The sequence below is a fragment of the Pseudovibrio sp. SCP20 genome, from assembly GCF_057774105.1.
In genome coordinates, this window is the sequence record NZ_JBYMDH010000001.1 from 1436833 (window position 1) to 1494503 (window position 57671).

47 protein-coding genes and 1 tRNA gene (2 of these 48 only partly in view) are annotated in these 57671 nt (G+C 52.4%); 16 read left to right on the plus strand and 32 right to left on the minus strand.

Annotation, left to right across the window (positions count from 1 at the left end; all coding sequences use genetic code 11):
• The 4 genes from AC3CB2_RS06330 to dusB all read right to left on the minus strand — a co-directional run.
• Positions 1 to 597: the beginning of a sensor histidine kinase NtrY-like gene (locus tag AC3CB2_RS06330; protein ID WP_352929971.1), read on the minus strand. Its footprint begins 1575 nt before the window's first position; 597 of the gene's 2172 nt are visible here — the first part of the coding sequence; it begins with the start codon at positions 595 to 597; its stop codon lies off the left edge, out of view.
• Between the two features lie 306 nt (positions 598 to 903).
• A complete protein-coding gene (gene ntrC / locus AC3CB2_RS06335) occupies positions 904 to 2343 on the minus strand; it encodes a nitrogen regulation protein NR(I) (RefSeq protein WP_054785180.1) in 1440 nt (479 codons plus the stop codon).
• Between the two features lie 4 nt (positions 2344 to 2347).
• Positions 2348 to 3496 (minus strand): two-component system sensor histidine kinase NtrB, encoded by a 1149-nt coding sequence (locus AC3CB2_RS06340; protein WP_352929968.1) that lies wholly within the window; start codon positions 3494 to 3496, stop codon positions 2348 to 2350.
• Positions 3496 to 4491 carry a tRNA dihydrouridine synthase DusB gene (gene dusB / locus AC3CB2_RS06345; protein WP_352929966.1) on the minus strand — a complete coding sequence of 332 codons (996 nt, stop codon included), beginning with the start codon at positions 4489 to 4491 and terminating at the stop codon, positions 3496 to 3498. The genes AC3CB2_RS06340 and dusB overlap by 1 nt, the downstream gene beginning before the upstream one ends.
• 230 nt (positions 4492 to 4721) lie before the next feature.
• Between dusB and AC3CB2_RS06350 the strand changes: the two genes are divergently transcribed.
• The 4 genes from AC3CB2_RS06350 to AC3CB2_RS06365 all read left to right on the plus strand — a co-directional run bounded on the left by AC3CB2_RS06350 (position 4722) and on the right by AC3CB2_RS06365 (position 7694).
• A complete protein-coding gene (locus AC3CB2_RS06350; protein ID WP_352929964.1) occupies positions 4722 to 5936 on the plus strand; it encodes a bifunctional 2-C-methyl-D-erythritol 4-phosphate cytidylyltransferase/2-C-methyl-D-erythritol 2,4-cyclodiphosphate synthase in 1215 nt (404 codons plus the stop codon).
• Between the two features lie 32 nt (positions 5937 to 5968).
• Positions 5969 to 6469 carry a CinA family protein gene (locus AC3CB2_RS06355; protein WP_054785182.1) on the plus strand — a complete coding sequence of 167 codons (501 nt, stop codon included), beginning with the start codon at positions 5969 to 5971 and terminating at the stop codon, positions 6467 to 6469.
• A 151-nt stretch (positions 6470 to 6620) separates the two neighbouring features.
• On the plus strand, positions 6621 to 7097 hold the full coding sequence (locus AC3CB2_RS06360; RefSeq protein WP_075698599.1) for a hypothetical protein: 477 nt from the start codon (positions 6621 to 6623) through the stop codon (positions 7095 to 7097).
• Between the two features lie 129 nt (positions 7098 to 7226).
• Entirely contained in the window at positions 7227 to 7694 is a 468-nt protein-coding gene (locus tag AC3CB2_RS06365; protein WP_352929961.1) for an NUDIX hydrolase, read from the plus strand.
• 79 nt (positions 7695 to 7773) lie between these two features.
• Here AC3CB2_RS06365 and AC3CB2_RS06370 read toward each other — a convergent pair whose 3' ends face one another.
• On the minus strand, positions 7774 to 8226 hold the full coding sequence (locus AC3CB2_RS06370) for a type II toxin-antitoxin system RatA family toxin (RefSeq protein WP_075698601.1): 453 nt from the start codon (positions 8224 to 8226) through the stop codon (positions 7774 to 7776).
• Between the two features lie 258 nt (positions 8227 to 8484).
• On the opposite strand from AC3CB2_RS06370, the gene AC3CB2_RS06375 reads away from it, so the two are divergent.
• Complete coding sequence (locus AC3CB2_RS06375; protein ID WP_352929958.1) at positions 8485 to 9438, plus strand: alpha/beta hydrolase; 954 nt, start codon at positions 8485 to 8487, stop codon at positions 9436 to 9438.
• A 61-nt stretch (positions 9439 to 9499) separates the two neighbouring features.
• Here the strand turns inward: AC3CB2_RS06375 and AC3CB2_RS06380 are convergent, their stop codons facing one another.
• Complete coding sequence (locus tag AC3CB2_RS06380; protein WP_352929955.1) at positions 9500 to 10075, minus strand: TetR/AcrR family transcriptional regulator; 576 nt, start codon at positions 10073 to 10075, stop codon at positions 9500 to 9502.
• A 79-nt stretch (positions 10076 to 10154) separates the two neighbouring features.
• Between AC3CB2_RS06380 and AC3CB2_RS06385 the strand changes: the two genes are divergently transcribed.
• Positions 10155 to 10946: a crotonase/enoyl-CoA hydratase family protein gene (locus AC3CB2_RS06385; protein ID WP_352929952.1), complete on the plus strand. Its 792-nt coding sequence runs from the start codon at positions 10155 to 10157 to the stop codon at positions 10944 to 10946.
• A 69-nt stretch (positions 10947 to 11015) separates the two neighbouring features.
• On the opposite strand, the gene lipA is transcribed toward AC3CB2_RS06385, so the two are convergent.
• From lipA to AC3CB2_RS06440, 11 genes are all read right to left on the minus strand, one after another.
• Positions 11016 to 12011: a lipoyl synthase gene (gene lipA, locus AC3CB2_RS06390; protein WP_008546199.1), complete on the minus strand. Its 996-nt coding sequence runs from the start codon at positions 12009 to 12011 to the stop codon at positions 11016 to 11018.
• 152 nt (positions 12012 to 12163) lie between these two features.
• Positions 12164 to 12433, minus strand: a complete 270-nt coding sequence (locus AC3CB2_RS06395; RefSeq protein WP_235861670.1) for a hypothetical protein — start codon at positions 12431 to 12433, stop codon at positions 12164 to 12166.
• A gap of 94 nt (positions 12434 to 12527) precedes the next feature.
• Positions 12528 to 13970 carry a dihydrolipoyl dehydrogenase gene (gene lpdA / locus AC3CB2_RS06400; protein WP_008546277.1) on the minus strand — a complete coding sequence of 481 codons (1443 nt, stop codon included), beginning with the start codon at positions 13968 to 13970 and terminating at the stop codon, positions 12528 to 12530.
• Positions 13971 to 13994: 24 nt separating this feature from the next.
• Entirely contained in the window at positions 13995 to 14858 is an 864-nt protein-coding gene (locus AC3CB2_RS06405; RefSeq protein WP_352929949.1) for a glycosyltransferase family 17 protein, read from the minus strand.
• A gap of 120 nt (positions 14859 to 14978) precedes the next feature.
• Positions 14979 to 16316, minus strand: coding sequence for a pyruvate dehydrogenase complex dihydrolipoamide acetyltransferase (locus AC3CB2_RS06410; protein ID WP_352929946.1), 1338 nt, complete (start codon positions 16314 to 16316; stop codon positions 14979 to 14981).
• Positions 16317 to 16331: 15 nt separating this feature from the next.
• Positions 16332 to 17717 (minus strand): pyruvate dehydrogenase complex E1 component subunit beta, encoded by a 1386-nt coding sequence (locus AC3CB2_RS06415; protein WP_352929943.1) that lies wholly within the window; start codon positions 17715 to 17717, stop codon positions 16332 to 16334.
• A 17-nt stretch (positions 17718 to 17734) separates the two neighbouring features.
• A complete protein-coding gene (gene pdhA / locus AC3CB2_RS06420; protein WP_352929940.1) occupies positions 17735 to 18784 on the minus strand; it encodes a pyruvate dehydrogenase (acetyl-transferring) E1 component subunit alpha in 1050 nt (349 codons plus the stop codon).
• Between the two features lie 184 nt (positions 18785 to 18968).
• Positions 18969 to 19235 (minus strand): FtsB family cell division protein, encoded by a 267-nt coding sequence (locus AC3CB2_RS06425; RefSeq protein ID WP_008546702.1) that lies wholly within the window; start codon positions 19233 to 19235, stop codon positions 18969 to 18971.
• Between the two features lie 289 nt (positions 19236 to 19524).
• Positions 19525 to 20220, minus strand: a complete 696-nt coding sequence (locus tag AC3CB2_RS06430) for a hypothetical protein (protein WP_352929937.1) — start codon at positions 20218 to 20220, stop codon at positions 19525 to 19527.
• A gap of 322 nt (positions 20221 to 20542) precedes the next feature.
• Positions 20543 to 24031: a transcription-repair coupling factor gene (gene mfd, locus AC3CB2_RS06435; protein ID WP_352929934.1), complete on the minus strand. Its 3489-nt coding sequence runs from the start codon at positions 24029 to 24031 to the stop codon at positions 20543 to 20545.
• Between the two features lie 82 nt (positions 24032 to 24113).
• Positions 24114 to 24419 (minus strand): FAD assembly factor SdhE, encoded by a 306-nt coding sequence (locus AC3CB2_RS06440; protein WP_014285836.1) that lies wholly within the window; start codon positions 24417 to 24419, stop codon positions 24114 to 24116.
• Between the two features lie 177 nt (positions 24420 to 24596).
• Between AC3CB2_RS06440 and recG the strand changes: the two genes are divergently transcribed.
• Positions 24597 to 26699 (plus strand): ATP-dependent DNA helicase RecG, encoded by a 2103-nt coding sequence (gene recG, locus AC3CB2_RS06445; protein WP_352929931.1) that lies wholly within the window; start codon positions 24597 to 24599, stop codon positions 26697 to 26699.
• 1 nt (position 26700) lies between these two features.
• Here recG and AC3CB2_RS06450 read toward each other — a convergent pair whose 3' ends face one another.
• Positions 26701 to 27450, minus strand: coding sequence for a DUF502 domain-containing protein (locus tag AC3CB2_RS06450; RefSeq protein WP_014285838.1), 750 nt, complete (start codon positions 27448 to 27450; stop codon positions 26701 to 26703).
• A gap of 261 nt (positions 27451 to 27711) precedes the next feature.
• Between AC3CB2_RS06450 and AC3CB2_RS06455 the strand changes: the two genes are divergently transcribed.
• On the plus strand, positions 27712 to 28083 hold the full coding sequence (locus tag AC3CB2_RS06455; RefSeq protein ID WP_413037956.1) for a YbaN family protein: 372 nt from the start codon (positions 27712 to 27714) through the stop codon (positions 28081 to 28083).
• 101 nt (positions 28084 to 28184) lie between these two features.
• Here AC3CB2_RS06455 and glmS read toward each other — a convergent pair whose 3' ends face one another.
• Positions 28185 to 30011 carry a glutamine--fructose-6-phosphate transaminase (isomerizing) gene (glmS, locus tag AC3CB2_RS06460; protein WP_352929927.1) on the minus strand — a complete coding sequence of 609 codons (1827 nt, stop codon included), beginning with the start codon at positions 30009 to 30011 and terminating at the stop codon, positions 28185 to 28187.
• 171 nt (positions 30012 to 30182) lie between these two features.
• A complete protein-coding gene (glmU, locus tag AC3CB2_RS06465) occupies positions 30183 to 31541 on the minus strand; it encodes a bifunctional UDP-N-acetylglucosamine diphosphorylase/glucosamine-1-phosphate N-acetyltransferase GlmU (RefSeq protein WP_352929924.1) in 1359 nt (452 codons plus the stop codon).
• Between the two features lie 231 nt (positions 31542 to 31772).
• Here glmU and AC3CB2_RS06470 point away from each other — a divergent pair, with 231 nt between their 5' ends.
• Positions 31773 to 32753, plus strand: coding sequence for a sporulation protein (locus tag AC3CB2_RS06470; protein ID WP_352929921.1), 981 nt, complete (start codon positions 31773 to 31775; stop codon positions 32751 to 32753).
• Between the two features lie 95 nt (positions 32754 to 32848).
• Positions 32849 to 33781, plus strand: a complete 933-nt coding sequence (locus AC3CB2_RS06475; RefSeq protein ID WP_352929918.1) for a DMT family transporter — start codon at positions 32849 to 32851, stop codon at positions 33779 to 33781.
• A gap of 78 nt (positions 33782 to 33859) precedes the next feature.
• Here AC3CB2_RS06475 and AC3CB2_RS06480 read toward each other — a convergent pair whose 3' ends face one another.
• The 4 genes from AC3CB2_RS06480 to AC3CB2_RS06495 form a co-directional block, all read right to left on the minus strand.
• The gene (locus AC3CB2_RS06480; RefSeq protein WP_008546769.1) at positions 33860 to 34597 is read right to left on the minus strand and encodes a cytochrome c biogenesis CcdA family protein; all 738 of its coding nucleotides are present in this window, start codon (positions 34595 to 34597) and stop codon (positions 33860 to 33862) included.
• Between the two features lie 228 nt (positions 34598 to 34825).
• Positions 34826 to 35260: a universal stress protein gene (locus tag AC3CB2_RS06485; RefSeq protein WP_008546255.1), complete on the minus strand. Its 435-nt coding sequence runs from the start codon at positions 35258 to 35260 to the stop codon at positions 34826 to 34828.
• 43 nt (positions 35261 to 35303) lie between these two features.
• Positions 35304 to 37919 (minus strand): TRAP transporter permease, encoded by a 2616-nt coding sequence (locus tag AC3CB2_RS06490; RefSeq protein ID WP_352929914.1) that lies wholly within the window; start codon positions 37917 to 37919, stop codon positions 35304 to 35306.
• A gap of 128 nt (positions 37920 to 38047) precedes the next feature.
• Positions 38048 to 39007 carry a TAXI family TRAP transporter solute-binding subunit gene (locus AC3CB2_RS06495; protein ID WP_008546441.1) on the minus strand — a complete coding sequence of 320 codons (960 nt, stop codon included), beginning with the start codon at positions 39005 to 39007 and terminating at the stop codon, positions 38048 to 38050.
• A gap of 775 nt (positions 39008 to 39782) precedes the next feature.
• On the opposite strand from AC3CB2_RS06495, the gene AC3CB2_RS06500 reads away from it, so the two are divergent.
• Positions 39783 to 39858, plus strand: a tRNA-Lys gene (locus AC3CB2_RS06500).
• A gap of 92 nt (positions 39859 to 39950) precedes the next feature.
• On the opposite strand, the gene AC3CB2_RS06505 is transcribed toward AC3CB2_RS06500, so the two are convergent.
• The 3 genes from AC3CB2_RS06505 to AC3CB2_RS06515 form a co-directional block, all read right to left on the minus strand.
• Positions 39951 to 40361 (minus strand): hypothetical protein, encoded by a 411-nt coding sequence (locus tag AC3CB2_RS06505; RefSeq protein WP_352929911.1) that lies wholly within the window; start codon positions 40359 to 40361, stop codon positions 39951 to 39953.
• A 103-nt stretch (positions 40362 to 40464) separates the two neighbouring features.
• A complete protein-coding gene (locus tag AC3CB2_RS06510; protein WP_352929908.1) occupies positions 40465 to 43800 on the minus strand; it encodes a M10 family metallopeptidase C-terminal domain-containing protein in 3336 nt (1111 codons plus the stop codon).
• A gap of 34 nt (positions 43801 to 43834) precedes the next feature.
• Positions 43835 to 44245 (minus strand): hypothetical protein, encoded by a 411-nt coding sequence (locus AC3CB2_RS06515; protein WP_352929905.1) that lies wholly within the window; start codon positions 44243 to 44245, stop codon positions 43835 to 43837.
• 941 nt (positions 44246 to 45186) lie between these two features.
• On the opposite strand from AC3CB2_RS06515, the gene AC3CB2_RS06520 reads away from it, so the two are divergent.
• The 5 genes from AC3CB2_RS06520 (at position 45187) to AC3CB2_RS06540 (ending at position 51180) form a co-directional block, all read left to right on the plus strand.
• Entirely contained in the window at positions 45187 to 45447 is a 261-nt protein-coding gene (locus AC3CB2_RS06520) for a DUF4212 domain-containing protein (RefSeq protein ID WP_014285666.1), read from the plus strand.
• A gap of 12 nt (positions 45448 to 45459) precedes the next feature.
• The gene (locus AC3CB2_RS06525; protein WP_008546604.1) at positions 45460 to 47247 is read left to right on the plus strand and encodes a sodium:solute symporter family protein; all 1788 of its coding nucleotides are present in this window, start codon (positions 45460 to 45462) and stop codon (positions 47245 to 47247) included.
• Positions 47248 to 47353: 106 nt separating this feature from the next.
• Entirely contained in the window at positions 47354 to 49183 is a 1830-nt protein-coding gene (locus AC3CB2_RS06530) for a DUF294 nucleotidyltransferase-like domain-containing protein (protein ID WP_352929901.1), read from the plus strand.
• A 60-nt stretch (positions 49184 to 49243) separates the two neighbouring features.
• Positions 49244 to 49765, plus strand: a complete 522-nt coding sequence (locus tag AC3CB2_RS06535; protein ID WP_352929898.1) for a hypothetical protein — start codon at positions 49244 to 49246, stop codon at positions 49763 to 49765.
• Positions 49765 to 51180, plus strand: coding sequence for a 3'-5' exonuclease (locus AC3CB2_RS06540; protein WP_352929895.1), 1416 nt, complete (start codon positions 49765 to 49767; stop codon positions 51178 to 51180). The genes AC3CB2_RS06535 and AC3CB2_RS06540 overlap by 1 nt, the downstream gene beginning before the upstream one ends.
• Positions 51181 to 51182: 2 nt before the next feature.
• Here the strand turns inward: AC3CB2_RS06540 and AC3CB2_RS06545 are convergent, their stop codons facing one another.
• The 5 genes in view from AC3CB2_RS06545 to AC3CB2_RS06565 are tightly spaced (at most 43 nt apart) and all read right to left on the minus strand, a layout consistent with a single transcriptional unit that may run on beyond the window.
• Complete coding sequence (locus AC3CB2_RS06545; protein WP_352929892.1) at positions 51183 to 52457, minus strand: hypothetical protein; 1275 nt, start codon at positions 52455 to 52457, stop codon at positions 51183 to 51185.
• Between the two features lie 43 nt (positions 52458 to 52500).
• Entirely contained in the window at positions 52501 to 53058 is a 558-nt protein-coding gene (locus AC3CB2_RS06550) for a hypothetical protein (RefSeq protein ID WP_352929890.1), read from the minus strand.
• Between the two features lie 10 nt (positions 53059 to 53068).
• Positions 53069 to 54460 carry an FAD-dependent oxidoreductase gene (locus AC3CB2_RS06555; RefSeq protein ID WP_352929887.1) on the minus strand — a complete coding sequence of 464 codons (1392 nt, stop codon included), beginning with the start codon at positions 54458 to 54460 and terminating at the stop codon, positions 53069 to 53071.
• A complete protein-coding gene (locus AC3CB2_RS06560) occupies positions 54444 to 55262 on the minus strand; it encodes an FTR1 family iron permease (protein WP_352929885.1) in 819 nt (272 codons plus the stop codon). The genes AC3CB2_RS06555 and AC3CB2_RS06560 overlap by 17 nt, the downstream gene beginning before the upstream one ends.
• Positions 55262 to 57671 carry the 3' portion of a multiheme c-type cytochrome gene (locus tag AC3CB2_RS06565; RefSeq protein ID WP_352929883.1) on the minus strand. Its footprint extends 932 nt past the window's final position, so the window shows 2410 of its 3342 coding nt (coding positions 933–3342); the start codon falls outside the window, past its right edge; its stop codon occupies positions 55262 to 55264. Before AC3CB2_RS06565 ends, AC3CB2_RS06560 begins: the two co-directional genes overlap by 1 nt.

Sequence of the window (57671 nt, forward strand, 5' to 3'; positions counted from 1 at the left end):
AGGCGGTAGCAGCGGCTCCACCTTCGGGTCGCGCAGCACGCGCATCACAACGGTGCCATCGTTCTTCAGGATATAAGCGCCCAGCAATCCGCGCACCCATGTCTGGGTTTCAAAGAAGCGATCAAAGCGGGTCGGGTCATAAAAGTAGGAGTTACGGTTCAGATCCACATCACTGGCCATGCCAATCAGGGTGGAACGCAAGGAGTTTCCGTGTTCCTGAACATAAGCAGCAGCCACCGACTGCGCATTGGTGATGATATTGCGCGTACGCGTCTCAAACCAGCGATCAAGCCCCTGATCCAGCGTAATCGTTGCCACCACAGCAACAATAAACGCAGGCAGCGCGGCTACCAGCGAGAACATGGTCACAATGCGCACATGAAGCCGGGCCGCAGCACGCCCACGGCGCCGCGCCTGCAACAGCTTCACCAGCTCAAAGATAATCAGCCCGATGAGCAGCAGCACCAGCGCGCCATTGATGCCAAGCGCGATATAGACAACCTTTTCAGAGGGAACGATAGGCGTTACACCCATCAGCACCAGAAAAGAAACCCCGATAGAACACAGCGCCAACAACACCACTGTCAGGCCAAACATCCGGGATTTCCGCCCCTTAGCATCAAGCTTTCGAGTATGTTCTTCTGTTTTTGATCTGAAAATCATGAAACGCGAACCTGCGCACCTGCGATAACTTTATTAATTTTGGAAACAGACTATTAGCACGAATTGTTGCCAAAATGCGACAATGGGTTTTATTAGTCACACTCTTGATGGGGAAAACCAGAGAGTACACACGTCAAAATAAGCATGCTTCCTACAAATCAATAGAAACAGCGCCCTCTCCAAACACAAAATGGCGCCTGCAACAGCGCCATTTTGAAAATCTCACACGAATAAAATCGATTATCTCGAACTGCGGATCACTTGCACGTCCAGATCGCGGATTTTCTTGCGCAGGGTGTTTCGGTTCACGCCCAGAAGTTCTGCAGCCTTGATCTGGTTGCCCCGGGTCGCAGCAAGCACAGCGCTGATCAGCGGATACTCCACCTCACGCAAGATGCGGTGGTAGAGGCCCGGAGGTGGCAGCTCTTCACCAAATCCGCTGAAGTAATCTCCCAGATACCGCTCAACAGAACCACTCAGATCTTGAGCAGAAGGCGCATCAGCCTCACTGGTCGCAGCGCTTGGCTGTGACAGCTCCAGATCGATCAGGCTCGCCGTAATGTCGTCCTGCGGATAAAGCGCAGCCAGACGGCGAACAAGGTTCTCCAGCTCACGCACGTTGCCAGGCCAGCGATAGCGGCGCAGCTTATCAAGGGCGGCCACCTCAATCTGCTTGGCAGGCAGCCCTTCACTCTCCGCCATGGCGAAGAAGTGACGGACAAGATCCGGAATATCCTCAGTACGCTCGCGCAAAGGTGGGAGGCGGATGGGCACCACGTTCAGACGGAAGTACAGATCTTCACGGAAAAGCCCCTGATTAATCAGCTGGCGTAGGTCCTTGTTGGTCGCAGCAATGATGCGCACATCGGTCTGGATCGGCGTGCGCCCACCCACGGACGTATACTCTCCCTGCTGCAATACACGCAGCAAACGGGTCTGCGCCTCCATCGGCATATCGCCGATTTCATCCAGCAGCAGCGTACCGCCATCAGCCTGCTCAAACCGACCGGAAGACCGCGCCTGCGCCCCGGTAAACGAGCCTTTCTCGTGACCGAACAGCTCAGATTCAATCAGATCTTTCGGGATCGCGGCCATGTTGACCGCAACAAACGGACCATTCCGGCGCTTGCCATAATCATGCAGCGCCCGAGCAACCACCTCTTTACCGGTGCCACTCTCGCCGTTGATCATCACGGTCAAATCAGTCTGCATCAAACGCGCAAGCACGCGATAGATTTCCTGCATGGCAGGAGACCGGCCCACGAGCGGAATATTGTCATTCCCCTCACCGCCCATATCAAACTGTCGGCCTTTTGGCTCTGCGAGCGCACGGCCAACAATGCCAGTCAGTTCTTTCAGATCAAACGGCTTGGGCAGATACTCATAAGCGCCCTGCTCAGAAGCCTTGATAGCGGTCATGAACGTGTTTTGCGCACTCATGATGATCACTGGCAGTTCCGGACGCAGCTTGCGGATGCGCGGCAGCACATCAAACGCATTCTCATCCGGCATCACTACATCAGAAATCACCAGATCTCCCTCACCTGAACTCACCCAGCGCCACAGCGTGGTCGCGTTGGAGGTGAGCCGGACAGTGTACCCTGCACGGGAAAGCGCTTGATTGAGAACGGTACGGATCGCAGAATCGTCGTCAGCAACAAGAATGGTTCCACTCGGCATACTCTTAGTCCTCAATTCCAGAATTTACATCAGGCCCGGTAAAGGCAGGCATCAGAATGCGGAAAGTCGTGCCCCGAGTGCCGCTTTCACATTCCACCACACCGCCATGATCGCCCACAATCTTGGCAACCAGCGCCAGCCCAAGGCCGGAGCCATTCGTCTTTGTCGTGATAAACGGGTCAAACAGATGTGGCCGCAGATCTTCCGGCACCCCATAGCCGTTATCGCGCACACAAAACTCAAGCGGCAGGCTCACACGCTCCTGCACGCCGGGCACGGAAAGGCGCACACCGGGGCGGAACGCCGTAGAGACAACAATCTCCGGCTCATTCACACCGCTCAACGCTTCACTTGCATTCTTGATCAGGTTGATAAACACCTGCACCAGCTGATCCCGATTGGCATAAACCGGCGGCAGCGATGGGTCATAATCCTCAACAATGCGCACCTTGGACGCAAAGCCGTTCTCCGCAACCCGTTTCACATGATCCAGCACCACGTGAATGTTCACCGGCTCGCGATCAATCGGACGCTCATCGGAAAACACTTCCATCCGGTCCACCAGCTTCACGATCCGGTCCGTCTCCTCCATGATGAGACGGGTCAGTGAGCGGTCATCCTCACTGGCTGATTGCTCCAGAAGCTGAGCCGCACCGCGAATACCGGAGAGTGGGTTCTTGATCTCATGGGCCAGCATGGCCGCAAGACCGGTCACTGTGCGTGCTGCACCGCGGCTGGTCAGCTGCTTATCCAGCTTCTCCGCCATGGTACGCTCCTGAAACAGCAGCACAACACTGCCCGGAGCATCACTTAAGGGAGAGGCATGAATATCAACCAGCTTCTCCTGCCCGATGCGCGGAGAGCCGATATCCACCTTGTACTCGTTGACCGGGCCACCACGATCACGAACCTGCGCGATCAGCCCCAGCAAAGGACTCCCAAACGGCACAAACCATGAAACCTCACGGCGTTTCATCACCGACAGGCTGGCGTGGAAGAACCCTTCCGCAGCACTGTTTGCGCCAACAATTTTGTCATCTCCGCCCACCACAACAACAGGATGCGGCAGTGAATCCAGAACGGCCTGCCCAGGCACACCATTACTCAGTGTGGTCTTGGCATGTGTTAGAGTGTCTCCTCCCGTCTCCAACATCAGGCAGCGCTCCTCAAAGGTGTTTGAACAAACCAGTCATAAAGGGTTGCGCGCACCTGATCCGCGTCCAGACTGGTCATCAGTCCGCGCATAAACCCTTGCGGCGCATCATCCAGCCGTCCGGCGGCCTCCAGATACCAACCCATGTGTTTACGGAAAGCCCGCACGCCAATCTCAAAGCCATAATGCTCCAGCATGGCGTCGTAGTGCCCCACAACAAGCGCAGCCAATTCTTCCCCATGCGGGTCAGCAAGCCGTTCGCCTGTTTCCAGATAATGCGCAATGCGGCCCGGGACCCACGGGCGCCCATAAGCGCCGCGACCCACCATCACCAGATCAGCGCCGGATTGCGCCAACATCTCATCTGCATCATCAAAGGAGCAGCAATCCCCGTTGGCAACCAGCGGCACATCGGGAATGACATCCCGCACCTGCCGGATTGCCCGCCAATCCGCTTTGCCCTTGTAAAACTGAGAACGCGTACGGCCATGCACGGTGATCATCGTCACCCCAGCATCCACCGCGCGCTTGGCAAGTTCCGGCGCATTGATGGAAGTCTCATCCCAGCCAAGCCGCATTTTCAGCGTCACTGGAACAGACACCGCCTCAAGCGTTGCCTCAACCAGCGTCATAGCGTGGTCCAGATCTTTCATGAGAGCAGAACCGGAGTAGCCGGAGGTTACCTTTTTCGCAGGGCAGCCCATGTTGATGTCGATGACATCTGCACCAGCTTTTTCAGCCATACGCGCGCCTTCGCCCATCCAGTGTGGGTCTTTGCCCGCCAGCTGAACGATGTGAGGATCAATCCCCTCACCCTCAGCACGCATCAACGATTCTGGATGGCCGGTACACAGTGCTTCACTGGCAACCATTTCACTCACCACCAGCCCGACACCATAGCTCAAGGCAATACGGCGGAACGGCAAATCCGATACTCCGGACATTGGCGCAAGAATAACTTTGTTTTTGAGAGGGATATTACCTATCGTCAGCATTACGCATATTTCTTGAAAGAGCCTAGTTGCACATCAAGTGAGCAGCATATGAAGTTGCACATATTCTAACCAAACTAAAAATTTAGGCAAGGGAATATTAAAGAGAAGCTATTGAAGTGTTGAGCTTCGGCACCAAATCCTCCAAAACCCTCACCAACACAGTTCCATAGAGCTGCTCTCCGCCACACAGGCTATATGCAGCAGCTCCTACTCAATCAGGTGATCCAGTTTTGCAGTCCACTGAAAAAATTGCATGCATCATAGTTGCAGCAGGGCGCGGTTCACGCATGTCCACGCAAAATGACAGCAGTCCAAAGCAGTATCGCGACCTTGGCGGAAAGACTGTTCTGCAAAGAACACTGGAAGCAATTTTGACCTCCTCACAGGTCGATCTGGTCCTGCCCGTCATTCACGCAGAAGACGGTGACGCCTACCAGAATGCAGCCAGCATGATCACCGATCCACGCCTGATCGCACCAGTCACCGGCGGCGCAACCCGCCAAGCCTCCGTCGCATGTGGCCTGAAAGCACTGGAAGAACAGGCCCCGCGCTACGTTCTCATCCATGATGCAGCCCGTCCGTTCATCACCCCAGCCGTGATCAAAGACGCCATCTCTGCCCTGCAAAACGGCGCAGAAGCAGCCCTTCCCGCAGTACCTGTCGCCGACACGTTGAAACGCGCGGACGCAAACCAGCATGTACAGGAAACCGTGGATCGCACCCATCTGTGGGCCGCGCAGACACCACAAGCCTTTCCTTATTCCCTCATCTGGGAAGCCCATCAGGAAGCCATCAGGCAGGAAATCGACAGCTTCACGGATGATACGGCCTTGATCGAATGGCAAGGCAAGTCTGTCACCATCACCGCTGGCGACCCGCAAAACATCAAACTCACAACCCTAAAAGACATGACAAACGCACAGGAACAGATCGCCATGAAAAACCTCGCAGACCTTGGCGACATTCGCGTTGGCACCGGCTACGACGTGCACGCATTTGAAGACGGCGACGCAGTTATCCTCGGCGGCATTTCCATTCCGCACACGCAGAAACTCAAAGGCCACTCTGATGCTGACGTCGGCCTGCACGCCATCACAGACGCCATCTTCGGCGCGCTGGCAGATGGCGACATTGGCTCCCACTTTCCACCCTCTGACATGCAGTGGAAAGGCGCAGCGTCTGACCAGTTCCTGAAATACGCAGTTGACCGGGTTCACAAGCGCGGTGGCATGATCGCACACTTGGATTTAACGCTGATCTGTGAAGCTCCGAAAATCGGCCCACATCGGGAAGAAATGCGCAAACAGATCGCGCAGATCTGCGACCTGCCCATTGGCCGTGTAGCGGTCAAAGCCACCACCTCTGAAAAGCTGGGCTTTACCGGTCGCAAAGAAGGTATTGCCGCGCAAGCCTGCGCAACCATCCGGCTTCCGTTCGAAGACTGAACATCGCCGAGACTGTAAAGGGAGACAGAACCATGACCGATATCCTGAGCCTTAAGGAAAGAGCCCGCGTTCTTGTCTCCAGGTACGCAGAAAAAGAAATCAAGATCGCCACAGCAGAAAGCTGCACCGGCGGTCTGCTCGCGGGCCTGCTGACAGAAGTGCCAGGCTCCTCTGCTGTGCTCGACCGCGGCTTCGTCACCTACTCCAACGAGGCCAAGCACGAGATGATCGGCGTGCCGGTTGACTTACTCATGAGCTACGGCGCAGTCAGCAGCGAAGTGGCCAAAGCCATGGCCAGCGGCGCCCATTTCTGCTCCAACGCCAACGTCGCCGTCTCCATCACAGGCATCGCCGGACCTGACGGCGGCACCAAAGACAAACCCGTCGGATTGGTCCATTTTGGCCTTGCAGCTGACGAAGAGGAAACCCAGCATGTTCAATGCCTCTTCGAGAACACAGGACGCGACGGAATACGCTTTCAGGCGCTCGAACAAGCATTAAAACTTTTAGAAAATTTTATTGAAAGTAATTAATCGAAATTTACCTTCTCGCTAAAAGGGTACCAACTAAGGAATACACCTTAAGACATTCTAAGAAAACTTAGATAAAATCTGTTTTAAATTTAGAACGGAATGTCACGGAATACCCATGAGATATATAGCTAGTTTGTTTTTGGGTCTAAGCTTGAGCACTTCTGCGTTCGCAGCTTCAGATGTATTCCTTATTTCAAGAGGCCTTGATGACGAGTTCATCGGGTCTCATGAAGTCCAGAAGGTGCCGCGCGCCGGTTATAAAGAACTGCGCATCTGCGGCCAGTCCTACTGGGTGCGCCCCTACTCTGTTGCCTGGACCAAATGGGAAGAGCAACTCGGCCATAAGATCCGTCTTGAGGTCAATCAGGGCTACGGCTGGGTAGTGCTGTGCACCAAACCAACGAATGCACTCAACCTCAAAGACGTTGGCATTTACGCTTCTCTTGAAAAGACCATGGAGCTGGGAGATCCGGATAAGGAGCTCACCAACCGCTTCCAGGCCATCCGCCGCACCTTCGTCATGCGTAACGGCCTGACAGCAGAACAGGCAGAAGCCGAAATCACCAGCAACTATGAGCCTAAAGGCTCCCGTTTGAGCCAATTCCTGAACAATCGCGACAAGAATTAAGCGGTATTTCAGGGAAATTTCGCTGTCCCAAGACGCTGAGTGGGCTTAAATCATTACCAAAAGCCCGCTCCGGAGACATTCAGAGCCCGCTTTTCATACATGAAAGTTTTGCATCAAGGGCGAGCTCAAATGCACACATGGCGACCTGCACAGACCATCAAAGTGAAGTCCCTTGGACTCCACTGGCGCGGCAACAGCCTTCTGGCCGCAGAAATTTATGATGATGCAGGCACCCTCAAAGGCGTTCGCCCGCTTGGAGGTACCCTCGAGTTTGGCGAGGACTGGCAATCAGCTCTGATCCGCGAGTTTCAGGAAGAGCTGAAAATAGACGTCACCATAACAGGTGCCCCTCTGGTCATGGAAAACATCTATGAACACGAAGGGCAAACCGGCCATGAAGTCCTCTTCATCGCCACAGTGACCTTCCCGAAAGACGCTTTTGCATCTGAAGAGAAGATCATCTTTAAGGAAGACAATGGCGCGGAAATCACCGCCCGCTGGTTCGATATCGATGCACTAAATGAGCGCGGCATCGAACTGTTTCCAACCGGATTAAAGGAGCAACTAAAGTCCCGACCCAAGCCGAAGATCAGCTGAACAGTCAAATCTTCAGATTATGGAATATTATTTGATTATCACAATGATCATAAAACGATGATCATCAAGCTAAGCTCACTCAGGTGCCGTAGATTTTGTCCGCACGGTCTTCAAAGGCCGCGGAGAATTTACGGAATGCACGGTCAAACATAGCGCCCATCATGGAGCCCAGTGTCCGGCTTTTGAACTCGTAATTGATATAGAAGCTCACATCACATTCCTTTTCGGAAACCTGATCGAAGCTCCAGACATTTTCCAGATGGCGAAACGGGCCATCCAGATACTCAACCGTAATTTTGCTCGCCTCGCGATCAAGCGTCACGCGGCTGGCAAATGTTTCTTTGAAGACTTTGTAGGCCACGGTCATATCCGCCACCATCATTTCACGGTGGTCATCAATCTTCCGGCGGCCACGCACACGCAAGCCCTGACACAGCGGCACAAACTGGGGGTACTGCTCCACATCTGCAACCAGGTCAAACATATCATCAGCACTGTGCTGAACTCGATGTGTGCTTTCGAAAGAAGGCATATGCTCGCGTTCTTTTTCTTCTAGTTTTTCAAAAATTCTTCAGGATGCTCTAAGCGACCTTTTTCGATTTGCCAAGAAAAATCTTAGTGTTCTCATTCTTCAACTGGCAACAGTGAGCCAAAAGCATCAGAAATTTTCACCTCGCAAATATACCGCGACGATCTAACGCAACCGTTTCAATCTCAAAACTCTGGTCAGTACTCAAAACTCAATTCTACACTATGCGCTAATACTTAGCTCTTTTTGAAAGCAAACCCAATGCTTAGTCCTTTTAAAATATCCCGCCTCGCCAAAGAAGGCGGAGAACAAGATTACTTAAGAACCACCAACGCGCTCGCTGATACCCCTGTGCAAGTGATCAGCCGTGAAGAAACCGCCAAATTCCAGCAGCTAACCGTCGTCGAAGATGGCATTGAGCGCATCAGATACATTCCCCACCAACCCAAACATAAAACCCCACTCATCTTCGTTCACGGCATGTGGCACGGCGCCTGGTGCTGGAAGAACTATCAGGAAAAACTCGCCGAAACCGGCTGGGAAAGCGTCGCCATCAGCCTGCCCGGCCACGGCCACTCACCGCAGCAGCGCCCTATAGCCGAAGCCACTCTAGGCTACTACCTGCGCTTCATCGCCGATGAGGTTCAGCGCCACGAACAACCACCCGTCCTTGTCGGCCACAGCATGGGCGGCGCGTTGGTGCAATGGTATCTGAAATACGTGGGCGGGCTGAAAGCCGCCGTCTTTGTCGCGTCCTGGACCGCCATCGATGTGCTGCAAGACTGCCTGAAAAACGCGATGACCATCGACCTGCTTGGAACAGCTTTGTCGCCCTTCCTCGGCTACAAGTTCCAGTTCCGCTCCCCCAAAGTCGCCGCCAAATGGTTTCTGGCAGAGCAGACCAACCCGGTCGCGCAATACATTCAAAGCCAGCTCGGGCCGGAATCCGAAGTGGTGCTCATGCAGCACCGCCCACCCCAATGGTTCCCGCCTCTGGATGATGAAACACCAAAACTGTGGTTGACCGCCAGCGAGGATGCCATCGTCCCCTTCAACCGCTCCCTGCACTCCGCGGCTCTGTATGAGGCCACCCACAAGATCGTGCCACATGCCGGTCACGACATCATGCTGGAAGACAACTGGGAAGAAAGCCTCTCCTACATCACCACCTGGCTGCAAAACATGAGCACCACCAAAGCGCTGGCAACCGGTTGATCAGAGACCTAAAACAAGGAGCGCCCCATCAAACAATGCGGCGCTCTTCAAATCCTTAAGCTCACATCTGCAGACGAACAATGCATCTGGCAGCCTCTGCGGCCTCTTCAGCATAGCTGGGGTCCAGATGGATCAGCATGGTTGAGAAGGCGCCCTCCATCAGCAAAACCACACGGCGCGCCAACATCTCTGGCGCTTTTAAACCAGCCTGCCGATAGCAATCCGCCAACCATGCCTCAAACTTCTTCTTGTGCTTTGCTCCCACCACCACGGCCGGATGTCCCGGCATGTTGGCAAGCTCAGCAGCCGTGCGGATGAACCCGCACCCCTTCCATTTCGGATGACGCGCATTTTCTGAAAGCCTCAGGAAGATCGCAGCGGTCTTGTCCGCCACATCCCCTTCAGCCTCCTCAAACCACGTCGCAAACGCCGTCAGGTTCGGCTGATCCCGTGAGACGAGATACTCAGCCACCAGATCATCCTTGCTCTTGAAATGGTAGTAGAGCGTTTTCTTCGTGATGCCGGCTTTCTCAGCAATCGCATCCACGCTGACAGCGCGAATACCCTCGCTATAAAACAGCCTGTTGGCGGCATCCAATATGCGATCTCGGGTCGAACTAGGAGGTGTCTGAGCCATGTATACTAACCAGTGAGTTTACTGAAGCATGCGCTGTTCCTACCCTTGTGTCAATCCAGATCACCACGAGGAACACACCATGAAAAAGCTCGTTCTGTTTGAAGTCAGAGACCGGATTGCTCTGCTCACCCTGAACCGCCCACAAAAGCTCAATGCCCTGAACTACCAGACCAATGATCGCCTCCTGTCGCTGCTGGACCGTATTGAGGATGACACTGCCATCCACGCCGTAATCATCACCGGCGCAGGAGATCGTGCTTTTTCCGCAGGTGGCGACATTCACGAGTTTTCGCAGAGCATAGAAGCTGGAACCGACATCGCATTAAAAGAGTTCGTAAGGCGCGGTCAAACCATGACCAGCCGTATCGAAAACTTCACCAAACCAATCATCATCGCCGTCAACGGCATCGCCTTTGGCGGCGGCTGCGAAATCACGGAAGCCGCTCATCTGGCCATTGCATCAGACCGTGCAGTCTTCGCAAAGCCAGAAATTAACATCGGCATCCCGCCCACCTTCGGCGGCACCCAGCGCCTGCCCCGCCTCGCAGGACGCAAACGCGCACTGGAACTGCTGTTAACCGGAGATCCTTTCGGCCCTGACCGTGCCTATGAGCTCGGCCTCATCAACAAAATCGTCCCACATGACGACCTTCTCCCCGAAGCCTTCGCCCTTGCCGAACGTATCCTGTGTCACTCCCCGCTTGCTGCCGCCCGCATCCTCACCGCCGTCACCCGCGGCCTCAACACCACCCTCTCCGAGGGCCTGCAGATAGAAGCTACCCAATTCGCCCGCATGGCCCCCACCAACGACACCAAAGAAGCCCTCTCCGCCTGGATCACCCGCCGAACCCCAATCTACGAAGGCACTTAAGCACAACAAAAAAGAGCGCCCCACCTTCCAGCGGGACGCTCTTTTAAATCTCACAGTATCAAACCAGACTTAGTTACCCTGCTTCGCCTTACGGGCGGCCTTCAGCTCTGCGAAGTCTTCGCCGGCGTGGTGGGAAGAGCGGGTCAGAGGGTTTGCGGAAACCTTCAGGAAGCCTTTGGCGTACGCGATCTTCTCGTAGGCCTTGAAGTCTTCCGGTGTTGGGAAGTTCATCACCGGATGGTGCTTCTTGGTTGGCTGCAGGTACTGGCCAACAGTCAGGAAGTCCACATCAGCCACACGCAGGTCATCCATCAACTGGAGCACTTCGTTGCGCTCCTCACCCAGACCAACCATGATGCCGGACTTGGTGAACATCTCAGGATCAATCTCCTTCACGCGCTGTAGAAGGCGGATGGAGTGGAAGTAACGGGCACCCGGACGAACCTTCAGGTAGTTGGAAGGCACGGTTTCGAGGTTGTGGTTGAACACATCAGGCTTGGCCGCAACAACAATCTCAAGCGCACCATCCTTACGCAGGAAGTCAGGTGTCAGCACTTCAATGGTTGTTTTTGGAGAAGCCTTGCGGATCGCCGCAATCACATTGGCAAAGTGGGTTGCACCACCATCATCCAGATCATCACGGTCCACGGAGGTGATCACCACGTGCTCAAGGCCCATGGAAGACACAGCCTTACCGATGCTTTCCGGCTCACTCTGGTCAACAGCACCCGGCATACCAGTCCGCACGTTACAGAACGCACAGGCCCGGGTACAGGTGTCGCCCAGGATCATGAAGCTTGCATGCTTCTTGGACCAGCACTCACCGATGTTCGGGCAGCCTGCTTCCTCACAAACGGTCACAAGGTTGTTCTTGCGAACCAGTTCGTGGGTTTCTTTGTAGACAGGAGAAGTCGGAGCCTTAACACGGATCCATTTTGGCTTGCGCTGTACAGGATTGTCCGGGCGATGCGCTTTTTCCGGATGGCGCGGACGCTCTTTTTCCTGCACTGCAGACGCCGTTTGGCTTTTATGATTAGGATCGAGTGTATTTACCAGTGTAACCATATCAGTTCCGTCAGGTCCGAGACTTTGCTGCACACTTGCCTTAAGGGTCAGTGTCCCTGTCTCTTATAAATTTAGTGGTCCATAACAGGAAATGAAGCATCTCTCAATGCTACACACTGGTATTCAGTCAGTTCTGCGCCTCAGGACCACGCCTATTCAAAGCCAATAGCATCCCCGCCAATCAGTGCTGCAATGAAGGCAAACGCGATTGCGCCAACCAGTGCAACAACGGCTTGATCGAGATACTCATTCCCCAGGGAAACTTCCACGTCCGCAAACTCGAACAGGTAAACCCCTGAAATACCACCGAGAAATCCGGCAATAATGATAATGGCGAATTCACCGCCAACAGTGAACATCACCAGCAAGGTCGCAATCACGGCACAAACTGCTGACGTTACCAGCCAGATGATAGAGTTCATAAAGTCCACGGGTCTTCTCCTTTTTTAAAAAGAAGAGTACCCGCGAAAAATTAAGTCCCTCTCACTGGTAAAATTCCAGTGAGAGGGATTTGATTTACATATTCAGAGCGCGGCCGTAGGCGTCCAGAACACTTTCCTTCATCATTTCGGAAAGGGTCGGATGCGGGAAGCAAGTGTGCATCAGCTCTTCTTCGGTGGTCTCAAGACCCATCGCAACAACGAAGCCCTGAATGAGCTCGGTCACTTCAGCGCCAACCATGTGCGCACCCAGCAGCTGACCAGTCTTGTTGTCGAACACAGTCTTCACAAGACCTTCAGGTTCACCAAGAGCGATCGCCTTACCGTTGCCCATGAATGGGAAGCGACCAACGCGAACCTCGTAACCAGCGTCTTTTGCTTTCTGCTCGGTCAGACCAACGGAGGCAACCTGCGGGTTACAGTAGGTACAGCCAGGAATCTGGTCACGCTTCATTGGGTGAGCGTCAAGGCCGGAGATCTTCTCGATGCAGATCACGCCTTCATGCTCAGCTTTGTGCGCCAGCATTGGAGGACCAGCAACATCACCGATGGCGTAGATGCCAGGCACATTGGTACGGCTGAACTCGTCAGTCACAATGCAACCACGGTCAGTCTTGATGCCAAGAGCTTCAAGGCCGAGGTTCTCAATATTACCAACAACACCAACAGCAGAAATCAGCTTCTCAGCGGTGATTTCCTGTGCCTTACCGTCTTTGGTCTCAATGGTAGCAGTCACCTGCCCCTTGCCTTTAACGACCTTGGAAACCTTCGCTTCCATGACGAACTTGATGCCCTGCTTCTCCATCTGCTTTTTCGCAATCGCGGAGATTTCAGGATCTTCAACTGGCATGATGGTTGGCATCATCTCAACAACGGTCACATCAGCGCCCATTGTTTTGTAGAAGGATGCAAACTCGATACCGATCGCACCGGAACCCATCACGATGAGGGACTTCGGCATTTTTTCCGGAACCATCGCCTCAAAGTAGGTCCAGATGTTTTCCTTGTCAGGCTCAAGACCTGGGATCACACGTGGCTTCGCACCAGTTGCAACAATGATGTGCTTGGCGGAGTAAGAACCGTGACCTTTCACACCCTTTGGAGTTGGGTGCTGTGGCTGCATGGCATCTTTGGAAGAAGGACCAACAGCGATCTCACCCGGCTTGGTGAGCTTAGCTTCACCCCAGATGATGTCCACTTTGTTCTTCTTCATCAGGAAGCCGATACCGCCATTGAGCTGACCGGAAACACCACGGGAGCGCTTCACAACAGCAGCAGCGTCAAAGCTCACACCTTCAGCGGAAAGACCGTAGTCCTTGCCATGCTGCATGTAGTGGTAGATCTCAGCAGAACGCAGCAGCGCCTTGGTTGGGATACAGCCCCAGTTCAGGCAGATACCGCCCATATGTTCACGCTCAACAATCGCGGTCTTGAAACCAAGCTGCGCGGAGCGGATTGCGGTTACATAGCCACCAGGACCAGAACCAATGATAATCACGTCGTAGGCGTTGCCACTCATCTATTTAACCTCGCCAAATCGGCCTCAAGGAGCTTGAGGCTCCACATAAAGGTGGGAGAACTTCGCAAAATTCTCCAAAACGTAGTCGGGCAGTTCTCCGCTGTCCTTGGTGACCAGCTTTCCTCTGCCATCGCCCGCATCCAGACGGTCCAGCGTTCGTTGCGCACGGCCCAGATAGGCATCATTCATGTGTTCGGTGTGCGAGTAAGCCTCGAGTTTTGTAACCACCTTCTCCATGTCCCCCAGAAAGCTGAAGTGCCAGCTGGAAGAACGAAGCAGTTGACGTCGCATAGGTCGGCTGTGCCGTGTGAGAGCTTTCCAGTGCCACAAAGCAGTCTCGAGAACAGGATGGAGACTTTTGCTTTGATAAGCCCGCTCACGCCGCAAAGCCTGAGCTCCCTTGAAAAACATCGCACCGATCATTCTTGGGCAGGAGGTAAAATCCGAGACATCATCTTTAAAGTTCAGTCTGTAGCGGAAAATATCAGCGCCAAAGAATGTCAGGCTCTTCGAACTCTTGGGGTCATTTTTAACTCTGAGCAAAACATCCGGCTTTGGAATTTCATCCACGTCGGACACAAGGATCAGATCATTGACCGCAAGGTCTTTAAGGCCGCGCTCTATGCCGTCGCGTTGGTGGTACTCCCTCGACCAGGCGCTCTGCGGGTTCTGCGGCATATCCTCCACGATCACGTGTCGGATCTTGCTTAAGAACGGTGCAAACCGCGACTTGTTATCAGCAAAATAGAGAGGTTTTTCGGCTCCCGTAAAGGTCTTGGTTGCCTCTACAAGAATGAACTCATCTACCACATCAAACAGTTCGCCAAGGCGAATTTCAAGGGTATCGAGTTCGTTGAAAAACGTGAAGCCATCGACAACTTTGACCATTGATCAGGTCTCCTTGCTCAAACGGTCTTCAGCTTACTCCACTCTATTTGCTCACACCTACCACTTGGATTTACCGGCGAAAAAAGCAGGGGTTTCCTGCTTTCCGCCGGTACATCCTGATTAAACCAGCATGGACATCGGGTTTTCGATGTAGCCTTTGAAGGCCTGCAGAAGTTCTGCACCCAGCGCACCGTCCACCGCGCGGTGGTCAGTGGAAAGGGTCACAGACATCACAGTCGCAGGAACGATTTCATCGCCCTTCACAACCGGACGCTTCTGACCAGCGCCAACAGCAAGGATGGTTGCGTGTGGTGGGTTGATCACCGCAGCAAATTCCTTCACGCCGAACATGCCAAGGTTGGAAACGGAAGTCGTACCGCCCTGGAATTCGGTTGGAGCCAGCTTGCGCTCACGAGCACGCTTCGCCAGATCTTTCATCTCGATGGAGATGGTGGAGAGCGTTTTCTCTTCAGCGCGGCGGATGATCGGAGTGATCAGGCCACCATCGATGGAAACAGCAACACCAACGTCAGCATGCTTATGCATAACCATGCCGCTCTCAAGGTAAGATGCGTTTGCAGCTGGAATTGCTTTCAGTGCCAGCGCATGCGCCTTGATGATCATGTCGTTGACGGACAGCTTGTAAGCAGGCTTGCCATCAGCATCAGTTGGAGCGGAAGAGTTCAGCTGAGCACGCAGAGCCAGCAGAGCATCCAGCTCACACTCTACAGTCAGGTAGAAGTGTGGAACGGTCTGCTTGGATTCTGTCAGGCGCTTCGCAATAACCTTGCGCATGCCATCGTGAGGAACCAGATCGTAAGAGCCTTCCTCAAACAGCTTGAGGGTCTGCTCATCAGATGCACCAGCAGGTGCTGCCTTTGGAGCCTCAGCCGCTTTTGGAGCTTCCGCAGCCTTAGGAGCAGCTTCCGCTTTACCGGTGCCAGCAGCAATCGCAGCTTCAACGTCACGCTTCACAACGCGCCCCTTAGGGCCGGTGCCAGCGATCAGAGCGATGTCCAGACCGTTCTGTTTCGCCAAACGGCGCGCCAGAGGAGAAGAGAACACACGCTCACCAGACGCAGCAACCGGAGCCGCTGGAGCTGGTGCAGGAGCCGCCGCAGCCGCAGGCGCAGCTGGTGCTGCAGGAGCCTGAGGAGCAGCCGCTGCTGGTGCAGGTGCCGCAGCTGGTGCTGCATCCATTGCAGAAGCGTCTTCGCCCTCTTCCAGAAGGATCGCGATCGGTGCATTCACCTTCACGCCTTCGGTTCCTTCAGCAACCATGATCTTACCGATGGTGCCTTCATCGACAGCTTCCACTTCCATGGTCGCTTTGTCGGTTTCAATCTCTGCAATCACGTCGCCTGCAGAAATCGCGTCACCTTCTTTAACCAGCCACTTGGCCAGATTGCCTTCTTCCATGGTTGGAGAAAGCGCAGGCATCAAAATGTTGATTGGCATACCACTTGTCTCCAATTAGGCAGTGTAGGTCACAGCCTTAACAGCGTCGATAACTTCCTTGGCGTTTGGCAGAGCCAGCTTCTCAAGGTTTGCTGCGTAAGGCATTGGAACGTCTTTACCGGTTACGCGCAGAACTGGCGCATCCAGCCAATCGAAGGCTTCGCTCTGAACCTGATAAGCAATTTCAGAGGAAACGGAACAGATTGGGAAGGCTTCTTCTACGGTCACCAGACGGCCTGTCTTGCGAACAGAAGCCAGAACAGTGTCCATATCCAGCGGACGAATGGTGCGCAGGTCGATCAGCTCAACGGAAACGCCTTGTTTCGCCAGCTCATCAACAGCCTGCAGTGCGTAGGTCATGCCAATGCCCCAGGAAACCATGGTCGCATCAGTACCTTCGCGAACGATCTTCGCTTTACCGATTGGCAGAACCAGATCGTCAACTTCCGGCACATCAAAGTGGTGACCGTAAAGGATCTCGTTCTCAAGGAACACAACCGGGTTTGGATCGCGGATAGCAGCTTTCAGAAGGCCCTTTGCATCAGCAGCAGAGTAAGGCTGGATAACCTTGAGGCCCGGAATGGAAGCATACCATGCAGCGTAGTCCTGAGAGTGCTGTGCTGCCACGCGTGCTGCCGCACCGTTTGCACCACGGAACACCATAGGCGCACCCATCTGACCGCCAGACATGTAAAGGGTCTTAGCAGCAGAGTTGATGATGTGGTCAATCGCCTGCATTGCGAAGTTGAAGGTCATGAACTCAACGATTGGGTTCAGGCCTGCCATAGCAGCACCAACAGCAAGACCGGTGAAGCCATGCTCGGTGATTGGGGTATCGATCACGCGCTTTTCGCCGAACTCATCAAGGAGACCCTGAGAGATCTTGTAGGCACCCTGATACTGAGCAACTTCTTCGCCCATCAGGAACACGTTCTCGTTGCGGCGCATTTCTTCAGCCATCGCGTCGCGCAGAGCTTCACGAACGGTCATGCTCACCATTTTGGTGCCCGCAGGAATTTCCGGATCAGCAGGTGCAACGCTGGCAACTGGAGCTGCAGGAGCTGCTGGTGCAGCCGGCGCTTCAGGAGTTGCCGGTGCAGCTGGTGCTTCAGCTGCAGCTGGTGCGGAACCAACCTTATCAGCAGCAGAAGCGTCTTCACCTTCTTCCAGCAGAACTGCGATAGGAGCGTTGACTTTAACTTCTTCAGTGCCTTCAGCAACGAGGATCTTGCCGATCACACCCTCGTCCACGGCTTCCACTTCCATGGTTGCTTTATCGGTTTCGATTTCAGCAATCACGTCACCAGCAGAAACGGTGTCGCCTTCTTTTTTAAGCCACTTGGCCAGCTTGCCTTCTTCCATGGTCGGAGAAAGCGCAGGCATCAAAATTTCAATAGCCATAATTAATTATCCCGACCTTAGAGAACGATGTCCGTGTACAGCTCAGATGGATCCGGCTCAGGATCGTTCTGTGCAAACTCAGCAGAAGCAGCAACAACGCCGCGAACTTCTTTATCGATCGCTTTCAGTTCGTCTTCGGTAGCCCATTCTTTTTCAAGAAGGCGAGCGCGAACCTGTTCAATCGGGTCATGCTCAGAGCGCATCTTCTGGACTTCGTCTTTACTACGGTATTTTGCAGGGTCAGACATGGAGTGACCACGGTAACGGTAGGTGATCATCTCAAGGATGTACGGACCATTGCCTTCACGGCACCATTCCATCGCATAGTCGGTCGCAGCTTTCACCGCGCGCACGTCCATGCCGTCAACCTGAACACCCGGAATGCCGAAGGAAGCACCGCGCTGAGACAGGTCAGTTGTGGAAGATGCACGTTCAATGGAGGTACCCATGCCGTACTTGTTGTTTTCGATCACATAGATCACAGGCAGGTTCCACAGCTTCGCCATGTTGAAGCTCTCGTAAACCTGACCCTGGTTGGCAGCACCATCACCGAAGAACGCCATGGAAACCTTGCCGTTCTCTTTATAGCGGTTAGCAAACGCCAAACCGGTACCAAGAGCAACCTGCGCACCAACGATGCCGTGTCCGCCATAGAACTCCTGTTCTTTGGAGAACATGTGCATGGAACCGCCCTTACCTTTAGACAGACCACCGCGGCGACCAGTCAGTTCGGCCATCACGCCGTTCGGGTCCATGCCACAAGCAAGCATGTGAGCGTGGTCACGGTAAGAAGTGATCATCTGATCACCCTGTTCCTTGGCCATCTCCATTCCAACAACAACAGCTTCCTGACCGATATAAAGGTGACAGAAGCCACCGATCAGACCCATACCGTAAAGCTGACCCGCCTTTTCTTCAAAACGACGGATAAAAAGCATTTCGCGGTAAGCGTTTAGCTCTTCTTCTTTGGAAAATTCTACAAGGTCGGGCACGTTTTTCATCGCACCGCGGGCTTTGGTGGCGCCTTTTGCGCGACCGCCTGAAGACTTGGATTGAGTTCCAGCCATGAGCCTCGTCTCTTTTGACGTGAATTGGTGAAAGCACACTAGCCCCCGCAGCGCTGATTGCCAATATGAGCAAAAACACTTGGGGATTTATGTAAGCTATTGATTTTTATGATATATTCAAGTTAACTCAAATTAGGTTAATTCAATCAAATCAACCTACTTCAAGTTAATACACGCTGATGTTTCAGTTGCGCATGATCGCAACTTCATTCACGTGCGCCAGATTCAGGGAAGCGCGAGCCCTCTCATCCACCATGTCTGGATCAAGGCTCTCCGGGTCAAGCAGCATGACACGGCGTTGTAATTGCAGGCGTTCTGCCCGCAACTCTTCAAGCTCAACTTCCAGAGCAAGGATTTCATGCTCGATCTGTGGTCGACCCACGAGACCCAGCTTACCGTTGAGCGCATGAAATGCAAAGTAGCAAAGCGCACCAATGGCAATTCCCGGCACCAGGAGGTTCTTTAGATAGGAGTGTTTTCGCTGACGTGTGGTAGCTAGCACTGATTGACCTACTCATTACAAAAATGGTCACATGCCCGCACTATTTCACAACGCCCTTAACCAAGAGTTTCCGATAAAACTGAAATTTGGCCATATCTGTTATTTTTTGGAAATTTAAACAATCACGCCCGGCAAGGTCGTTGCGATAATGAGTAGTCCGAATAGCACGCTATTGAAGCTCTATTCTTCGAGAACCTGTGCATGCCTCCCAAACAATCTCTTTAATCGTTTGCAACTCCTATTGAGCACATCTCTTTTTGAGCACGAATATATCCTCAAACAACTCCCGAGAAACCGTCAAAGGAAAGAGGACAGCATATGTTGTGTCAAACAATGGAGCCCCGTATGTCGTGCGACCAGAGCAGCTGGATGTGAAAGACCTCGTTGACAGCTTTTTCTTATCAATAAATTCCACTGCAACGAGGCTTATTTCATCAATCGTTTGCTCATACACAATCTCAGTCGGACCAACGTCCACTTTTCCCTCTCGAATTCGCTTTTCATGCTTTTCTTTATATAGCCTACTCAGCTTTTGTCCCGCCTCCTTCGCAATCTTTGCAGAAGTTGGATTTAGCCGGAATGATGCAAGCACTTTGTCTCTAACCTGACTAGCTTTGATAGACTCAATCTCTGCTAAGTTGATGACAAAGTTCGTACCCAAGTTCTGTGCAGGGAGCTCACATAGACTACGATACTCATTATAAATTTTAAGAGTGCATTGATCAGCTTCTAGAGAGAAGAATCTGTCCGATTTTGAGAAGTCGTCTTTGGCTTTTGCGTTAATTTTCTGAGTAAGCTTATCATCACCTACCAAGCTGTTCTCGGCATACGCCTGCCCCGATGAGATCAGCACGCCCATAAGCAAGAAACTAACAATTGACAGCCAGGACAATCCGACCGACTTGAGAGACAGAGAACTAGGCTTAACCGGCATATTAACTCCTTCTTGCGCGTTTGCCGCCAAAGCCTTTAGCAATGAACACGACAACATACATTTGATATGCTGCGCACATACAATGAAAGCGTTCTGAATGCTATTCAGCGCTCCGCAACAACACAGATAAGTACCCCAAATCTACAGCGTGTTCACTTTTCGTTCTCAAACATGTTCAACTTGCTGGAAACAGATAACAACTCCAGCTTCCCTAAACTAAAAAACGCAGAAATAACACAATCAACGCAAACCAACGCACATAGCAACGCAAAACTGGGATTTCACCGAAACCCCAGCCCACTTAAGCGCTCAAGACAGTGTTTTAGGCGTTTTCAGCAAGGCGGGAGAGTTTGATCAGCACCGCAGCTGTTCCCTTCAACCGATCATCCGCAGACGGCCAGTCGCGGGTCAGCACCACCTTCTGGTCCGGACGGATCTTGGCGAGGATACCTTGTTCCGCGATGTAGGATACCAGCCCCGCCGGATTGTTGAATTCGCCATTACGGAAGGCAATCACAATGCCCTTCGGCCCAGCGTCAATCTTTTCAACATTCGCCTTGCGGCACAGCCCCTTGATGTAGACAATCTTCAGAAGGTGTTGAACTTCCTCAGGAAGTGGCCCGAAGCGGTCAATCATCTCCGCGCCAAACCCATCAATGTCCGCAAGCTCCACGAGGTCCGCCAGACGACGGTAAAGCTCAAGGCGCAGCTGAAGATCCGGCACATAGGTATCGGGGATAAGAACCGGCGTACCGATAGCAATCTGCGGCGACCACTGCTCTTCCTGGAAGTCTTCGCCGCCCGATTTCAGCTGAGCAACCGCCTCCTCCAGCATCTGCTGGTAAAGCTCAAACCCAACCTCTTTAATATGTCCGGACTGCTCTTCCCCCAGCAAGTTACCCGCCCCGCGAATATCCAGATCATGTGATGCCAGCTGGAAGCCAGCACCCAAATTCTCAAGACTTTGCAATACCTTAAGACGCCGTTCTGCCGTAGCAGTCAGCGTCTTGTTGGCAGGAACTGTAAACAAGGCATAGGCTCTTGTCTTAGAACGCCCAACACGCCCTCGGATCTGATAGAGCTGCGCCAGACCAAACATATCCGAGCGGTGCACAATCAAAGTGTTGGCGTTTGGTATGTCCAGACCGGATTCCACAATCGTGGTCGCCAGAAGCACATCAAACTTGCCCTCATAGAAGGCATTCATGATGTCATCCAGTTCCCCCGGAGGCATCTGACCATGGGCAGAAACCACTTTAACTTCAGGTACATTCTCTTCCAGAAACGCCCTCACCTCCGCCAGATCGGAGACACGCGGACACACATAGAAGCTCTGCCCCCCACGATAAAGCTCACGCAGCAAGCTCTCGCGGATAACCATCGGGTCGAACGGGGATATGAAGGAACGTACAGCCAGACGATCCACCGGCGGCGTCGCAATAAGGGAAAGCTCCCGAACACCCGTCAGTGCCAATTGTAGAGTACGAGGAATCGGGGTCGCAGAAAGGGTCAGAACGTGAACATCACTTTTCAGCTCTTTCAACCGTTCTTTATGCTTCACCCCAAAGTGCTGCTCCTCATCGATAATCAGAAGCCCCAAGTCCCTGAAACCAATAGCCTTCCCAAGGAGCGCATGCGTACCGACCACGACATCGACAGAGCCATCCTTCAGGCCCTTCTTGGTCTCAGACAGCTCCTTACCGGGGACAAGTCGTGAAGCCTGGCGCACAACAATAGGCAGTCCGTTAAAGCGATCCGCAAACGTCCGGTAATGCTGGCGCGCCAAAAGCGTCGTCGGCACGACAACCGCCACCTGCCGGCCAGACATCGCCGCCAAAAACGCAGCTCTCAGAGCAACTTCCGTCTTACCAAAGCCCACATCACCACAAACCAACCTGTCCATAGGACGCCCGGACGCCATGTCATCAAAGACAGATTCAATCGCCGTCAGCTGATCATCAGTCTCGTCATAAACAAACCGCGCCGCAAACTCGTCGTAAGCCCCTTCAGGTGCCGTAATCGCAGGAGCAGTCCGCAAAGCGCGTTCCGCAGCAATCTTGATCAGGCCATCGGCAATCTCAAGAATGCGCTTTTTCATCTTGGCTTTACGGGCCTGCCATGCCCCGCCACCAAGCTTATCTAACTGAACTTCCTGATCTTCTGAGCCATAGCGCGTCAGCAGCTCAATGTTCTCAACTGGCAGATAAAGCTTGTCCGACCCCGCATACTGCAGCTCCAGACAATCATGCGGCGCCCCAACAGCTTCAATAGTTTTCAGCCCAATAAACCGGCCAATACCATGCTCCACATGCACAACCAGATCACCCGGAGACAATGCAGAGGCTTCAGTAAGAACATTGGCGCCTTTGGACTTACGCCGACGCTGACGCACCAGACGATCACCGAGGATGTCTTGTTCCCCGATGAAGGCCAGATCATCAATCTCAAAGCCGTGCTCAAGTCCAAGGATGATCAATGCAGTCTGCCCAGCGGGAACTTTGCCAAGCTCTCCAGAGTTCCCAGCATACCCAGTGCGGTCCAATCCATGATCGCTAAGAACCTGCGTCAGACGTTCACGAGAGCCTTCACTCCAACAGGAAAGAACCGCCCTCTTCCCATCCTTGGCAAGCGCAGTCACATGCGTGGAAAGCGCATCAAAGATATTCACGTCACCAGCAGCACGTTCCGCTGCAAAGTTACGTCCCTGACGCCCCCCCATATCAATGGCGGTCTTCCCTGTTCCCGGAGGCATAGCAAACGGGGACAACTGCGCAGAGGCTCTGTCAGCCACACATGTATTGAACTCGGTTTCCTGAAGATAGATCGCTACTGGTGGAATGGGCTTATACGGCACACCTGAAGAGAGAGCTTTGTTGTTCAGGCCATCCTGACGCGCCCCAAAGTGTTCTTCTATCTGTTCCAGCCGCTCTTTGATCATATCCTCGGCATTGGCATCCAGAACAACTGGGGTTTCGCCGATATAATCAAACAGGGTCGCAAGGTTTTCATGGAACAGCGGCAGCCAGTGTTCCATCCCCGCATAGCGACGTCCTTCACTGATGGACTGATACAGAACATCATCCGGCCCGGAAGCGCCAAACGCTGTCACGTAGTTTCTGCGGAAGCGCGAGATTGTCTCTGGCTCAAGAATGATCTCGCTCATAGGAACGAGAGTAAGTCCCTTCTTCTGTGCGAGCGTACGTTGACTATCCGTATCAAAAGAACGAATGGATTCCAGCGTATCACCAAAGAAGTCCAGACGAACCGGCTCTTTGGTGGCAGGCGAGAACAGATCAATAATCCCCCCGCGCACGGCATATTCACCGGTCTCCCGAACAGTAGGCGTACGGGCGAAACCATTCACTTCCAGCCACTTGATAATCTTGTCCGGATTTATCCGATTGCCTGGCGTGAAAGACAGAATATGGTTGGAGGTCCAGTCTCGCACCGGCATCCGCTGCAAAGCCGCGTTGACCGTTGTGATCAGCACAAACTTCTTTTTCTTCGGCAGTCCCTTCGCCAGCCGAAGCAGCGTCAGCAACCGACGCGCAACAATCGCTCCATGCGGGGATACGCGGTCATAGGGCAAGCAATCCCATGCAGGCAGTTGCAGCACTTCCACATCCGGTGCAAAGAAGCCCAGAGCCTCCGTCAGCGCTGCCATCCGCGTTGCATCCCGCGCCACATAGGTCAGCGCAAGGCCGCCCTCCTCAATCTCAGAGAGGATCTTTGAAAGCACATAGGCCTCAGCTCCATCCGGGACAGAAGCGAGCGTTATGTTTTCACTTTTCTTGAGCAAACTTTCAAACACGGGCGGGGCAACCTTATTATTTCAAATCTTTCTCGGACAAATATGGCACCTGAACAGCTCCTATCCAGATGCCCAAGAGCACTTAGCTGTCGCTCTTATCCTTGTAGTAATCCAGGATCTTACGGAACAGTTCTGTATTGGCCTCGTCCGGTACTGGTTTGGTGCCAATGAACCAGGAGAACAGATCCTGATCATGGTGCTGCAGGAACACTTCCAGCTCATCCAGCTCTTCGTCATTCATCTGCGCAATATGCTTCTCAACATAGCCACCAAGCATGATATCCATTTCCTTCATACCACGATGGTGACAACGGAAAACGATACGCTTTCTCCGGTTATCAAGCTCAATGTTCTCGTTTTGATCTTCGCTCTGCGCACTATGATCCATCGTCATTCCCCTAGAAGGTCTCTGATCCCTGTCACTATCTGCAAATAGATAGGGCCAAATCGTTTCGCCTGTATACAACCCTTATTTTCATCTGTCAGTGTTTTCTTAAGGGCGTTGCACAAATCACGGGAACATGGCACAGATCAGGCTAGCTGTTCACGTTATGGTCTATATGGTATGCGCCCTACTCGCCTTGATCCTCTTTTCGCTTCTGTCACCAAGCTCCCGGGCATTGGCCCCAAGATCGCGAAGACCATAACAAACCTGCTTGTCGGCAGCCCGGATCGCGAAGCCCGGATCTCAGATCTTCTCTTCCATGTACCGGTCAACGTTATCGACCGACGCTTGCGCCCAGGTGTCGCCGCTTCTCCGGAAGGCGAAATCGTAACGCTGGTTCTTCATATCGACCAGCACCGCGCACCGCCACGCGGCAGCCGTGCTCCCTACAAGGTTCTGGCGCACGATGAGACCGGAGCAATTGAGCTGGTCTTCTTCCACGCACGCGGAGATTATCTGCAACGCGCTCTGCCGGTTGGCGAAAAGCGTATCATCTCCGGCAAGGTCGAGTGGTTCAACGAACGCGCCCAGATGGTGCACCCGGACCATATGGTCTCTGAGGAAGAAGCCGAGAACTTGCCGCTTGTAGAGCCGGTTTACCCAATGACAGCCGGCCTTGCCTCCAAAACGCTCCAGCGCGCTATGGGCACTGCGCTGCAGTTCCTGCCTCAAATGCCGGAGTGGCAGAACAAAGAGTTTGTAGAGCAACGCAATTTCCCGCCATTTGACGTCGCCCTACGCTCCATTCACAAGCCGGAAGACGCCAGAGATCTGGCACCGGAAGGATTGGCTCGCGCCCGTCTGGCTTATGACGAGTTTCTCGCCAACCAACTTGCCCTTGCACTGGTTCGCAACTCATTGCGTCACATGGGCGGCAAAGCCCGCAAAGGCAATGGCTCCTTGCGCCGGAAGATCCTCGCTGCACTTCCGTTTGAGTTGACTGGTGGTCAGGAAGACGCACTGAAAGAAATCTTCGCTGATCTGGAAGAACCAACCCGCATGCTGCGCCTCCTGCAAGGCGATGTGGGCTCCGGTAAAACCGTCGTCGGCCTCATGGCGATGGCAGCAGTCATCGAAACCGGCGGTCAGGCCGCCATGATGGCGCCAACCGACATTCTCGCCCGTCAGCACTTTGCTTCTATGAAACCGCTCTGCGATGCCGCAGGCATCCGGGCAGCCGTCCTATCCGGCAAAGACACCGCCAAAACCAAACGGGAAATCGGCGAAGCATTGGAAACGGGCGAGATCGATCTGATTGTCGGCACCCACGCCTTGTTCCAGTCCACCGTCAATTTCAAAGATCTCGGCATCACAATCGTCGACGAACAGCACCGCTTCGGCGTTCACCAGCGTCTAGCGCTCTCTTCCAAGGGCGCTCATGTGGATGTGCTAGTCATGACAGCAACTCCAATCCCACGCACCCTCGTCCTCTCTTATTTCGGCGACATGGACGTCTCCCGCCTGACCGACAAACCCAAAGGCCGCCAGGAAATCAAAACGGTCTCCATCTCACTAGATCGCATTGGCGAAGTGGTAGAACGCCTGCGCGCCATGATCACTCAGGGCCAGAAGATCTATTGGGTCTGCCCACTGGTGGAGGAATCTGAAAAGATTGACCTTGCTGCAGCGGAAGAACGCTTCAACGACCTGCAAAACGCACTGGGTCCAGTGGTCGCCCTCGTTCATGGCCGACAGAAAGCCGATGAGAAGCAAGCAGCCATGGACGCCTTCAAGAACGGCGACGCCCGTGTGCTCGTCGCCACCACAGTGATCGAGGTTGGTGTTGACGTTCCTGACGCAACCATCATCGTCATTGAACACGCAGAGCGCTTCGGCCTTGCCCAGCTTCACCAGCTCCGTGGCCGTGTAGGCCGTGGCAGCCTTGCATCGTCCTGTCTATTGCTCTTTAAAGCCCCATTGAATGAGACAGCGGCTTCCCGCCTCAACATTCTGCGCCAAACCAACGATGGCTTCCTGATTGCGGAAGAAGACCTGCGTCTGCGCGGTGAAGGTGAGCTTCTCGGCACACGGCAGTCCGGCTCTCCGGGCTTCAGGCTGGCTTCCATTGAAGATCACGCCGACCTTATGGAAATCGCAAGAGATGATGCCAAGCTCATTATGGCTACAGACCCGGAGCTGGAAACAGAAAGAGGCGACGCCTTGCGCCACCTCCTGTATCTCTTCGCCAGAGACGAAGCTATCAAACTGCTCAGAGCGGGCTGAGTTACTCAGCTGCGACGGTCTCGGAGCCGTCGCCGTCTTTCTTCGCCTTCTTACGCTGATGCGCTTCAACAGCCTTCTTGTCTTCACCTTCCAGAAGCTTCGGATACTCCGGGCTGACAAGACCAGCAGAAATCACAAGCTTTGCAGCATCTTCAACGCTCATGGAAAGCTCAATGATGTCATCACGCGGCACAAACAGCAAAAAGCCTGAGGTTGGGTTTGGCGTGGTTGGCAGAAAGACTGAAACTGTATCTGCTTCATCTTTCAGACGCGCCGCCACTTCCCCCTTGGTATCGGTGGCAAGAAACACAATCGCCCACAAACCTTTGCGCGGATACTCAACCAAGCCAGCTTTGGTGAAGTTGCGCCCGCTATCATTCAAAACAGTCTCAAAGATCTGCTTGAGCGCAGAATAAAGATTACGCACCAGCGGCATACGGCCCAGAATGGACTCGCCAAAGCTGATGAGCGACCGGCCAGCAATGTTAGCGGTCAGAAAACCGATGACGGTAATCGCAAGCAGCGCAGCAAAAAGCCCAAAGCCAGGCACTTCAACCGGCAAATAATTATCTGGATTGTAAATAGATGGCAGAAACGGCTTAACCCAGCCATCAATCAACTGGATAAGCGACCAACTCAGGTACAAGGTGATACCCACCGGACCCGTAATAACAAGGCCAGTAAAGAAGTAGTTCCTGAGCCGCGTCATGAACCCAACGCGCTTCGGCTTTTTATCCCCGTCAGATCCCATCGGCCATACTTTCTTATTTCGGGAACCATCCGCATTATGTCTGCGGCAAGCTGCAGATATATCCGTGCTTCTTTACGAACTAGTGTATTTTGTAGGTTTTGCAAGTTCCCCTTGAAAAAGAATTCACGCTTCTCATGTAATGGGGTGGATATGTTAGCCACGGTCGCCTTTTGTCGCGGCAATAGCCAGATTCCAACTATTGTCAGCACTCATAAACAAGGCGTATAAGGCAGAAACTGCTTGCCAGAAGTGGAGCACCCTGTGAAAAAGCTATTCTACATGACGCTTGGATTAGCCCTTGTGGCCACAGGGATCATTGGCATCTTTCTGCCGCTGCTGCCAACAACAATTTTCTTCATCCTCGCAGCAGGTTGCTTTGCAAAATCAAACCCGCGCTTGGAAAACTGGATCCTGACGCACCCGAAAATCGGCCCAAGTGTCATCCAGTGGCAGGAACATAAAGTCATCCCGAAAAAAGCAAAGGTCTTCGCCTTCACCGGCCTGACCTTCGGCTACCTGATGTTCCTGAAGATGTCCCACCCGACAATCCTGCTGGCTGTCACCGTCGCCCTCATCATGTGCGCCATAGCCGCCTACATCGCCAGCCGCCCCTCAAAACCAATGCCGACCTGAAAGTCAGCTGGCAAGCCTGACAGCCCAACAACAACATCCCCAAAACAAAAAAACGCGGAGCAATAAGCCCCGCGCTTTAAAAATTTCAGCATTCCACCCGCTTATTCAACGGTAACGGACTTTGCCAGGTTGCGTGGTTGGTCTACGTCGGTGCCCATGAACACGGCGGTGTGGTAGGAGAGCATCTGCAGTGGCAGGGCGTAGATGAGTGGAGCGACGATTTCCGGAAGCTCTGGTAGGATGATCATCTGGTTGGCAGCAACACCGGCCGCCTCAGCGCCCTTTTCATCCGTGAACAGAGCAATCTCACCACCACGGGCAGCTACTTCCTGCATGTTGGAGACGGTCTTCTCGTAAACACCATCAAATGGCGCAACGACCAGAACCGGCATGTTCTCATCAATCAACGCGATCGGACCATGCTTCAGCTCGCCCGCTGCATAGCCTTCTGCGTGAATGTAGGAGAGCTCCTTCAGCTTCAACGCACCTTCCAGAGCAAGTGGGAAGCTTGTGCCACGACCGAGGAACAGCGCATGATGCTTCTTGGACATCCATGGCGCTAGCTTTTCGATCTGAGGTTCCAGCTTCAGAGCCTGCATAGCATGTGCAGGCAGCTCGGAAAGCGCACCAACCAGCTCTTTTTCCTGAGCTTCACTTAGATGTCCACGCTGGCGACCAGCCAGCACAGCAAGGCTTGCAAGAACAGCCAGCTGACACGTGAAGGCCTTCGTTGACGCAACACCGATTTCCGGCCCGGCAAAGATCGGGAAGATCAGATCAGATTCACGTGCAATCGTGCTTTCAGAAACGTTCACAACCGCACCGATGGTCATGCCCTGCTCTTTACAGTAGCGCAGTGATGCCAGCGTATCTGCTGTTTCACCGGACTGAGAAATGAACAGCGCCAGATCACCTTCACCCAATGGCATTTCGCGGTAGCGGAACTCGGAGGCAATGTCGATATCAACTGGCAGGCGAGCATACTTCTCAAACCAGTACTTAGCAGTCAGACCCGCATAGTAAGCCGTACCACATGCGGAAATGACAAGGCGATTGATCTTGGAGAAGTCAAAATCATTGCCTTCTGGCAGAGTGACCTTACCCTCATTGAACTTCAGATACTGAGAGATCGCATGACCCAGCACTTCTGGCTGCTCATGGATTTCTTTGGCCATGAAGTGGCGGTAGTTGCCCTTGTCCATCATGGTGGAGCTGACGCTGGACGTTTGCACTACACGCTCAACAGCAGCGTTGTTCTCATCAAAGATCTGCGCACCGGCACGGGTCAAAACAACCCAATCACCTTCTTCAAGGTAGCTGATGCGGTCTGTAAACGGGGACAGAGCAATCGCATCAGAACCAAGGAACATCTCACTTTCGCCATACCCAACAGCAAGCGGGGAACCGCGGCGAGCGCCGATCATCAGGTCGTCCTGATCAGCAAACAGAATTGCCAGTGAGAACGCACCTTTCAGGCGACCAAGAACAGCAGCAACAGCATCCTGTGGGGATTTGCCAGTTTTCACTTCAAGTGAAATCAGGTGCGCAACAACTTCAGAGTCCGTCTCGGTTGAAAGTTTCACACCGGCACTGCGCACATCTTCACGCAACTCCAGGAAGTTTTCGATAATACCGTTATGCACGACCATCACGCCATCAGCAGCGTGTGGGTGTGCATTTTCTACAGTTGGTGCACCGTGAGTTGCCCAACGGGTGTGGCCAATGCCACTTGTGCCGGAAAGAGGCTTGTCTTCCAGCAACGCTTCCAGATTGCGAAGTTTACCCTTCGCACGGCGGCGATTAAGGTCACCGCCAACAACAGTTGCAATACCTGCAGAGTCATACCCGCGATACTCAAGCCGTTTCAGCGCATCTACCAGCAGTGGTGCAACAGGTGTCTGCCCCAAAATACCGACAATACCGCACATAAGTGTTCTCCTTGAAATCCCACCTCGCAACTGATGCGAGCATCAACTTTTGGCCAAGTCTTTAGCCTGATGCACCGCTGCGAGGGAAATCAATCCGTGTTTCGTTTCGTTACAGCTTGAGGATAATTGAGCAAGCACGCTGCTAACCTCAGCAGCGTGCAACATTATTGCTCAGCCCTTTCTTGAAGCTTTAGCCGCAGCGAGCATTTCACGCATCACTTTGGCGCGGCCTTCCTTGTTCACCTGCTGACCACGCCCAATCGCCAACGCGTTCTCAGGCACATCGGAAGTCAGCACAGAGCCCGCAGCAACAAAGGCACCATCACCAAGGGTCAGAGGCGCCACCAGCACGCTGTCAGAGCCGATAAAGCTACCAGCCCCAATGTCTGTGTGATGCTTCAGGTAGCCGTCGTAGTTACAGGTGATCGTGCCGGCCCCGATGTTGGACTTGGCACCAACCCGCGCATCGCCAATGTAGGAAAGGTGGTTGACCTTCGCACCGCTCTCAACCTTGGCATTCTTGATCTCAACAAAGTTGCCGATATGAGCACCTTCTCCGATATCCGCACCCGGACGCAGTCGTGCATAAGGACCAACCGTGGCATCCGCACTCACATGTGCCTTTTCAAGATGAGAAAACGCACGAATGCGAGCACCGTTGTCAACATGAACTCCCGGACCAAACACGACGTTCGGCTCCACCACAACATCTGGATCGATCTCAGTGTCCCAGGAGAAGTAGACAGTTTCCGGCGCCTGCAAGGTCACACCGTTTTCCATGAAGGTCTCGCGTTGAACTTGCTGGAACACAGCTTCACAAGAGGCCAGCTGAGAGCGATTGTTGATACCTTGCACTTCCTTCTCATCAGCCAGTTCAGAAACAACACGCATGCCTTTGCTGCGCGCCACTTCCACAGCGTCAGTCAGGTAATACTCACCCTTGGCGTTGTCGTTTTTGATCTCGGAGATCAGGTCTGGCAATGCTGAGCCTTTGAACGCCATGATGCCAGCGTTGCACAGTGTGACTCTGCGTTCTTCGTCAGTTGCTTCTTTTTCTTCACGGATCGCAACAAGTTCGCCATCGTTTTCCAGAAGACGGCCATATCCAAACGGATCGTCCGCCTCAAAGCCCAGAACCACAACATCAGCACCACCAGAAAGGCGCTCGCGCAGACGATGCAGCGTATCTGCCTTCACCAGTGGTGTATCTCCAAAAAGAACCAGAACGTGATCTGAAGCAGCCTTGTAAGCGTCCTCAGCCGCTTTTACGGCATGGGCTGTTCCAAGACGGTCAACCTGTACATGGCAGGTCGCGTGAGGCACCCGAATGGCGACATGCTCTTCCAGCTTCGCCATCTCTGGGCCAACCACAACAGCAACCTTGTCAGCACCTGCGTGGACGACGGAGTTCAGCACGTGGCCAACAAGCGGCAGCCCGCCAATCTCGTGCATCACCTTTGGCAGGGCCGAACGCATACGCGTTCCCAATCCAGCAGCCAGAACAATTGCCAAACAAGAACTATTGGACATGCAAACCCCTTGGGTAACTTGAAATCAAAACTGACAGGCAACCTGCACCAGAGCTTTGGCATTTCAAAGGACATCCCTTTGCTTTCACCAAGAAAATCAGCGCACCCATTAGAAGTAGCAGATAGTGTTTAATACATCTTTTTCAGGTTGCGTTTGCACTTTGTTAACCATAAAAAATCAAGTTAATACATATAGTTAGGATTAGATTCGAATACGAGGCGACTGGAAGCGTTGCGACTTCCTCATAAAATCAACGAGTTACGGCAAGAACCGAAAGTACTGCGAGAACGTGTGACCGTTCTGGCATGGGGTATTGCTGCGCTCTCGTTCGTCGCCCTCGCCGCCTCCGCAGTGCAGATGCCAGGCAAGTTTGCAGCTCAAACACCCCATTTTACCCAGGCAATAATTCCACTCCCAGCGCCCGGTCCTGTGACCACAACAGCCTCGATTGGTGGACAAACAGCACAAAATGCCTTCCAGATTTATGGTGGAGCTCGCGAAAAAGCCGAATCACAACAGGAACTGCAGAACACAAAAGAGCTTCGGGCCGTGCGCGATGAGATCGTTTCTCTCCGCCGCTCCATGCTGCGCCTGACAGAGCAAAACCGCAGATTGTCGAGCAAGCTGAAGGCGCTGGATAAAGCTGCAAGCCAAGCGCAGACTGAAACCAAAGCCACTCCGAAACCGGCAGTCACTGCATTAAAACCGAAGCAAAAACCGACAACGCCGATCGAAACGCTACCAGCGCCAGAGCTTTCTGCAGCAAAGCCGCAACCACAGACACCCGGTCCATTGCCAGAGATGAAACTCTCAGAACTGGCGGAAATCAAAGAAACCACTCTGCCGGATGCATCCGTACCTGAAACTGTCGCATCAATCCCGGCAAAGGCTGAACTACCTGAGTTTCACAAGACCCCGGCAGCAGGTAAACTCAGCCAGTCGGGCCGTCGCAAGATTGTGCGCACCTCCTTCGCGGTTGACTTGGGCAGCTTTGACAATACCAACGCGCTTAACAGCCAGTGGCAAAAACTCAAGGACAACAATCCTCTCCTGCTGGGTGACCTGAAGAAACGGGTCTCAACTACTGATGTTGACGGAGCAACGCAGTTCACATTGACAGCGGGCCCATTCTTCAACGCGGCAGACACCGCTGTGGTCTGCGCAAGACTGGTGCGAGAAAAAGTCAATTGCTCGCCAACCATTTTCCAATAAGTTAGCTTCATCTTTCTGCACCTGAGATTGGGACCAGCCACGCTAACACTGGCGTGAACAACCCCAGCCTTTCAGGTCATTTCGGAATACCACGCGTGTCTCATTCTCCTTCGAGCTCAAATTGGGCCTCAACATATGCCCTGTTGTTTCTCATGCCCGTTTTCATGAGCTCCAATATCATTATTGCCAAGCCAGCCATTGCCTATACGGAGCCGTGGACCCTCGCCTTTTTCAGATGGGGTCTGGCCTCTCTCATCCTGTTGCCGTTTACATATCGCGAGCTGAAAAGAAGCCTACCGATCATCCGCAAGAACCTGAAGCTCCTCGGCTTTATGGCTTTCCTCGCCATGTGGATCTGCGGTGCCATCGTCTATCTGGCCCTGAAAGAAACATCAGCCACCAACGGAACGCTGATCTACTCCGCAGCCCCTGCTCTGATCCTCGCCCTTGAATGGCTCTTCAGGGGCCGTGCAGTGGCCATGCGAGAACTTGTCGGCATCTCACTGGCCATCATCGGTGTCTTCGTGATTGTCACCAAGGGCTCGCTGGGGAACTTGCTCAGCCTGCAACTGAACAGCGGCGACTTGCTCTTTGCGCTGTGTACACTCAGTTGGGCGATCTATTCCGTGCTCATCAAGAAGAGCCAGCTGCAAAGCATCTCGACAGCACCACTGTTCACGATCCTTGCCATCCTCGGCACGCTCATCCTCGCACCATTCGCAGTCGCTGAGATGGCAATCACATCGTCTGTGCCAAACACAGGCGAAGTCTGGATGTCGATCGCAGGTGTAGCACTGGTCGCATCTGTTGCTTCGTTCCTCACCTACCAGTTCAGCATTCGTCTGGTCGGCCCATCCATCGCAGGCATGTTCATGTATCTCATGACACCTTACGGCGTTGGCATGGCAGTTCTGTTTCTGGGTGAGAAACTGCAGACATTCCACTACCTCGGCTTCGCGCCGATCATGGCGGGTCTCTTGCTTGCAACACTCCCGGCCAGCGTCTTCCGGAAAAAGGCTAGCGCCTAGGACGCGAAAGCAATTAGCTCTAAACGCAAAAAAGCAGGCCCCGGGCCTGCTTTTTCATTTCATCATTTATAGAGCGATTTAGCCGATCTGGGAGAAAACAGGGAAAGTTTCCAGCAGCCAGAAAGAGAATGCCTGAATGTAACCGGTCAGGAAGCCCACACCGGTAAGCACCAGAAACGCACCCATGACTTTCTCTACAGTGCCCATATGTTTGCGGAAGCGCGCCATGAAGCCCATGAACGGTCCAGCAAACATCGCAGCAATCATGAACGGCACACCGATACCCAGCGCATAAGCTGCCAGCAGGATTACGCCCTGATTAACGGAAGCCTGTGTACCAGCAATCAGAAGAATACTTGCCAGAACCGGACCAATGCACGGGGTCCAGCCAAAGCCGAACGCAAGACCCATCAAATAAGCCCCACCAAAGCCGCCCGGCTGGCGATCAATCTGCACACGCGCTTCGCGGTAAAGAAAACCGATCTTGAACGCACCAAGGAAATGCAGACCCATGATGATGATCATCGCACCTGCCACATAAGCAAGGTACTGAGAGTACTGCAGCACGAACTGACCAAGGAACGAAGCACTTGCACCAAGCAGCACAAACACGGTTGAGAACCCGGCCACAAAACACATGGCCGCAATCATAACCCTGTTGCTCTGCGCTGCGCTTTTATCTTTGCTTGTCACCTCTTCAATGGACAGACCAGCGATGTATCCAAGATAAGGCGGCACCAGCGGTAAGACGCAGGGAGAAACAAACGACAAAATGCCCGCGAAAAATGCGCCCCATAGGGTGATGTCTTGCAACATGTAGCTTTCCTAATTCCGTTTGGAATGCATCCTGAAGGACCTGACGCTGACACGCATGATGGCGTGACAAAGTTCTGGTCCGGCAACAGATGACCAACGCTTATATATACAATTTTGCTGAAAGTTGGATGTGTTTCGTCAAACAGGCAAGAAAATCTGCGACACATTTTGGTGAACGGCGGATAGAAACACGCAACCACCGTCCACCAGAAACACTAGAAGTGACTTTTACTTGTCACGAACAACCAGAACAGACTGGTTGGCATGGCGCACAACGCGCGCCGCATTCGGCCCCAGAAGGAAGTCCTTCAGCTCAGGGCGATGCGAGGAAAGAACAATCAGATCCGTGCCCAACTTATCAGCTGCGCTGGTGATCTCTTCATAGATCGTTCCATGGGCAATATGCCCTTTCACATCCAGCTCCTCATCAGGAAGTTGCGTATCCAGAAACTCTTCAAGAGCTTCACGGGTACGCTCCAGAGCTTCGGTTTCAAATTCGCGAGCAAAATAGCCGCCAACAATAGATTTGCCAAAATCTGGCAGTACCGTCACCACATGCAGCTGAGCCTTGTAATGACGAGCCAGATCAACAGCCACGGGAAGCGCAGTTTTCCAGCTGCTTTCTTCGTTCAGATCCAAAGGCAGCAAGATATTGGAGTACATTTCCCAACTCCTCAAAAAATTATAGTTTTATGGCACAGCCCGCTTAAAAAGCGGGCTGAGTTTGGCGTCGGCGTTGAAGCATAACAACCAGCAAGAGCAAGAGTATCGCAGGAATGTAGAACAATTCCTTCGGCATACGCTCTGCTTCCACCTGAGAGCTTAGGATTGAAACCGGAACATCTCCGTAAAAATCAAAGCCCTGCAGTTTTTCAGCAAACGTTGTGCCTGGGAATGGCTCATCGAGGATCAGCTTGCCATCATCTTCCATGGTGACAAGACCAGCAGCCTCAAGCCGTGCATCAGCACCCTGCTCTTCTCCAATAGTTAGCGGCAATGTCAGCGTCAGGATTTTATCCATGTCATCAAAATCCGGACCTGCGAGGTTAAGACGCACTATTTCACCCGGCTGCGCATCGCTGACCATCTCAAGAATGGCTGGACCTGTGACAGTTACGTACTCGTCCTGCACCTGATTGAGCCAGAAGCCCGGACGGAACAGAGAAAATGCCACGAGCAGCAGAACCAACGATTCCCAAAGACGGGAACGGGCAAAGAAGTAGCCCTGCGTTGCCGCAGCAAACAGCATCATCGCCACTACAGAGACAATGAAGACAAAGACCGCCTGAAGAGGCTCAACATCGATCAACAAAAGATCGGTGTTGAAGATGAACAGGAACGGCAGCGCCGCTGTACGCAAGGAGTAGATGAAGCCCTGAACACCAGTCTTGATCGGATCACCACGGCTGATCGCAGCAGCGGCAAAAGCCGCAAGCCCTACAGGTGGCGTCACATCCGCCATGATGCCGAAGTAGAAGACGAAGAAGTGAACAGCAATCAGCGGTACGATAAAGCCAGTCTGCTCACCAAGCTGCACCACAACAAGTGCCATCAATGAGGACACCACGAGGTAGTTAGCGGTGGTAGGCAAGCCCATACCAAGGATCAAGCTCATCACAGCAACGAGGAACAGCATTGCAAGTAGATTGCCACCTGAAAGGAATTCAACCAGTTCAGCAATCATCTGGTGCATACCGGTCAGGGACACAGTACCCACGATGATACCCGCAGCAGCTGTTGCAACAGCAATACCGATCATGTTGCGTGCGCCGCCAATCATGCCTTCAGCAAAATCAACGATACCCTGCCATACGCGGCCAGTCTGAGACTCCCCACGGAAGAAAGCTTTGATTGGGTGCTGGGTTACAACAATAAAGATCATCGCCATTGTCGCATAAAACGCTGACAGAGACGGTGAGAAGCGCTCAACCAGAATACACCAGATCAGAACAACAATCGGCAGAATGTAGTAGTAGCCAGTACGACCAACATCACCAGCAGCCGGCAGTTCTTTAATAGGCGCATTCGGATCATCCACTTCAAGGTCAGGAACCTGAGCTGCGATGTAAACAAGGAAGAGATAGCCAGCACCAAACAGCGCCAGAACCACTGGGAATGTCAGAGACGGGAACGCCGTCTTAGTCCAACCCAGACCGTAGTAAACCGCAGCACCAACAATGGTGATACCGATAAAGCCAGTCAGAACGCCGATCAGACGCTGCATCACAGTGACATGCACAGGAGGCTTAGGCAGGCCTTTCAGGTTCATCTTCAGCGCTTCCAAGTGAACGATATACACCAGAGCGATGTAAGAGATTACCGCTGGAATGAAGGCGTGAATAACAACCTGATGGTAACTGGTACCGGTGAACTCCGCGATCAGGAACGCTGCAGCACCCATCACAGGCGGCATCAACTGACCATTCACGGAAGACGCAACCTCAACAGCACCCGCCTTTTCAGCCGGGAAGCCAGTGCGCTTCATCAGCGGAATAGTAAAGGTACCAGTGGTCACAACGTTCGCGATGGAAGAACCGGAGTAAAGACCACTCATCGCAGAAGCAAGAACCGCCGCTTTCGCCGGACCACCGCGCAGGTGACCGAGAAGCGCGAACGCTGCTTTGATGAAGTAGTTACCTGCACCCGCCTTCTCCAGCAGAGAGCCGAAGAGAACGAACAGGAAGATCATGGAAGCCGAGACGCCGACAGCAACACCAAAGACGCCCTCCTCCTGGATCCAGTAGTGCCACATGGCCTTACCGTAGGAAGCGCCGCGCCACTGAATAACTTCAGGCAGGAAGGAAGAGTTGCCGAACATGGCATAGCCGACAAAAATCGCCGCAACGATCACAAGCGGCAGGCCAAGGCTTCGGTAAACCGCGATCGCAAGCACAGTCAGGCCAGTAGTGGCCACAATCAGATCCATCTGAGTTGGAAGACCGGCGCGATTAGCGATTTCGGACCGCATGATTACAAGGTAGAGACAAGCCGCAGCGCCTAAAAATGCAAGGACCCAGTCATACCACGGTATGGTGTGACGCGGGCTGCGGGAAAACAGAGGGTATGCAAAAGCTGCAAGCACCAGACCAAAGGCCAGGTGAATGTTTCTGACTGCAGAGTTGTTGAAGATGAGATTGATGCCAAAGGTATCATTCAGCCAAAACGGAACATTCGACGCCACGTAGAGCTGAAAAACAGACCAGAAAAAGGCAATGGCCGCAATCATTGTGCCTAAGCCGCCAGAAAGGCTTCGTGCACCGGTATCTGCCTGAGCGACCAGTTCCTGCGCATCAACTTGCGCCTTGTGTCGTTCTGGACTCATTCGCACCCCCAAATACAGTTCCCCCTTTGCCTTAGCTGTAAAGGCAGAGCAAGAAACCTACTAAATCTCATAGAAAACCAAAAAATGCGGGGCTAGAGCCGCCCCGCATTATAGAAAAACCGGATAGATTACATCCAGCCGCGTTCTTTGTAGTACTTAACCGCACCGTCATGCAGAGGAGCTGTCAGGGAATCCTTGATCATCTCTTCTTCTTTCAGGTTTTTGAATGCTGGGTGCAGCTTTTTGAAGTCATCGAAGTTTTCGAATACGGACTTCACGATGGTGTAAACAACATCGTTAGGCACAGCAGCGGAAGAAACGAAGGTTGCGCCAACACCAAAGGTGTTGATGTCTTCTGCGTTGTTGTACATGCCTGCTGGGATAGTTGCTTTACGGTAGAAGGAGTATTTGTCGACCAGATCGTCGATCGCTTTACCTTCAACGTTCACCAGCTGCGCATCACAGGTGCTTACAGTTTCCTGAGTAGATGCGGATGGGTGACCCACCAGCCAGTAGTAAGCGTCGATCTTGCCGTCACAAAGTGCAGCACCAGCTTCAGCGGACTTCAGCTCGGTTGCCAGAGCCAGATCGCCCTTGTTCACGATGCCTTCTTTTTCAAGAAGCTGCCAAGTCGCATACTGACCGGAACCTGGGTTACCGATATTGACTTTTTTGCCCTTCAGGTCGGTGTAGTTGTTTACGCCGGAACCTTTAGCAGCAAGCATTGTTACTGGCTCAGGGTGTACGGAGAATACGGAGCGCAGCTCGCCGAAAGGCTTGCCGTCCCACTGAGAGCGACCTTCGTATGCGTTCGCCTGAACGTCAGACTGAGCAACACCAAACTCAAGCTCACCATTCTGGATGGTGTTGATGTTGTAAACAGAACCACCAGTGGATTCTACAGAACAACGGATGCCGTGCTCTTTACGGGTCTTGTTTACAAGACGACAGATCGCACCACCGGTTGGGTAGTAAACACCGGTAACACCGCCGGTGCCGATGGATACGAAACGATTTTCTGCCGAAGCTCCAGTTGCAACGCTAACCGCAATCAGCGCAGCTCCAACTGCAACATTGCTAAGTTTCATACGAACCTCCACTTAAGTTGTAATTGCGCGATCCCGTAACTCACGGTATCGCGAATAGGAAATCTTGGCATTTTAACCATCAGACACGCCTATTTCCCACTGGCACAGAATGAATGATGCCAAAAGCGGTGAAATACGTACACATCTATTGCTTGGATTACCAGTAAACTCTCAAAACTGCCGGTGACGTCCAAGCCGCACGCCAAATCACCTAACAAACTGATTCAAAAATACTTTTTCAGATATATGAGCATTTCGCACACGCGAAAGCCCCACAGATATTTCACGAAAAACTGCCAAAATTCAGGTGATACACCAGCAAACTGCCGATTGCTTCCACAAAATAGTATACTAAGGTATTACAGATTTTGCGAAGTATCACGCTTCATTTAGAGCAGCGATCCTACGTTATTTCACCTAGAGAACTAATAATACCCCCAAAACCAATGGATGGCTGAAATGATTGCAGCAGTCACCTCCTCTGGAGCAGATCATAGCCCAATGCGCAATTTGTGCACCGCACCCTACACTCTGCCGACGTGAGAACCCAGGTCGCTCATATGTCGTTCATATAGAGAGCGCTCAACCAAACATCATTTCACTCTCCGCCTTCCCAGTTTAATGCACTTCAGCAATCATATCGCTCTCTCAACATAAGAACGGTCAAAAAGCCTAAAAAACGCACTGTGTGGAAAATGAAAAAAAGCTCTTGCGCTAAGCCCCTGCAATCCTTAGAAGACCCCTCACAGGCAGCGACCCAGCGGTCACCGCCCAAGAGCCCGTAGCTCAGCTGGTAGAGCAACTGACTTTTAATCAGTAGGTCCACGGTTCGAACCCGTGCGGGCTCACCATTTAACCTCATGGTATATAAAGAGGTCTAGCAAAGCTCCCTTATGGGAGCTTTTTGCTTTTCTGGAGTGTATTGGAGAATAGCTCTAAGGGCTCAATACATAACCTTATAAAGCATCACATCCGTGGAAGTTTCCCCACCCCTCACCTTTTCACTACCGCGAGCAAGTAGCCAGCCGTCGGCTCTTTCTAGGCGGACCTCGATGAGTTGCATTTGAGAATCTTTAGTTTTTGATGGCATTGCGAATGTATAGGCCAGTGTTTTGGCTTTACCCGTGCTTATAAGCTGAGTTTGAGATGCGGCGACTTGCGACTTGGATTGCGCTTCGCTGTCTTTCAGGAAAATCTTGATCTGGCCTTTTGGGATAGCCTCATTGCCTGCATAGGTGATTGTGCCGCTAATTGTTTTGGGTTGGCTTTTCACGGCTTCTGCGTTGGTTGAGATCGCTGAGATGGCGAGGCCTGCGGCAAGCAGAGCTGAATGGCGGGTAACTTTGGTCTTCATTGATTTTACTCCCCAATCCTCAAAATAAGGCCGAAAGGCCTGAAAACGCAGTAATATGCGTAAAAACAGGAGGGGAACCTGAAAGTTCCCCTCCTGAATCTTATCAGACGATCACGAAGTCGTCTGCTGATAGAGACAGGCCAGCGTTCAACTGAGCGAACTGAACAGCCGCAATGTCGCCGGAACCGTCAGCATCGTAGAACAATGCACCACTATCGGTGTCATAGATGATGCGGTCATTTGCATCCTGACTGACACCAGCTGCACTCTTGTGGAATGCATTAAGTGCAAGCGGACCGTCGCCACCAAGTTCAGCAAAGATGTTGCTATCCAGAAGGATCACATCCTCATTTGTGTTGAAATCCTTGATCCGGTCAACATTGTCTTCTCCAAGCTCGGTAGAGAAGCGGAAGGAATCCTCTCCTTTACCACCGACGAGAAGGTCAGCACCAAGACCACCATCAAGGAAGTCACTGCCGTTGCCGCCATAGAGCTTATCATTACCGGCTTCGCCCGGCTGGATTGGCTCAGGTGGGAACTCAACAGAGACGTTCAGTTTATAGGTAGATCCTTCCGGCACTGCTTCTGACCAGCCATCACCTGGAACATCCGGAGACCATGCGCCCTCCAGAATGTAGTAGGTACCAGTCTCTTCAACCACGAAGACAGTACTGGAATCGCGATTGGTTGCAGAACCTGGATCTCCGCCACCATCATCGTTCTGAGTGACGATGTTTCCATCGCTGTCGAGCAGGCGTACCCAGCTGTCATGGACGTTTGGATCTGCAATGCCGTCAATATCAATCGTGATGATCGTACCGGCAGCCAGCTCAATGCTGTAGTATCCACCCTTACCATTCCCGGTCGCGTTGACTGTTGTGTGAAGAACAGTCGTTGAATCGAAGATGTCTGGGTCTTCTGTCAAAGAGAAGTTGTTGGAGATATCGAAGGCAGTTGCGATCGAGTTGTTCGTGGCATCTGGCCCGAGGGTTGCGTAGCCTGTACCCATACCTGGGCGTGGAATAGCTTCGCCCTGATCAGCAAAGTCACCAAACAGGATGTCATCGCCACCGCCACCGCGGAGCACATCGTTGCCACCCTGACCAGTCAGAGTATTGGCAGCTTTGTTGCCTTTGATCTTGTCATTGTGGCCAGAACCGGAAAGGTTCTCAATGGAGATGTAGGTATCACCTTCAGACTTACCGCGAGCCAGATTAAGCTTCACGCCGCTAGTTGCATCGGAATAGTCTGCAGTGTCGCTACCAGCACCACCATTTAGAACATCAGCACCTTCACCACCAGTCAGTACGTCATTACCTGCACCGCCGGAAAGTTCGTTGGTCTGATCGTTACCGATCAGGTGATCATCGTAGAAAGAACCAACGACGTTCTCAACATCAACAATGATGTCATGCTTGATGGTTGTACCACGACCTACGATCTGTACTGGACCGTCAGCATCACCACCGCTAGCAGTGCCGTTGGCAAGGTCTACGGTTACGCCATCAGAGCTGCCGGAATACACAACGGTATCAATGCCTTCACCGCCATTCATGTAATCCTGACCAGAACCACCAATGAGGATGTCGTTGCCTTCATCACCATAAAGCAGGTCACCGTCACGACCACCATCCAGAATATCATCGCCGCCGCCGCCGTTAAAGACGTCGCCGCCACCTTGACCCCAGAAGTGGTTGTTGTCGTCTGTACCGATAAAGCGGTCGATACGGTCGTCAGAACCAATCAGATTTTCAATGCTGTAGAAGGTGTCACCTGAAGCTGTACCACCAACAGCAACGTTGGTTTCCAGATTGACCAGAAGCTGGAACGGGCTTTCATGGCTGAAGTCGACAGTATCTACACCATCACCACCTCTGAACACATCGGCACCAGCCTGACCCATCAGAGTATCGTCGCCGTCACCACCGTCCAGAATGTCATCGCCAGCACCACCGAAGATGGTGTCGTTGCCACCACCGCCGTAGAGGACGTCGTTACCATCATCGCTCTCGGTCTGATCTTCAAGCTCGTCAAACGGAATGGTGTTGTTGATGTCGCGGCTTGCAAGCGTATCGCGGCCACCAATGATCAGATCATCACCATCCAGACCGAAGATGGTGTCGCCACCTGCACCGCCATCCAACGTGTTGTTGCCTTCATCACCAAAGATGATGCTGGTCAGCGTATCGCCTGGATTCGCTGGAGTATCATCTTCTTCCACAGGAGGCTGCGGAGGAGTGCCGCCGACATAGATGATGTTTTCAACGTTCTCAACTTCACCAAGATCCAGATCGCTGTTTACAACGATAATGGTGTCGTTACCGCCATCTGCTTCTTCACGAACGATATCATCAATGGAGTCAACGAAGTAGATGTCGTCACCAGCGCCACCAGCCATCTTGTCAGCACCACCGCGACCGTCCAGAACGTTGTCGCCATCGTTACCGATGATGATGTCATCGTAGTTACTGCCGATGCCTTTTTCGATGTAGTACTCAGTTTGATCTTCGTTGTGGCCAGCAAAGATCGAAACGTTGTTGCTGTGGCCGTTCACGGAGGAGAATTGGCCAGCCCGCAGGTCAAGGATTGTCCCAGCAGTTGAACCGGAGAAGTCAATGGTATCCATGCCGCCAGTATCGTGGATTGTAAATCCGATATCGTGCTGCATACCATCAGATGTCAGCTCGTAGCCGTATTCTGTGCTGTTGAAGCCGTAAATGTTGTCGCCAGTGTTTAGATCGATCTTCTGATACGTCCGCACACCATTTTCATCCACTTCAGAGAAGAACCGACGAATGGTGGATTCAATATCCGCCATCAGAGGTGTGGAAGCCGACCAGCGTGTTGTTTCTCCAACATCGATGCCATCGAAATACGACATCACGCTGTACTGCTGACGGTCATAGATCCATGTTGCGTTGTTCAGATAGTTGATCTGAACGCCTCCAGGACCGCTGTAGTTGTATAGACCCGGGTGGTTTAAACCAAACTCATGGCCGAACTCATGGATAAAGCTGTCAAACACATAACCGCCAATATCAGTTTTGTTCGGCTCAGTGTCATGGAATTTCTGGCCGATGCTGACATAACGGTTGCTGGAAAACGCACTACCGTCACTCTGCTCACCAATTGCCGGGCTAACAACTTCCATCCAGTGGAGGTCAGGATCATATGGAGCATCATCCACAATCTCAAACTGTAGCGGCGTAACTGCTGACCAAACTTCCAAAGCACCGATGGCCGCCGCCTTGTACTCAGGATAATCGTTCAGACCTGTCACATTGATCACCAGAGGCTGAGCGGCGATCTCCGGCGTCAGGCTGCGCGGTAGTGCACTAATGTAATCGATATAAGCTTCGTAATCCTCGCTTTTGCCAAATGGATTATCAGGTGTCTGATCATTTACCCACCATTCATCGGGCTGATTTTGATTTGGCATCTTTGTGTCTCCCTCTCTTACAAAGCTTGGGTTTTTAATGCTGCGTAGTATTGGTGCTCCAACTCAAACCGGTCGTCGCACAGGACGCCGTCATCACCGGCGTTTTCAGTAAATTGACGTGCTGAAGAACTGGAAATTCCGTAGCGAGCTCCTCCTCCAAGGAACTCACTGCGCAGTCATTGGCACTTGTCTCAGATCCACCTCGAAACGAAGCAGATGATTGACCAATGATCACCTTAACCGTGCCGTTAAAACGGCGTGTCCTCGACTTAATCACAAATGAAAAAGTGGTCCGTTCATGATGACCATAATCGCGTCGCAATACGCTCTGAAAACAGTCAGGAAACCCCAAGGGCAAAAGCCCTAGATCCTGCCAGTTATCAGACGCGATTAACCATGGGCTATCGATACATCCAGCAACAGAATTTGCGTAGTCATCAAACATGTTTCGATAACTCCAAAATTGCAGCCCACGCAATTGGATCAAGGGAAGGTGCAGTCAGAAAACTATTATTCTTCAGCATGTTACGTCATTTTCTGCATGAGTATCACTCATACAATCGCAGAATTGTTGGCCTCTTTTGACGTAAAGTCAACGCTGATTGAGATGATAATTTCTAAGTGAATAAATGTAATTTTTGATTTTTATATAGATAATCGATTAGTTTGTTTAACTATTATTTTAGTGAAATTTAGCGGCAATTTATGGAAATATGACAAAGTCAAAAACAGCCAATAAATATCAAAATTACTGAAGATTTTAACAGTCATAAATTAGAAACGATCTCTCATTTCTATTACGTATGAAGCTATAAAGCTAAAAGACAAACAGCCCACTGAAGTCAGCTATCAAATCGGATTAATGAAGCCAACTTCGACTTGATGAACTCCGTACGTCTCAATGCTACGGAGTTCCGGCATCAATCACTTGCAACCAGCTCAAACTCCACAAGTATCTCCAAGTTCTTTCGATCTAATACATAAGTCTTCTCTACGTAAGTAGCCTTGTAAGAGGTTGCCTGTAGGGAACACACTGGGTGGTGAAGGTGGTTTGTTTGGGGAGCGTGAGGATCTTCAGGGATCTCAATCTGTGCCTGTAGGATTTGGTGAAAAACGCCTTTGCTCAGACGATAACAACTGAAGCAAAGAGCGGGCTGGGGCAACTGGATTGCGAAGTGGGTGCGTACGTAATCTGAAATCCGGCTTACTGGCAGGTTTAGTGCCTGTGCTGCAGTGAGAGTTGAACTCTAAGAAAGATCCAAAGCTTATCTCCAGTTCTGCTGATCGGTGGGAGGAACCGGTCGTTTCGGCAGGGCCACTTTGTGATTTGGGGGGCGGAAGTGCCGTCCGGTCGAAAGTCATCCGGACCCGAACGGGAGGAGATTTATGTCCGAGAACTCATCCAACAACGCTTATTGGGCCGCCAATAAGCGCATCATTATGGTCAGCCTCGTCATTTGGGCTGTGGTTTCATTTGGGTTTGGCATTTTGCTGCGCCCGTTGCTGAGCGGCATCGCGGTTGGTGGAACAGACCTTGGCTTCTGGTTTGCGCAACAGGGATCCATTCTGGTCTTCCTGGGAATCATCTTTTTCTACGCATGGCGTATGAACCGTCTCGACCGTGAACACGGCGTTGAAGAAGAGTAAGGGCTGCAAGTCATGGATCAGTTTACTATCAACCTGTTCTTTGTAGGCAGCTCCTTTGCGCTCTACATTGGCATCGCGATCTGGGCTCGTGCGGGCTCGACCTCAGACTTTTATGCCGCTGGCCGGGGTGTTCACCCTGTCACCAACGGTATGGCAACAGCTGCTGACTGGATGTCTGCAGCGTCTTTCATTTCCATGGCGGGTCTCATTGCGTTTACCGGCTATGACAACTCATCGTTCCTGATGGGATGGACCGGTGGTTACGTGCTGCTGGCACTGCTTCTTGCACCTTACCTGCGTAAGTTCGGCAAGTTTACCGTTTCCGAGTTCATCGGGGATCGCTTCTACAGCCAGACCGCCCGTATCGTGGCTGTTGTGTGTCTGATTGTAGCTTCAACCACCTACGTGATTGGTCAGATGACAGGCGTTGGTGTTGCGTTTGGTCGCTTCCTCGAAGTGGACAACACAACCGGTCTGCTGATTGGTGCATGTGTGGTGTTTGCCTACGCTGTGTTTGGTGGCATGAAGGGCGTGACCTACACACAGGTGGCTCAGTACGTGGTGCTCATCACCGCTTACACTATTCCAGCTGTCTTCATCTCATTGCAACTGACTGGCAACCCAATCCCAGGTCTTGGTCTGTTTGGTAATGACGCTGCAAGCGGCGTTCCACTGCTGACCAAGCTGGATCAAGTTGTGACTGAGCTTGGCTTTAACGCTTACACTTCACACCACGCTGACACATTCAACATGGTGCTGTTCACGCTGTCTCTGATGATCGGTACAGCTGGTCTTCCGCACGTGATCATGCGCTTCTTCACCGTGCCGAAAGTGGCTGATGCACGCTGGTCTGCAGGCTGGGCACTGGTGTTCATCGCACTGCTTTACATCACAGCACCAGCTGTGGGTGCGATGGCGCGTTTAAACATCACTGAAATGATGTGGCCAAACGGCGGTGTTAAAGGCGAAGCAGTTGCTGTCGAGCAGATCCAGAACGATCCAAAGTACGACTGGATGCATACCTGGCAGAAGACTGGTCTTCTCGCTTGGGACGATAAGAACGGTGACGGCAAAATCCAGTACTACAACGACAAGAATGCTGACATGCAGACACTTGCCGGTGAAAAAGGCTGGGTTGGCAACGAGTTGACTAAGTTCAACCGTGACATCCTCGTGCTGGCGAATCCGGAAATCGCCAACCTGCCAGGTTGGGTGATTGGTCTGGTGGCTGCCGGTGGTTTGGCTGCTGCGCTCTCAACGGCAGCAGGTTTGTTGCTCGCGATCTCCTCAGCGGTCAGTCATGACCTCATTAAAGGGGCGATCAATCCGTCTATTTCGGAAAAGAGCGAGTTGATGTCGGCCCGTGTGGCGATGGCTGTCGCGATTGTTGTGGCAACTTATCTCGGGCTTAATCCTCCGGGCTTTGCGGCACAAACAGTGGCACTGGCCTTCGGTCTTGCCGCGGCTTCGATCTTCCCGGCGCTGATGATGGGTATCTTCTCAACCCGCATCAACAACACCGGCGCTGTTGCTGGCATGCTGGCTGGTCTGGTTGTGACTCTGGTCTACATCTTCCTGCATAAAGGTTGGTTCTTCATTCCAGGCACAAACAGCTTCACCGATGCAGATCCACTTCTAGGCACCATCAAGTCAACGTCCTTCGGCGCAATTGGTGCAGCGGTGAACTTCGCAGTGGCTTACATCGTGGCTGGTATGACCAAAGAAACACCGGAAGCGATCAAAGATCTGGTCGAAAGCGTTCGTATCCCACGTGGTGCTGGCGCAGCTGCAGACCACTAAGTTCAGGGAGTGGCTTACATAAAGTCTGTAAGCCGCACTCTACAAAATCAATCCTGCCCGGCTTAGGCTGGGCAGGATCTTACTTCTTCTACCCAAAGGTGGAATCATGCCTCTCACATCTGCGCAAATCCTGCACTTCCTGAAATCTGTGCATCCTTATGATGCTCTTCCAGAAGCGGATCAGGAGGATTTGGCTGGGCAGATCGGCGTCTGGGAAAAGGCGTCGGGTGAAGGCATTTACCAGCTCGGCGATGACCTGCCGGGCCTCTTTCTGATTTATGAAGGCACAGCTGAAATCCGAGACAAGAACAATGCGATGATCAGTCGCCTTGGTATCCGGAACTCCTTTGGCGAGCGTGGGCTTCTCCTTGATGGACGCGCTGTCACATCAGCTTACAGCGCAGAACCAACAATTCTTTTGGTTTTCTCGCCCGAGATTATCGCTGGCCTGATCGCAAAGTATCAACCTGTTGCCCGTTTTTTTGACAGAACTCAGAAGCCACGAAGCCGAGAGAATGATCTGACGGCTATTCCTATTGAATCCTTTATGGCCTCCAATCCTCTGACCTGCCGCCCTGAGGATACCGTAAAACAAGCAGCGCAGCAGATGCGCGACGCGCGTGTTTCATCCCTGTGCGTGACTGATGATGATGGCAGGCTGATTGGGATCATCACAGTACGCGACTTATCTTTTAAGGTGCTGGCATCCGAGCTCCCGGTTGAGACACTGGTTGAAGCTGTGATGACGGCAAATCCAATAACTCTTGGTCCTGCAGCCATCGGATCAGACCTGCTTCACCTTATGATGGAACGCCGCATTGGGCACGTGCCAATCGTGGAAGGTGGACATCTGGTCGGCATGGTGACCCAGACAGACCTGACCCGTTTTCAGGCCATCAGTTCTGCTGAGTTGGTGAGCCAGATTGCAATTGCCAAAGATGCAGAAGAGATTGCTCAAGCGACAGCCAGGATACCAAATCTCCTCGTTCAGTTGGTCGCAGGTGGCAGCCGACATGAGATCGTAACACGCCTGATTACGGATATTGCAGATGCGGCGACCAGACGCTTGTTGTCTTTAGCAGAAAAAAAGCTTGGCCCACCGCCGGTGCCTTATCTATGGCTTGCCTGTGGCTCTCAGGGGCGCCGGGAGCAGACCGGCGTCAGTGATCAGGACAACTGTTTGATTTTGCATGACAGTGTCTCTGAGACTGATCGTGAAGGGTACTTTGCTGATCTGGCTCAGTTTGTCTGTGATGGCCTGAACACAAGCGGCTACGTCTATTGTCCTGGTGATATGATGGCTACCAATCCACGATGGACGCAACCACTGACCGTTTGGAAATCCTATTTTGAAGGTTGGATCAACAAGCCGGATCCGGAAGCGCAGATGCTGAGTTCGGTGATGTTTGATCTAAGGCCGATTGGTGGAGACACGACGCTTTTTGAGAACCTGCAGGCAGAAACTTTGGAAGCTTCCAGCCGCAACTCAATATTTGTTGCGCACATGGTCAGTAACTCTCTCAAACACACTCCGCCTTTGAGTTTGCTGCGCGGATTGGCGACTATCCGCTCTGGAGAACACAAAAACACGTTGGATATGAAGCACAACGGTGTTGTGCCTGTGGTTGATCTGGCGCGCATCTACGCGCTGCAGGGGCAGATTGGTGCCGTCAACACAAGAGCCCGTCTGGAAGAAGCTCGGGAAACTGGCCAACTGAGCAAGTCTGGCGCTGGGGATCTGTTGGATGCTTATGATTTGATTGCAGAAACCCGCATCCAACATCAGGCAGACTTAGTCAAACAAGGGGCTGAGCCGGACAATTTTTTGCAACCATCTACTCTATCAGATTTTGAGCGGGCCCATGTGCGTGATGCGTTTGTAGTGGTTAAAACCATGCAATCAGCCGTTGGGCATGGCCGCGGAATGCTGAGCTAAATAACAATCATAATGGCTAGATTGAGCGAAGGCTCATGAAAGCTGCTTGGGAGGAATAGAATGTTTATTGAATTGATCGGGACCTTTATCGCAGGTATCGCTGGGGCTGGTCTTGTGATGCTGATCAATCATGTTCTCCGTGGTCGCTTGCCGCGCTGGTTCGCCCCTGTTGCTGCGGGTCTTGCAATGCTCCTGACAACAATCTCAAGCGAATACAGTTGGTTTTCTCGCACCAAAGACACCCTACCTGAAGGTTTGGTTGTGGCGCAAACAGTTGAGAGCAAAGCCTTCTATCGGCCATGGACGTATGTGCAGCCCTTCACCGAAAGATTTGTGGCAATTGATACGGCAACCATTCAGAGGCATCCGGACCAGCCAGGCATGAAGTTAGCGCAGGCCTACTTCTTCGGGCGTTGGGCGCCAGTGAACAAGCTTCCTGTACTCACAGACTGCGCAGCAGGCCGGCGGGCAGCTCTGGCTGATGGCATCGCCTTTGAAAAGGGTGGTGCAGTGACGGGCGCGCAATGGGTTGCAGCTTCCAAAGATGACCCGATCATCTCAACAATATGCGGGGCAGGATAATGCTGGTAGGGCTCAGTCTACGACTTCGGATTTTTCTTCTGTTTGCGGGTGTTGCCGCAGCCAGTTGTGCCGTTGTGGGAGCTGCGCTCTATTTCGGATACACCCGTATTCCTGAAACCAATGCTGCCTCCGGGTTTATTCTTGCCGGATTGCTTTCCAGTTTTGGCCTGCTTGCGATCTCTGTCAGCATCTGGCTGCTTTTTGATGAAAACGTCGCCAAACCGGTGCAACAGCTTTCAGCGGCCATCCGCACAAGAACGCACGCAGATGTGGAAGCATCTATCGACTTACAAAGTGCAAAGTATTTAGGCGACCTTGCACCAGCTGCACAAGCTGTAACAGGGCGATTGACTAACGAAGCCGCTGGTGTGGGTGATCTGGTCGCCGATGCAACTGCGCAGTTAGCTGCTGAACGCGAACAGCTTGCCTTGCTTCTTACCGAGATCCCTGTCGCAATCGTGCTCATCAGTCCGGCTCACAAGATCATGCTTTATGATGGACAAGCAGCAGATATTCTTGGTCAAGTCCATGTTCCTCGCCTGAGCGCGTCTATCTTTGACTATTTTGCAGAAGACGAGATTCTCGGTGCTTATGAGCAGCTCGAGGAACTACGCACCGAAATTGCAGTGAAGGCCAAAGGGACAAGAGGTAATCTCAACTTCCAACTGCGCCTTAAAAAACTCAGTCAGGCATCGGGCTACATGATCCTGATCGACGATGCCACTGCACGCATCGCACCAGAAGCGCCCCGCCCGTTGATCTATGATTTTGACGCCACTCAACATTATGAGACCGAAAAAGCAATCGAGCAGCAACTTCTGAAAGATCTGAGCTTTGTTGTGTTTGACACCGAAACCACAGGTTTGATGCCAAACAAGGATGAAATCGTTCAAATCGGTGCTGTACGGGTTGTCAATGGACGGATCATTCCCGGTGAAACAGTAGATCAACTGGTGAACCCGGGCCGCCCGATCCCAGCCGCATCCACGGGAGTGCACCGCATCACCGACGACATGGTGGCAGATGCCCCAGATCCCGTGACAGCAACTTCAGATTTTCACGTGTTCGCCAAAGATGCTGTTATCGTTGCCCACAACGCCCCATTCGACATGGCCTTCCTGCAACGATACAGCCATATGTCTGACCATGTATGGGATCATCCAATCCTTGATACGGTTTTGCTCTCAGCAGTGGTCTTTGGAGCAGAACAGGAACACACCCTCGATGCTCTCTGTGCTCGACTTGATATCGAAATCCCCGAAGCCCTCCGCCACACCGCCCTAGGCGATGCCCAAGTCACCGCCCAGGCCCTCTGCAAACTCCTCCCCATCCTGACATCTCGCGGCTTCGACACCTTCGGGAAAGTCGTAGAGCAAACGAGGAAACATGGGCGGTTGTTGAAGGATATGAATTGAGGCTAGCAGTTATCGTGGGACGTCTTCGAGGCCTGTTTACTAAGGTTCATCTCCTTTTCTCCTGCAACTCTGCCTATAAAGCTGGCCCCTCCGTTCACCTGCCCCGCTCCTGCAAGTTGAGTTGAAAGTATAAAAACATGACAAACGTCCTGCTTATGCTTCTGATACTCGCTGCTATAACGATAATAAGCATCCGAAATACGAAAATGCATTAGGTGGCTTCTTAAAAAGTCTACACCGTGATTTGTAATCAGTTCTCCAGTGTCTGCCTTCATTAGAAAATTCTTTGATGCTTCTAATGGTGACGGCCTTGGCACTTGCTCAAAATAATTTAGCCACAAGCTCAACTGTAATAACACATTGATAATCAATACATAATTCGCATACCTCACCCGCAAACTTGTTAACCAAATCACCACCAAAATAGATGGCAGTAGCACATGGCGAAGGTTCTCCGGGTTTTGGGCTAATGCTGTCCAAAGGAGAGCTGATAGAGTGGCGGTTGTGAGTGGAGAGAGTTGGGGCTTTCTGAAAAGCGCATAAGCTGCAGTGCAGACGAGCAGGGATAATGTGATGAAAGCGAGTGGTTCGTGGGTTGCTGCGTCGAGCCAGGTGTCGCGTTTTGTTGCTTGCTCGAAGGAGGTATTTCCCCAGACTGTGAAGTGGCCCTCTGTAAACCGTAGCGCTTCCAGGAAGTAACTTTCGCCCTCTAGCAGAACAACTGCGCCGAAAAACAGGAAAAGTGTTCCTGTTATCGTAACAAACAAGATAAACCGGGCTTCTTTCTTTAAACACCATTCGGTTAAAAGCGATAGCCCGATCGGGATGAGGAAGGAGGGCCTGCAGGCGAGCGCCATTCCTGCGAACGCACCGGCGAAGCCGTGTTTCCCTCTGCCCATGCTTGCCAAAGCAGCGACGAAGAAGGTGATGCCGGTTGCATCGCTCATCATGCTGAGGCTGACAAGAGGCAGGAACGGGAGGGTTAGAACTCCGGCAAACGCGAGTAATGTGCCTGTTGGCGTAGCTCCATGTGCTCTTGCCGCCCATGCAGAAAGTGGTGGCAATGAAAGCGCAGAGAAGAGCGTGAGGTAAAAGACTGCTTGCTTCGCGGTTAGTCCCGCAAAATATAGAAGTTTGCTGAGAGCGATGAAACCGGGGTAACCTGGGAAGTGAGGCCTAAACTCAAGAACACTGAAGCGGATCGTGCCATTGACGAAAAAGAACGCATCATCAGTTGGATTGCTGGGTGGGTGGCGAAGCAGCCAGATAGACAGCACCGCATAACAGCAAAGAGCAATGCCCCACCCTAGCCTCAGCATCTTAGTTTGCCAAAGCTTTCAAGGTCGCTTCGACAGCCGCGTTGTAGGCTGCAGGATCAGGCTCGCGCTTACCCACGCCGAACACGCCTGGATTACCTATTGCTTCCAGTGCCTGACGCAGGGCTTCATCAGCTGCCTGACGTTTTTCACCGGACAGCTCACCAGCCATTGAATCGAAGAAACGCTTGGATTTAACCACCAGAACCTTTGCGGTTTGATAGTCGTTCAGGTTCTCAGCTCCAGCCTGTAGGCGCCGTGTAATCTCCGCGATGAACGCGCGATTGATAGCGGCTGAAAGTGCAGGTGTATCCTGCGACGCGAATGCACTCTCGAACGCTTCAGAAAGACCGCTATCATAATCTTCTGTCAGATACGTCAGCTCCTCAGAGATCTCACTTGCAGCGTTTTTTGCAGCCTCAAAGTTGCCTTCAAGTGCGGCCTTCAACATTGCTTCACGTGCATCAATCAGCGGCTCTTTGCCCGCAGCGGCATAGGAGTACGCATGTGCCTGACCTGCTACGAACAGGGAAATCAGCAATGCATAAAACACTCTCGTCATGACAAATCTCCTAGGCGACGCTTTCCGTTTCAATCACGGTTCGTTCGCTGCGGTGTTCATAAATCGTTGTACGGTTGTTCTCACAGTCAATCAGCGCATTTGCAGCCATCTGGCCCATCTCCATAGAAGTGTCCGTGAAGATGTAACGGAAGGTGCCTTGCCGACCACATTGGATCAGATTGTCAAACTGATTAAGGTGAGCAATTGCTCTGGCTCTTTTTGCTTCATAGCCAACAGACATCAAAGGATAAGCTTGGCTCTGGTAAGTCGAGAAATACTCACCTGTCGCCGCTGCGCTATCAATGCCGAGCTTATTCAGAACTTCGCAAGCTTTGGCGAACATCTGCTCATTATCCATGTCCCAGAGCGGACTGCCCGGATCACATGGGATTTCAAGCATAGCTGAGGTATGTCCCTTAGGCGCCATAAAGGGAGAGCGCCTCTTCGGCTCCTGCAGACGGGTGGCCATGATGTCAGGATCAGAGAGGTACTGCCAGGTGCAATCAGACAGGTCGTCCATCTCCAATGGCATGTTGAAGAACCGCAGGCCTCTGAAGGCAAGATCGCTCTCTCCGCCGGTCAGATTGACCATGTAGGGAAGCGAGAGTGTCGAGAGTATTGCGTCAACAGAGTACGAGTTGCCGCCAGCCTTTACAGCTTTGATGCACCCGCCGTCATAATCAAAATCGTCTACGGGTGCGTCATAGATGATCTGTCCGCCCAGTTCTTCAACCTTCTGCGCCATACGCTCAAAGATTATGCCAAACCCATACTTGGGATAGCGATAGCTTCTGGCGTAGGTTCGTGGTGTATCCCTACCAACGGGCAACAGACGCTTTGCGACATCTTTCAGATCCAGCAGACTGATCCGCTGCCCTGCCCAATCAGCAGAGAGTTCTGCCGGATCAATACCCCATAGCTTGGCCGTATATCCTTCAAAGAAATTCTTATAGAGCGTCTTACCAAACCTGCTGGTGATCCAGGTTGCGAAATTGTCATCATTCGGCTTGGTGAACGGCAAGGCCGCCAGATCTTTTAAGGCACCGGCCAGCAAGGATGTTGGAGCCGTTTTGAGGATGTTGCCCATCGCCAACGGGTAATCATAGGTACGGTCCTGAAAGCGTATAACACTTTTACGCTGGCTGGTGAGCAACTCATCACCGACGAGGTCCTCCACCAACTTCAACAGTCCTGCATTGTGGGTGATGAAGCGGTGACCTCCGTAATCAAAGCGATAAGTTCCGTGGCGCCCTTCAAAAGTGGTCGTCCCACTCTGACCGCCCTCTTTGGCAGCTTTTTCAAGCACGGTGACCTGGATACCAGCCTCTAACAAACGCAGTGCGGCTGTCAGACCAGCTGGGCCCGCTCCCAGCACCAAAACATGATCAGGCCTTTTGAGCATAGCCGCGGCTCCAGAAACTCAGGAATAGTCCAAGATATAGCGCCCAGCTTGTAAACTGGATCAGCGATGGAGATGCGTTATAGCCGAACAAGGCACGCATGAAAGTGCCAAAGGTGCCCTGATCATCAAGAATGAACGAGATATTGAAGATCTGCTCGACCACAATCGGAACCACATCAATCGCCTGCAGCATATTGATTGCAGAAGAGAACAAACCGGCCGCGATAATGATGATCAGCAGGCTGGTGTACTTAAAGAATGGTGCAATTGGAACCTGACGCGTACCACGCATCATGGCCCAGACCAGAACAATCGACGCAATCAGACCAATAGAGGCGCCTATTAAGCCGTTCTCCAGAGTTACACCCTGCCCTGAATACATAAGAGCGGAGAAGAACAGAACTGTCTCGAAGCCTTCGCGCAGCACAGCGATGAACGCCAGAAACACCATGCCCCACAGGTTGCCAGAGGAGATATGAAACTCCAGCTGTTTTTTGACATGATCAACCTGTGCTTTGGCCTGTCGATGCATCCAGATGGCCATGTAACTGAGCACCAGCGTGGCGAACAGCAGGATGAAGATCATCAGAAGGTGCTGATAGTGTTCGTTGGAGAACTGGTCGATCACCACCTGGAAGACAAATGCAAGACCAAGAGAAACGATAAGGCCCAATACGACGCCCAGATAAACATACTTATTGAAATGCCGAACATCGAGTTTTTGCATGTATGACAGGATGATACCGACCAGCAGGAATGCTTCCAGCCCTTCGCGGAAAGTGATCAGAAAACTAGCAAACATTATGGCTGCTCCAGTGTTTCGTTTAGTTCAGCCATAACAACAGCTTCAGGGTTTGGCAGGTCTGGGTAGGATTGACGAACGGCATCCGTCACCCACTGAGGGTAGATACGGAACATCATCTTCACATCAACGCTGAGTGGATAAGCAACATCTTCTGGCAGAGCAAAGGTCTCGTCCCGATAGCCATCCGCTGGGATCTTGGTGTCCTTAATCATCTTTTCATAGCGCCAGAACAGCAGGCCAACAGGATTGCCATCTTTGTCACCAAAGACCTTCTGGAACAAACGGGCATCGGCTGGCACAACGCCTTTATCATCCATTTTCCCGTCTTCCAGAATGACAGTTCCATTGGCGTCTTTGACCGTCACATCCAACCAGAGCTGACGGAAATCAGCCACACCGGTTGGCAAAGCGTGCCCTGCCCCAACATTCTTGACGCGAACAACCAGCTGACCATCGTCATCAATGCGACTTTCCAGTTCAGCCGCAGTCCGCAGCAGTTCGATGCTCATGTCTGCAAGCTTTTTGTTGCGCAGGCCAACGAGGTGATGATTGGCACCTGTGAACTGGTGGGTCACCACATTGTCTTTAACTTTGCCACCATCTGTTGAGATGCCTGGAACGTTCTCACCGATCTTCTGAACATCCGCCATCATGTGGCAACTGATGCAGGTTCGGTTTTTAGAAGGATCATCCGGGTTGTTGTAGGAGGACTTCTCCCACTCTCCATAGGTGTTCACAATCACACTGCCCGTGCCCGGTGCAACCTCATTGTGGCACGTGCTGCACAGCGCAGAGTCCTTGTAAAACGGTTGAGAATAAGACTTGGCATGCACTTCTGGCTTAGCGTTGATCTGGCGGTTACCAACCCAGTGCAGCAGCGCATTGTCATTATCTTCGAATATGTATTTCTCCCTGTCCTTCACATTCACAGTGAAGCTGGCGTTGGTACCCGCTGTCTTGCCCATGGCTGCTTCAATGCGTGTGATGCGGTGACAGAACAGGCAACCGGTGCCTTCATCGGAATCCGGAGTGCCCTCTGCGAGCGCTTTGAAGAGGCTTACTCCGCCTTTTTCAAACATATGTCCTTCCTGAGGGGCAGCTTTTGGTTCTGTGAACTGCTCTTGCGGTTCATGGCAGCCAAGGCACCACTTGCCGAACTCTTTACCCTCGGTCTGTTCCGCAACAGACTTCACGACCATGAAGTATGGGTTGGATTCGCCCATCAACCGGTGATTTGAATCAGCCCATTGCTCGAACATATCTGAGTGGCAGGAGGCACATGCGGCGGAGTTCACCCAGTCCTTTTCGTGTAAAAGCTTGCGATCATCATCCAGCCGGACCCAACTTGCACCCAGAGGAAGGTTACCACGAGACGTTATAAAGGCCTGCAGCGCTTCCATGTCGCGTTTAACTGGTTCGGTAGGCTCATCCGGGTTGATCTGCAGCGCACCATCGCGATCATCGTGCCCCATCCCGCCCTGCGTTTTTTGTATGATACGCAGGTAATCGCCAACAAAATCGCCCGAAATCATATGTTTCAGATTATCGTGCCCAATAACAGATCTATCGAACTTTTTGGTAGGTGTGGAACGGTAAAGATAGCCATTGGTGAAGTTGAAGCCATCCACATGGCAGCTCTGACAACTCATCCAGAAATCACCTGTGGTCGGCGTCAGCTTGGCATCATCTGTGTTCCCGCTGTTAAAGAGTGTTTTGCCGCGACGAAGCTTGGGCTCAACCGGGTCCTTCTTCACAAGGCGAACAGACGGTTTGTCGCTCAACGCAACTCTGGCAAAGGGACCGTCACCACCACGTTTCAGTTCAACAAGATCAAGCGTCATCGCATTTTGCACGAAGATGTCTTGGCCCGAGACCACAAGGCCGCGTGGGTTATCACCCGGGATATGGCGGAAAATCTGCGTAACCTTTGCCCCACCCTGATTGAGTTTGCCTTTCCGGCGAGCACGGCGTTTTTTCTTGCTGGTCAGCGCAGTTCTGCGGGTCAGATCAAAGACCATCAGATCTTCACTGCCCGCCAGTGTTACGTAGACCTTTTTGCCGTCTTCAGAGAACGCCGCATCATGAGGATTGGAAACAATGCGTGTGCGATTGTTGGTGTCAACGATGTTGATCTGCTTGAACAGATGCTTACGGCGCTCAGCAACCTCTTTTTCCTGCCCTTGCTCAAGGCTCAGCAGTGAAACACTTGGGAATACAGTAGACTGAAACTGAAACGGATGATCGAAGTTCCAAAGAACGTGAGGCAGCCAAGCTTCTTTTTCATCCGGGCTCACCGCGATATCATCCAGAATGCGCGGAACACCTTGAGAAACGGCTTCATCATTGTCCTGCGTTTCAGCAAGAGTAATGGTCTTGAGCAATTTCAGTTTTGCGCCAGCAGTATCC

Coding starts and splice junctions, on each gene's coding strand:
- ntrC (WP_054785180.1), bottom strand. CDS start 2,343: ATGCCGAGTGGAACCATTCTTGTTGCTGACGACGATTCTGCGATCCGT.
- AC3CB2_RS06340 (WP_352929968.1), bottom strand. CDS start 3,496: ATGTTGGAGACGGGAGGAGACACTCTAACACATGCCAAGACCACACTG.
- dusB (WP_352929966.1), bottom strand. CDS start 4,491: ATGCTGACGATAGGTAATATCCCTCTCAAAAACAAAGTTATTCTTGCG.
- AC3CB2_RS06355 (WP_054785182.1), top strand. CDS start 5,969: ATGACCGATATCCTGAGCCTTAAGGAAAGAGCCCGCGTTCTTGTCTCC.
- AC3CB2_RS06365 (WP_352929961.1), top strand. CDS start 7,227: ATGCACACATGGCGACCTGCACAGACCATCAAAGTGAAGTCCCTTGGA.
- AC3CB2_RS06370 (WP_075698601.1), bottom strand. CDS start 8,226: ATGCCTTCTTTCGAAAGCACACATCGAGTTCAGCACAGTGCTGATGAT.
- AC3CB2_RS06375 (WP_352929958.1), top strand. CDS start 8,485: ATGCTTAGTCCTTTTAAAATATCCCGCCTCGCCAAAGAAGGCGGAGAA.
- AC3CB2_RS06380 (WP_352929955.1), bottom strand. CDS start 10,075: ATGGCTCAGACACCTCCTAGTTCGACCCGAGATCGCATATTGGATGCC.
- AC3CB2_RS06385 (WP_352929952.1), top strand. CDS start 10,155: ATGAAAAAGCTCGTTCTGTTTGAAGTCAGAGACCGGATTGCTCTGCTC.
- lipA (WP_008546199.1), bottom strand. CDS start 12,011: ATGGTTACACTGGTAAATACACTCGATCCTAATCATAAAAGCCAAACG.
- AC3CB2_RS06395 (WP_235861670.1), bottom strand. CDS start 12,433: ATGAACTCTATCATCTGGCTGGTAACGTCAGCAGTTTGTGCCGTGATT.
- lpdA (WP_008546277.1), bottom strand. CDS start 13,970: ATGAGTGGCAACGCCTACGACGTGATTATCATTGGTTCTGGTCCTGGT.
- AC3CB2_RS06405 (WP_352929949.1), bottom strand. CDS start 14,858: ATGGTCAAAGTTGTCGATGGCTTCACGTTTTTCAACGAACTCGATACC.
- AC3CB2_RS06410 (WP_352929946.1), bottom strand. CDS start 16,316: ATGCCAATCAACATTTTGATGCCTGCGCTTTCTCCAACCATGGAAGAA.
- AC3CB2_RS06415 (WP_352929943.1), bottom strand. CDS start 17,717: ATGGCTATTGAAATTTTGATGCCTGCGCTTTCTCCGACCATGGAAGAA.
- pdhA (WP_352929940.1), bottom strand. CDS start 18,784: ATGGCTGGAACTCAATCCAAGTCTTCAGGCGGTCGCGCAAAAGGCGCC.
- AC3CB2_RS06430 (WP_352929937.1), bottom strand. CDS start 20,220: ATGCCGGTTAAGCCTAGTTCTCTGTCTCTCAAGTCGGTCGGATTGTCC.
- AC3CB2_RS06440 (WP_014285836.1), bottom strand. CDS start 24,419: ATGGATCATAGTGCGCAGAGCGAAGATCAAAACGAGAACATTGAGCTT.
- recG (WP_352929931.1), top strand. CDS start 24,597: ATGCGCCCTACTCGCCTTGATCCTCTTTTCGCTTCTGTCACCAAGCTC.
- AC3CB2_RS06450 (WP_014285838.1), bottom strand. CDS start 27,450: ATGGGATCTGACGGGGATAAAAAGCCGAAGCGCGTTGGGTTCATGACG.
- glmS (WP_352929927.1), bottom strand. CDS start 30,011: ATGTGCGGTATTGTCGGTATTTTGGGGCAGACACCTGTTGCACCACTG.
- glmU (WP_352929924.1), bottom strand. CDS start 31,541: ATGTCCAATAGTTCTTGTTTGGCAATTGTTCTGGCTGCTGGATTGGGA.
- AC3CB2_RS06480 (WP_008546769.1), bottom strand. CDS start 34,597: ATGTTGCAAGACATCACCCTATGGGGCGCATTTTTCGCGGGCATTTTG.
- AC3CB2_RS06485 (WP_008546255.1), bottom strand. CDS start 35,260: ATGTACTCCAATATCTTGCTGCCTTTGGATCTGAACGAAGAAAGCAGC.
- AC3CB2_RS06490 (WP_352929914.1), bottom strand. CDS start 37,919: ATGAGTCCAGAACGACACAAGGCGCAAGTTGATGCGCAGGAACTGGTC.
- AC3CB2_RS06495 (WP_008546441.1), bottom strand. CDS start 39,007: ATGAAACTTAGCAATGTTGCAGTTGGAGCTGCGCTGATTGCGGTTAGC.
- AC3CB2_RS06505 (WP_352929911.1), bottom strand. CDS start 40,361: ATGAAGACCAAAGTTACCCGCCATTCAGCTCTGCTTGCCGCAGGCCTC.
- AC3CB2_RS06510 (WP_352929908.1), bottom strand. CDS start 43,800: ATGCCAAATCAAAATCAGCCCGATGAATGGTGGGTAAATGATCAGACA.
- AC3CB2_RS06515 (WP_352929905.1), bottom strand. CDS start 44,245: ATGTTTGATGACTACGCAAATTCTGTTGCTGGATGTATCGATAGCCCA.
- AC3CB2_RS06520 (WP_014285666.1), top strand. CDS start 45,187: ATGTCCGAGAACTCATCCAACAACGCTTATTGGGCCGCCAATAAGCGC.
- AC3CB2_RS06525 (WP_008546604.1), top strand. CDS start 45,460: ATGGATCAGTTTACTATCAACCTGTTCTTTGTAGGCAGCTCCTTTGCG.
- AC3CB2_RS06530 (WP_352929901.1), top strand. CDS start 47,354: ATGCCTCTCACATCTGCGCAAATCCTGCACTTCCTGAAATCTGTGCAT.
- AC3CB2_RS06535 (WP_352929898.1), top strand. CDS start 49,244: ATGTTTATTGAATTGATCGGGACCTTTATCGCAGGTATCGCTGGGGCT.
- AC3CB2_RS06540 (WP_352929895.1), top strand. CDS start 49,765: ATGCTGGTAGGGCTCAGTCTACGACTTCGGATTTTTCTTCTGTTTGCG.
- AC3CB2_RS06550 (WP_352929890.1), bottom strand. CDS start 53,058: ATGACGAGAGTGTTTTATGCATTGCTGATTTCCCTGTTCGTAGCAGGT.
- AC3CB2_RS06555 (WP_352929887.1), bottom strand. CDS start 54,460: ATGCTCAAAAGGCCTGATCATGTTTTGGTGCTGGGAGCGGGCCCAGCT.
- AC3CB2_RS06560 (WP_352929885.1), bottom strand. CDS start 55,262: ATGTTTGCTAGTTTTCTGATCACTTTCCGCGAAGGGCTGGAAGCATTC.